This window comes from Actinacidiphila sp. bgisy160 (assembly GCF_965342435.1).
GTDB lineage: Bacteria > Actinomycetota > Actinomycetes > Streptomycetales > Streptomycetaceae > Actinacidiphila.
In genome coordinates this window covers 55217-97122 of sequence record NZ_CBDRCM010000027.1, presented here as the reverse complement: position 1 = coordinate 97122, position 41906 = coordinate 55217, and the positions used below count along the sequence as shown (strand labels likewise).

The 41906-nt window shown below is 71.8% G+C and carries 42 protein-coding genes and 3 pseudogenes (1 of these 45 cut by a window edge); 23 read left to right on the top strand and 22 right to left on the bottom strand.

Annotation, left to right across the window (positions count from 1 at the left end; translation table 11 throughout):
* Positions 1 to 17: 17 nt before the first annotated feature.
* The gene (locus ACRWNP_RS21750; RefSeq protein ID WP_431963827.1) at positions 18 to 839 is read right to left on the bottom strand and encodes an MBL fold metallo-hydrolase; all 822 of its coding nucleotides are present in this window, start codon (positions 837 to 839) and stop codon (positions 18 to 20) included.
* A gap of 1137 nt (positions 840 to 1976) precedes the next feature.
* Between ACRWNP_RS21750 and ACRWNP_RS21745 the strand changes: the two genes are divergently transcribed.
* Positions 1977 to 2888 carry an NAD-dependent protein deacetylase gene (locus ACRWNP_RS21745; RefSeq protein WP_431963825.1) on the top strand — a complete coding sequence of 304 codons (912 nt, stop codon included), beginning with the start codon at positions 1977 to 1979 and terminating at the stop codon, positions 2886 to 2888.
* A gap of 31 nt (positions 2889 to 2919) precedes the next feature.
* Here the strand turns inward: ACRWNP_RS21745 and ACRWNP_RS21740 are convergent.
* The 4 genes and pseudogenes from ACRWNP_RS21740 to ACRWNP_RS21725 all read right to left on the bottom strand — a co-directional run.
* Positions 2920 to 3040: pseudogene (locus tag ACRWNP_RS21740) on the bottom strand (VOC family protein); the annotation flags it as partial.
* Positions 3041 to 3074: 34 nt separating this feature from the next.
* On the bottom strand, positions 3075 to 3668 hold the full coding sequence (locus tag ACRWNP_RS21735; RefSeq protein ID WP_431963823.1) for a hypothetical protein: 594 nt from the start codon (positions 3666 to 3668) through the stop codon (positions 3075 to 3077).
* Complete coding sequence (locus tag ACRWNP_RS21730) at positions 3665 to 5281, bottom strand: ATP-binding protein (RefSeq protein ID WP_431963821.1); 1617 nt, start codon at positions 5279 to 5281, stop codon at positions 3665 to 3667. The genes ACRWNP_RS21735 and ACRWNP_RS21730 overlap by 4 nt, the downstream gene beginning before the upstream one ends.
* Entirely contained in the window at positions 5278 to 5967 is a 690-nt protein-coding gene (locus tag ACRWNP_RS21725) for a response regulator (protein WP_431963819.1), read from the bottom strand. The genes ACRWNP_RS21730 and ACRWNP_RS21725 overlap by 4 nt, the downstream gene beginning before the upstream one ends.
* 192 nt (positions 5968 to 6159) lie before the next feature.
* On the opposite strand from ACRWNP_RS21725, the gene ACRWNP_RS21720 reads away from it, so the two are divergent.
* From ACRWNP_RS21720 to ACRWNP_RS21695, 6 genes are all read left to right on the top strand, one after another.
* On the top strand, positions 6160 to 7023 hold the full coding sequence (locus ACRWNP_RS21720) for a DUF3152 domain-containing protein (RefSeq protein ID WP_431963817.1): 864 nt from the start codon (positions 6160 to 6162) through the stop codon (positions 7021 to 7023).
* Positions 7024 to 7171: 148 nt separating this feature from the next.
* A complete protein-coding gene (cseB, locus tag ACRWNP_RS21715; RefSeq protein ID WP_431963815.1) occupies positions 7172 to 7924 on the top strand; it encodes a two-component system response regulator CseB in 753 nt (250 codons plus the stop codon).
* A gap of 1 nt (position 7925) precedes the next feature.
* Complete coding sequence (locus ACRWNP_RS21710; protein ID WP_431963813.1) at positions 7926 to 9188, top strand: ATP-binding protein; 1263 nt, start codon at positions 7926 to 7928, stop codon at positions 9186 to 9188.
* Between the two features lie 156 nt (positions 9189 to 9344).
* Positions 9345 to 10439, top strand: a complete 1095-nt coding sequence (locus tag ACRWNP_RS21705; protein ID WP_431963811.1) for a D-alanyl-D-alanine carboxypeptidase family protein — start codon at positions 9345 to 9347, stop codon at positions 10437 to 10439.
* A gap of 136 nt (positions 10440 to 10575) precedes the next feature.
* On the top strand, positions 10576 to 11433 hold the full coding sequence (locus tag ACRWNP_RS21700; RefSeq protein ID WP_431963836.1) for an endonuclease/exonuclease/phosphatase family protein: 858 nt from the start codon (positions 10576 to 10578) through the stop codon (positions 11431 to 11433).
* Between the two features lie 299 nt (positions 11434 to 11732).
* A complete protein-coding gene (locus tag ACRWNP_RS21695; RefSeq protein ID WP_431963809.1) occupies positions 11733 to 12104 on the top strand; it encodes a winged helix-turn-helix transcriptional regulator in 372 nt (123 codons plus the stop codon).
* 273 nt (positions 12105 to 12377) lie between these two features.
* On the opposite strand, the gene ACRWNP_RS21690 is transcribed toward ACRWNP_RS21695, so the two are convergent.
* Both ACRWNP_RS21690 and ACRWNP_RS21685 read right to left on the bottom strand, forming a co-directional pair.
* Entirely contained in the window at positions 12378 to 12581 is a 204-nt protein-coding gene (locus ACRWNP_RS21690) for a hypothetical protein (RefSeq protein ID WP_431963807.1), read from the bottom strand.
* 312 nt (positions 12582 to 12893) lie between these two features.
* The gene (locus tag ACRWNP_RS21685; protein ID WP_431963805.1) at positions 12894 to 13520 is read right to left on the bottom strand and encodes a TetR/AcrR family transcriptional regulator; all 627 of its coding nucleotides are present in this window, start codon (positions 13518 to 13520) and stop codon (positions 12894 to 12896) included.
* Positions 13521 to 13592: 72 nt separating this feature from the next.
* On the opposite strand from ACRWNP_RS21685, the gene ACRWNP_RS21680 reads away from it, so the two are divergent.
* The gene (locus tag ACRWNP_RS21680; RefSeq protein ID WP_431963803.1) at positions 13593 to 14234 is read left to right on the top strand and encodes a hemerythrin domain-containing protein; all 642 of its coding nucleotides are present in this window, start codon (positions 13593 to 13595) and stop codon (positions 14232 to 14234) included.
* Between the two features lie 291 nt (positions 14235 to 14525).
* Here the strand turns inward: ACRWNP_RS21680 and ACRWNP_RS21675 are convergent, their stop codons facing one another.
* The 3 genes from ACRWNP_RS21675 to ACRWNP_RS21665 are packed head-to-tail and all read right to left on the bottom strand — an operon-like array spanning position 14526 to position 20580.
* Positions 14526 to 15650 carry an enolase C-terminal domain-like protein gene (locus ACRWNP_RS21675; RefSeq protein ID WP_431963801.1) on the bottom strand — a complete coding sequence of 375 codons (1125 nt, stop codon included), beginning with the start codon at positions 15648 to 15650 and terminating at the stop codon, positions 14526 to 14528.
* A complete protein-coding gene (locus tag ACRWNP_RS21670) occupies positions 15647 to 17455 on the bottom strand; it encodes a thiamine pyrophosphate-requiring protein (protein WP_431963799.1) in 1809 nt (602 codons plus the stop codon). The genes ACRWNP_RS21675 and ACRWNP_RS21670 overlap by 4 nt, the downstream gene beginning before the upstream one ends.
* A 26-nt stretch (positions 17456 to 17481) precedes the next feature.
* Positions 17482 to 20580, bottom strand: coding sequence for an FAD-binding and (Fe-S)-binding domain-containing protein (locus ACRWNP_RS21665; RefSeq protein WP_431963797.1), 3099 nt, complete (start codon positions 20578 to 20580; stop codon positions 17482 to 17484).
* Between the two features lie 190 nt (positions 20581 to 20770).
* Here ACRWNP_RS21665 and ACRWNP_RS21660 point away from each other — a divergent pair, with 190 nt between their 5' ends.
* Positions 20771 to 21961, top strand: a complete 1191-nt coding sequence (locus ACRWNP_RS21660; RefSeq protein WP_431963795.1) for a zinc-dependent alcohol dehydrogenase — start codon at positions 20771 to 20773, stop codon at positions 21959 to 21961.
* Positions 21962 to 21970: 9 nt separating this feature from the next.
* Here the strand turns inward: ACRWNP_RS21660 and ACRWNP_RS21655 are convergent, their stop codons facing one another.
* Together ACRWNP_RS21655 and ACRWNP_RS21650 are read right to left on the bottom strand one after the other, a co-directional pair.
* Positions 21971 to 22576 (bottom strand): flavodoxin family protein, encoded by a 606-nt coding sequence (locus ACRWNP_RS21655; RefSeq protein ID WP_431963793.1) that lies wholly within the window; start codon positions 22574 to 22576, stop codon positions 21971 to 21973.
* A 10-nt stretch (positions 22577 to 22586) separates the two neighbouring features.
* Positions 22587 to 22757 carry an LPFR motif small protein gene (locus tag ACRWNP_RS21650; protein ID WP_431963792.1) on the bottom strand — a complete coding sequence of 57 codons (171 nt, stop codon included), beginning with the start codon at positions 22755 to 22757 and terminating at the stop codon, positions 22587 to 22589.
* 168 nt (positions 22758 to 22925) lie between these two features.
* Here ACRWNP_RS21650 and ACRWNP_RS21645 point away from each other — a divergent pair, with 168 nt between their 5' ends.
* A complete protein-coding gene (locus ACRWNP_RS21645; protein ID WP_431963790.1) occupies positions 22926 to 23417 on the top strand; it encodes a DUF6328 family protein in 492 nt (163 codons plus the stop codon).
* A gap of 289 nt (positions 23418 to 23706) precedes the next feature.
* Positions 23707 to 24105, top strand: a complete 399-nt coding sequence (locus ACRWNP_RS21640; protein ID WP_431963788.1) for a hemerythrin domain-containing protein — start codon at positions 23707 to 23709, stop codon at positions 24103 to 24105.
* A 417-nt stretch (positions 24106 to 24522) separates the two neighbouring features.
* Here the strand turns inward: ACRWNP_RS21640 and ACRWNP_RS21635 are convergent.
* Together ACRWNP_RS21635 and ACRWNP_RS21630 are read right to left on the bottom strand one after the other, a co-directional pair.
* Positions 24523 to 24723, bottom strand: a pseudogene (locus tag ACRWNP_RS21635) (CDGSH iron-sulfur domain-containing protein); the annotation flags it as partial.
* Positions 24704 to 25360, bottom strand: coding sequence for a HemK2/MTQ2 family protein methyltransferase (locus ACRWNP_RS21630; protein ID WP_431963786.1), 657 nt, complete (start codon positions 25358 to 25360; stop codon positions 24704 to 24706). The gene ACRWNP_RS21630 and the pseudogene ACRWNP_RS21635, both read right to left, overlap by 20 nt.
* A gap of 205 nt (positions 25361 to 25565) precedes the next feature.
* Here ACRWNP_RS21630 and ACRWNP_RS21625 point away from each other — a divergent pair, with 205 nt between their 5' ends.
* The 3 genes from ACRWNP_RS21625 (at position 25566) to ACRWNP_RS21615 (ending at position 28801) form a co-directional block, all read left to right on the top strand.
* Positions 25566 to 27296 (top strand): SpoIIE family protein phosphatase, encoded by a 1731-nt coding sequence (locus tag ACRWNP_RS21625; protein ID WP_431963784.1) that lies wholly within the window; start codon positions 25566 to 25568, stop codon positions 27294 to 27296.
* 210 nt (positions 27297 to 27506) lie between these two features.
* Positions 27507 to 28343 carry a Rieske 2Fe-2S domain-containing protein gene (locus ACRWNP_RS21620; protein WP_431963834.1) on the top strand — a complete coding sequence of 279 codons (837 nt, stop codon included), beginning with the start codon at positions 27507 to 27509 and terminating at the stop codon, positions 28341 to 28343.
* 302 nt (positions 28344 to 28645) lie between these two features.
* Entirely contained in the window at positions 28646 to 28801 is a 156-nt protein-coding gene (locus ACRWNP_RS21615) for a DUF6131 family protein (protein WP_431963782.1), read from the top strand.
* Positions 28802 to 28819: 18 nt separating this feature from the next.
* Here the strand turns inward: ACRWNP_RS21615 and ACRWNP_RS21610 are convergent, their stop codons facing one another.
* Positions 28820 to 29836 (bottom strand): SDR family oxidoreductase, encoded by a 1017-nt coding sequence (locus ACRWNP_RS21610; RefSeq protein ID WP_431963780.1) that lies wholly within the window; start codon positions 29834 to 29836, stop codon positions 28820 to 28822.
* Between the two features lie 64 nt (positions 29837 to 29900).
* On the opposite strand from ACRWNP_RS21610, the gene ACRWNP_RS21605 reads away from it, so the two are divergent.
* The 3 genes from ACRWNP_RS21605 (at position 29901) to ACRWNP_RS21595 (ending at position 31411) form a co-directional block, all read left to right on the top strand.
* Positions 29901 to 30533, top strand: a complete 633-nt coding sequence (locus tag ACRWNP_RS21605; RefSeq protein ID WP_431963778.1) for a UdgX family uracil-DNA binding protein — start codon at positions 29901 to 29903, stop codon at positions 30531 to 30533.
* Between the two features lie 86 nt (positions 30534 to 30619).
* The gene (locus ACRWNP_RS21600) at positions 30620 to 30859 is read left to right on the top strand and encodes a DUF6480 family protein (RefSeq protein ID WP_431963776.1); all 240 of its coding nucleotides are present in this window, start codon (positions 30620 to 30622) and stop codon (positions 30857 to 30859) included.
* Between the two features lie 330 nt (positions 30860 to 31189).
* Entirely contained in the window at positions 31190 to 31411 is a 222-nt protein-coding gene (locus ACRWNP_RS21595; protein WP_431963774.1) for a hypothetical protein, read from the top strand.
* A 69-nt stretch (positions 31412 to 31480) separates the two neighbouring features.
* On the opposite strand, the gene ACRWNP_RS21590 is transcribed toward ACRWNP_RS21595, so the two are convergent.
* The 3 genes from ACRWNP_RS21590 to ACRWNP_RS21580 form a co-directional block, all read right to left on the bottom strand.
* Positions 31481 to 31891 carry a DUF2267 domain-containing protein gene (locus ACRWNP_RS21590; RefSeq protein WP_431963772.1) on the bottom strand — a complete coding sequence of 137 codons (411 nt, stop codon included), beginning with the start codon at positions 31889 to 31891 and terminating at the stop codon, positions 31481 to 31483.
* A gap of 64 nt (positions 31892 to 31955) precedes the next feature.
* Positions 31956 to 32351 (bottom strand): DUF2267 domain-containing protein, encoded by a 396-nt coding sequence (locus ACRWNP_RS21585; RefSeq protein WP_431963770.1) that lies wholly within the window; start codon positions 32349 to 32351, stop codon positions 31956 to 31958.
* Positions 32352 to 32453: 102 nt separating this feature from the next.
* Positions 32454 to 32888 carry an Hsp20/alpha crystallin family protein gene (locus ACRWNP_RS21580; RefSeq protein WP_431963768.1) on the bottom strand — a complete coding sequence of 145 codons (435 nt, stop codon included), beginning with the start codon at positions 32886 to 32888 and terminating at the stop codon, positions 32454 to 32456.
* Between the two features lie 122 nt (positions 32889 to 33010).
* On the opposite strand from ACRWNP_RS21580, the gene ACRWNP_RS21575 reads away from it, so the two are divergent.
* On the top strand, positions 33011 to 33688 hold the full coding sequence (locus ACRWNP_RS21575) for an HSP18 transcriptional regulator (protein ID WP_431963766.1): 678 nt from the start codon (positions 33011 to 33013) through the stop codon (positions 33686 to 33688).
* Positions 33689 to 33770: 82 nt separating this feature from the next.
* Here ACRWNP_RS21575 and ACRWNP_RS21570 read toward each other — a convergent pair whose 3' ends face one another.
* Complete coding sequence (locus ACRWNP_RS21570; protein WP_431963764.1) at positions 33771 to 34148, bottom strand: hypothetical protein; 378 nt, start codon at positions 34146 to 34148, stop codon at positions 33771 to 33773.
* Entirely contained in the window at positions 34145 to 35872 is a 1728-nt protein-coding gene (ctaD, locus tag ACRWNP_RS21565; RefSeq protein WP_431963762.1) for an aa3-type cytochrome oxidase subunit I, read from the bottom strand. Before ctaD ends, ACRWNP_RS21570 begins: the two co-directional genes overlap by 4 nt.
* Positions 35873 to 36699: 827 nt before the next feature.
* Here ctaD and ACRWNP_RS21560 point away from each other — a divergent pair.
* Together ACRWNP_RS21560 and ACRWNP_RS21555 are read left to right on the top strand one after the other, a co-directional pair.
* Positions 36700 to 36882, top strand: coding sequence for a hypothetical protein (locus tag ACRWNP_RS21560; RefSeq protein WP_431963760.1), 183 nt, complete (start codon positions 36700 to 36702; stop codon positions 36880 to 36882).
* A gap of 52 nt (positions 36883 to 36934) precedes the next feature.
* Positions 36935 to 37235: pseudogene (locus ACRWNP_RS21555) on the top strand (LLM class F420-dependent oxidoreductase); the annotation flags it as partial.
* A 330-nt stretch (positions 37236 to 37565) separates the two neighbouring features.
* Here ACRWNP_RS21555 and ACRWNP_RS21550 read toward each other — a convergent pair.
* Together ACRWNP_RS21550 and ACRWNP_RS21545 are read right to left on the bottom strand one after the other, a co-directional pair.
* Entirely contained in the window at positions 37566 to 38126 is a 561-nt protein-coding gene (locus ACRWNP_RS21550; protein ID WP_431963758.1) for a hemerythrin domain-containing protein, read from the bottom strand.
* Positions 38127 to 38211: 85 nt separating this feature from the next.
* Positions 38212 to 39399 carry an amidohydrolase gene (locus tag ACRWNP_RS21545; protein ID WP_431963756.1) on the bottom strand — a complete coding sequence of 396 codons (1188 nt, stop codon included), beginning with the start codon at positions 39397 to 39399 and terminating at the stop codon, positions 38212 to 38214.
* A gap of 138 nt (positions 39400 to 39537) precedes the next feature.
* Between ACRWNP_RS21545 and ACRWNP_RS21540 the strand changes: the two genes are divergently transcribed.
* The 3 genes in view from ACRWNP_RS21540 to ACRWNP_RS21530 are tightly spaced (at most 55 nt apart) and all read left to right on the top strand, a layout consistent with a single transcriptional unit that may run on beyond the window.
* Positions 39538 to 39918, top strand: a complete 381-nt coding sequence (locus tag ACRWNP_RS21540) for a hypothetical protein (RefSeq protein WP_431963754.1) — start codon at positions 39538 to 39540, stop codon at positions 39916 to 39918.
* A gap of 55 nt (positions 39919 to 39973) precedes the next feature.
* A complete protein-coding gene (locus ACRWNP_RS21535) occupies positions 39974 to 41443 on the top strand; it encodes an aminotransferase class I/II-fold pyridoxal phosphate-dependent enzyme (protein ID WP_431963752.1) in 1470 nt (489 codons plus the stop codon).
* A gap of 14 nt (positions 41444 to 41457) precedes the next feature.
* Positions 41458 to 41906, top strand: partial view of an SDR family oxidoreductase gene (locus tag ACRWNP_RS21530; protein ID WP_431963750.1) — the 5' portion only. The gene runs 433 nt beyond the window's last position; the window shows 449 of its 882 coding nt (coding positions 1-449); it begins with the start codon at positions 41458 to 41460; the stop codon falls past the right edge of the window.

Genomic DNA, 41906 nt, shown 5'->3' with positions numbered 1-41906 from the left:
GACTCCGTACCGGCGGGTCAGCGCGTGGTGACCGCCTGGCTGACGTCGATCCACTCGCCATTGCCCGCCGTGCGCAGGCGCCCGGCGAGACCGGCGTCGTCGAAGGCCCGCTCGATGTCGGCGCGGGTCTCACTGAAGTGCGCCCATCCGTCGCAGTGGGCGGCCACGACCAACGGAGCCTCCAGTACGGAGGCGGCGGCACTCGCCCGCTGGGCGGTCAGGGTCAAGGGCCTGCCGCGCATTTTCGACGGCACGCGCGCCGCGCCCACGAACAGGACGGCCACGTCGACGGGCGGCACACGGCGGGAGATCTCGGCCACCACGGAGAGTGAGGCGTTGTCACCGCTGACGTAGACGGTGGGAAGCTCGTCCCCGCTCAGGACGAAGCCGGTGACCTCGCAGTTCACATGCCCCTGCTCGTCGCGCTCACCGTCGTCGGGACCGTGCTGGGCGGGCACGGCGTGGACGGTGACCGTGCCCCCGTCGGGGCGGGGAAGTCGCACACTGTCCCAGGGCGACAGCCCCTGCGCCGGGGTACCCAGACGCCGCGCGGCGGCGGGGCCGGTCAGCACCAGGGGCGATCCGAGGGCGAAGGCGCGGCCGCGGGTGTCCAGGTTGTCGGGGTGGAGGTCGTGGCTGACGAGGACGGCGTCCACCGGCCCGAGGGCGTCCTCACTGACGGCGGGCCCCGCGGTCTTGGTGAGGTATCCGTGGTCGCCCGGGTCGTCGAAGGTGGGGTCCGCCACCAGGCGCAGCCCGCCGATGTCGATCACCGTTGTGGGGCCCCCGAGGACGCTGATCGCACCTGGGCGGCGGGCGGGGCTGACCCGATCGTTCATGACGGCACCTTTCCTGGAGTGTGTCGCGCAGGACCCGTCGCCGAGCCCCGTGTGATCCCATCACACGGATCGCAGCGCTCGCGGGAGGCCAGTGGATCAGGGCCGCGAGGTCAGGCCCCCGGGGGACCGTTCTGGTTCACGGGCCAGATCGCCGCCGGATCGCAGCGGTCCGGACAGGCGGGCAGGTAGACCTCTTTTGGGCCTCTTTGTCGAGGAGCAGCCGGTAGGAATCGGCGCCGCTGCTGTAAGGCTGCTCCGGCCGGCCGGCCGGCCGGGCTCCGGCGCTGGAGGCGGGTACCTGCGCCGTCGACAGGCAGGGGAGGTCCGGCAGCCGAGCGTGTGCCGTGGCCGTGCCCGTCGAGGCTGCGCACTGGTCCGAGCCGGCCTTTCCGCCCCGGGGAACGCGGCTACCGGTGGCCGGCGGGTCCGCATGAGGGGAGGAGCGGGGCGATCCGCTGCCCCCGCACCCGCCGTGGCCGTTCCGGCCGTCCGGCGCCGCGTTCCGGCACCTGCTCGCGCGCATGATGCCCGCCGTCCTGGAATCGTGGCTGCGGGCCGTCTGCGACCGCGGACTGACCCAACGATCTTCAAGGATTGATGGTGAATCAAGCTACTTGCCCGTATTTACGTTCAATGTTCTACTTGTTTGACCGAGCAAGCATCACGGGTGTGGGGACGCCCATCGCTCGGGATATGGGGACGCGGCCTCGCGGTGATGAGCCACCGCGAGGCCGCTCATTTCTCGACTGCGCGCTGAACCCGCCCAGCCGCGCCGGAGTTCCGGCCGCCGCACCGACGAGCGCGAGCGGGCCGCCGTGGCGCCGACGTCGTCGTCGAGGCAGCCGGCGGGATGCCCGCGTGCACCGAGGGCTCTCCCGTTCGTCGCGCCCGACGGGAAGTACGTCGTCATCGGCCTGTGGGGCACATCGGGTACGCCGCCGGCCGGGCCGCGATTCCCGCTCGCCGCGATGGTCACGTACCGCTGCTCGCTCGAGCAGGCGCAGGGGAGTCGGACGCGTCGGCCGCGGCGAGCCGCTCAAGGCCGTGATCGTGCCGTAGCGACGGGCGGCCCGGATCCCCCGCCCGGGGTCCGACCGCGGGAGCGGCCGAAGCCGGCCCGTTGCGTACCCTTGCGGCATGCGCATGCGCCCCACCTTGAGCTGGACGCCCACCGAGGACCTGCCGCCGGGTACCACGGACGTGGGGCCGGTCGCCGATGCGCTGGGCACCGGCCGTGTGCTGGTGCTCAGCGGGGCGGGCATCTCCACGGAGTCGGGCATCCCCGACTACCGGGGCGAGGGCGGCAGCCTGAGCCGACACACCCCGATGACCTACCAGGACTTCACCGCCAGTGCCCAGGCCCGGCGGCGGTACTGGGCACGCAGCCACCTCGGCTGGCGCACCTTCGGCCGTGCCCGGGCCAACTCCGGGCACCGGGCCGTGGCCGCGTTCGGGCGGCACGGCCTGCTCTCGGGGGTGATCACCCAGAACGTCGACGGCCTGCACCAGGCCGCCGGCAGCGAGGACGTCGTGGAACTCCACGGAAGCCTGGCCCGGGTCGTCTGCCTCACGTGTGGCGCCGTCAGTCCGCGCGGCGAACTCGCCCGGCGGCTGGAGGAGGCCAACGCGGGCTTCGAGCCGGTGGCCGCCGGAATCAACCCGGACGGTGACGCCGACCTCACCGACGAACAGGTCGGCGACTTCCACGTGGTGCCCTGCGTGGTATGCGGCGGCATCCTCAAGCCGGACGTGGTGTTCTTCGGCGAAGCCGTACCGCCGCGGCGGGTCGAGCACTGCCGCGAACTGGTCCGCGAGGCGGCCTCGCTGCTGGTCCTGGGCTCCTCACTGACGGTGATGTCCGGGCTTCGCTTCGTCCGCCAGGCGGCCCAGGCAGGGAAGCCGGTGCTGATCGTCAACCGGGACCTCACCCGCGGCGACTCGCACGCCCTCACCAGGGTCGCGCTTCCGCTGGGAACCGCCCTCGCCTCCGTGGCCGAGCGGCTGGGCATCCCCGTCGACGGCGAGGCGGCGGCCCCGGCGAGCCGCTGACGGCGGCGCAGGCCGCGGTCCGCGCTCCGGCTCAGAGGGGCTGGACCCGGCGGGCGCAGCAGGCAGAATTCGTGGCCTTCCGGGTCGGCCAGGACGTACCGGCTCTCGGCGCCGGTCTGGCCGACGTCCGCGGGCCTGGCCCCGAGCCACCGCCACCGCTGGGCTTCCGGGGGCGGGGCCTTCCGCCTACAACTGCGCTGGGGCGGGACACGAACCGGCCGTCTGCACCTTCACCCATCCGTCCCCGAGCACCCGGACGGTCCTGTGCCCCGGGACACGGGACGCGGCGGGGGTCGGGACCGTGGAGGCACCGCCCACAGTCCCCGCCGGGGGCAGCGAGGCGGCCGACCCGCTCACACTGGCCACCGTGCACGCCAACTGCAGCATGGCCGGATGGGTGAACGCGGGGACGCCCTTGGGGAGCCGGACGGAGACGACGCCGCTGCCGACCCTCACGTCCAGCTCGCCGTCGAGGCCGAGGAGGGGCAGTTCCGTCGTGACCGTCGCGTTCTCGTTGGGGGCCGGTCCGGCGAACAGTGTCTGGACGGCGCCCGCCACGTCACCGGGGTGGACCGTCTTGCGGAGGTAGCTCTTCAGCTTGCCGTCGTGCAGGAAGTAGACGGAGAAGAGCATCGGATGCGCGGTCTTCGAGCTGGGGGAGGACATGCCGCTCGCCGGTTCGCCGGCCTCGATGACACCGGACGGCGGGACTCCGCACGCCGTCAGCGTGAGCGCGGCCGCGAATCCGGCCGCGAGCGCCGCCGGGCGCGCCCGTTTCACCGGGCACCCCCGTCCTCGGCCTCAGCGTCCTCGGCCTCAGCGTCGTCGGCCGCGGAGTCGCGGTGCAGGGGGAGCTCGACCGTGAACGATGTGCCCCCCCACGGCTGGTTGGCCGCACTGATGTGCCCTCCGTGCAGGTGCACGTTCTCCGCCGTGATGGCCAGGCCCAGTCCGCTGCTCTCACTCCTGGTCCGTGAACTGCTCGCCTTGTAGAAGCGTTCGAAGATGTGCGGCATGGCCTCCTCGGCTATCCCCGGTCCGTTGTCGGTCACCTCGATGACGGCCCACCTCACGTCCGCCCGCTCCTCCCGCACGCTCATGGCCAGCCGCACCGGCGGAGCACCGTGCCGCAGTGCGTTGCCGACCAGGTTGGCCAGCACCACGTCGAGCCGGCGCGGATCCACCCGGGCCCGGAGCACACCGGGCGCGGGCAGGTGGGTCTCCACCAGGCCCTGCCACCCCCGGGCGGCGAGGGTGTGCTGTACGAAGTCGGCCAGGTCGATCTCGTCCACGTTGAGCTCGGCCGCGCCCGCGTCGAAACGGGAGATCTCCATCAGGTCGTTCACCAGCACGCTCAGCCGGCTGGTCCCCTCGCTGATGAGCCGCAGCGCCTCACCGGACTCCCGGTCCAGGCGCGGCGCGTTCGCGTCCAGCACGTCGGTGACCGCCGACATCGCCGCCAGCGGCGTCCGCAGCTCGTGGGAGACGTCCGCGACGAAGCGGCGCGCCTGGGCCTCCAGGCGGCGCAGCTCCGCGACGGACCGCTCGAGTTCGGCGGCCGTGTGGTTGAAGGACTGGGAGAGGTCGGCCAGTTCGTCGGAACCGTTGACGGTCAGCCGGACGTCGAGGTGTCCCTCGGCCATGCGGCGCGTCGCCCCGCGCAGCGCCCGCACGGGACGGAGGACGCCGCTGGCGGCCGCCAGCGCCAGGACGACGGCGAGGCCCAGCGCGACCAGGGTGGCGTGCTCGATGGCGCTGACCATGGCATCGACGTAGGCCTGTTCGGTCTCCTGGGGCACGACCAGGTACATCACGAGACCCGACAGCCTGGACTCGGTGCCGTAGCCGCTGCCGTACGTGACCGGCATCCCGACGACGAGCCAGGGATGACCGTCGACGTTCACGCGCTGGAACACGGCGGCGCGTCTCGTGGCCACGGACCGGCGCAGTTCCGGCGTGAGCCGGTCGAAGTCGGCGCTCGGGGTATAGGCGCGGAGGCTGCCGTAGGTGGCCAAGACCCGCCCGCCCTGCGCCTGGTTGGCGCGGAACACCTGGTTCACCGCCGTCTGCAACTGCGACTGGTCCGGCGTCGCGGGGGTGTAGACGGCGACGGTGTTGACGCTTGCCCGGAACTGCCGGATGACCGCGTCCTGGCTCTGCTGCAGCACCCCTGTGCGCGCCTCCCGGAAGGTGACCGCTCCGGTGCTCAGGGCACCGGCCATGGTCACCAGGACGAAGGCCACGACAAGGCGGGATCGCAGGCCCCGCAGCGGGAGCGGGATCCTCGCCAGTGCCGCCCGGTAGAACCGCGTCCATCCGGGGCCCTGCCCGGTTGCTGATGCCTCGCGCTTGCGTACGGCCTTGCGCGCCCGCGCGGTTTCGCGGCGGCTCACGCGGTGCCGAAGCGGTAACCGAAGCCGCGTACGGTCTGGATGTACCGGGGCGCGCCGCCCAGTTCACCGAGCTTGCCGCGCAGCCGCTTCACGCAGGCGTCCACGAGCCGTATGTCGCCGTAGTAGCTGTGCTCCCAGACCGCCTCCAGCAGTTGCTGGCGGCTGAAGACCTGTCCGGGCGAGGCCGACAGGGTCAGCAGCAGCCGGAGTTCGGAGGGGGCGAGTGCGACGGGTTCACCGTGGTGCGTCACCACGAGCCCGGCCCGGTCGATGATCAGCTCCCCGTGCGACTCCGCCCTGGGCCGGAGGGTGTCGGAGGCCGGCGCGCCCTGCCTGCGCAGCACGGCCCGTATGCGTGCGTCGAGCACGCGGGCCTGCACCGGCTTGACGACGTAGTCGTCCGCACCGGCCTCGAGCCCCACGACCACATCGATGTCATCGCCCTTGGCGGTGACCATGATGATCGGCACCTGGTCGAGGTCGCGTATGCGCCGGCACACGTCGAGCCCGGATATCCCCGGCAGCATCAGGTCGAGCACGACGACGTCCGGACGGAAGGGGCGGAGCTGTTCCAGTCCCTCTTCACCCGTTCCGGCGGCGAAGACGTCATGCCCCTGGTGACGCAGGCCCAGTTGAACCGCCTTACGGACATCCGGGTCGTCTTCGACGATAAGGACTCGTGGCACCTCGCCAGTCTAAGCAGACCGCGAGCGGCGACCGGCCCGGGAAAGGCCCCTCGCGGGAGCTGTTACAGAAGGGTCATACCCGGGGTGTGCATGCGGTTTACGGTCGGCGGGGGTCGCCGGAAGGGCGCTCGTTACCTCTTCGTGACGCTTCGGGCTCATGGCGATCATCTGAGATGGCCAGTTTGAGCTGCCATGCATTCATCCCACCGCGCCGGGCGTCACCGGCCCTCCCGTCGCCGGCGCCGTCCGCGCCGCCGGGGCAGGGGCTATCTGGTCGTCACACTGGTGGTCGCCGGGCTGCTCGGCTCCGTCGCGTTCTTCCTGGACGACGGGCGAAGCGACGCGTCGAGCGCCGCGTCGCACCCGCGGCGCGTGGCGCACGTCACGCCGAGGCCCACCCCGACGCCCACCCCCACCCCGACCCCCACCCCCACCCCGACGCCGACGCCGACGCCGAAGTCCACGCCCACCAAGATCGACGTCCCCGCGACGGGCAGCGGCACGTTCGTCACCGCGCAGGCGTCGGGGGAGCAGGTCGGTCACGGTCCGCGTCCGCTGCGCTACGTGGTGAAGGTCGAGAGTGGCCTCGCCGTCTCGCCCGAACAGGCGGCCAGCGAGATCGCCGGCATACTCGCCGCCCCCCGCGGCTGGACCCACAACCCGGCCTACGCGTTCAGGTTGGTCAGCGCGGGCCAGCCCCACGACCTCACCGTGAGCATCGCGACACCGGGGACGGCCGACGCCCTGTGCTGGTCGGGCATCCACCAGGACACCCAAGGCGAGTACAACTGCGAGGTCTCCGGCGGGGTCGTGGTGAACCTCAAGCGCTGGGCCGAGGGCTCGCCCACGTTCGACGGCCCGATCCACGAATACCGGGCGCTGATCATCAACCACGAGATGGGGCACTTCCTCGGCTACACGCACACGACGTGCGCGGGCGCCGGGCAACCGGCCCCCGTGATGATGCAGCAGATCAAGGGCCTGCACGGATGCGTCGCCAACGCCTGGCCCTACGACCGGAACGGTCACTTCGTGACCGGGCCGCACGTGCGGTGAAGGTAGGACGGCGGAGGCGGCGTGGGGCAGCGGTGGCGTCGAGGGCCGGCTGATACACGGTTGATGCCCGGCCGCGCGGTACCGGATGCCCGGCGGGGGACCGGCTCACGCATGATGGAGGGCCGGTACCTGCGTCCGATGGGAAGAGATGTCGGTTTTGGTGACAGAGGGGGCGGCGGCCCCCGCGCCCGTGGCGGTGCTGCTCGTCGAGGACGACGAGGTGATCCGCAGATCGGTCGCCATGGCGCTGGAGCGCTACGGCTACCGCGTCACGTCCGCCGCCGACGGCCTGACCGGGCTCGAACTGTTCCGGGAGGGCCGCCACGACCTGCTCCTGCTGGACGTGATGCTGCCGGGCCTGGACGGGATCGGGCTGTGCCGCCGGGTCAGGGAGACCAGCATGGATCCCATCCTGATGATGTCCGCGCGAGGCGATGCCCTGGACGTGGTCTCCGGCCTGGAGGCGGGCGCCGACGACTACGTGGTCAAGCCCGTGGACACCGCGGTCCTGGTGGCCCGGATCCGCTCCCTGTTGCGGCGGGCGACCTTCACCCCCGTCGCCGCCCCGTCCGCGGCCCCGTCCGCCACCCCGGCCCCGGCGGGGTCGGAGGACTCCGGCCGGCTCGCCTTCGGCGACCTGACGATCGACACCGCGGGCCTCGAGGTGTTCCGTGCGGGCGAACCCGTCGCGCTCGCCCCCACCGAGCTGCGGCTGCTCCTGGAGTTCGCCGCGAACCCCGGCATCGTGCTGGACCGGAACACTTTGCTGCGCAACGTGTGGGATTACGGCTGGGACGGCGACAGCCGCGTGGTGGACCTCTGCGTGCAGCGCCTGCGGAAGAAGATCGGAGCCGAACGGATCGCGACGGTCCGCGGGTTCGGCTACAAGTTGCGGCGCTGAGGTGGACACCATCAGCGACCTGCTCAACTGGCGCTCGCTGCGCTGGAAGACCGCCCTGCTCGTCGCCGTGGCCTGCTGCGCCGTCGCGCTGACGGTCGGGGTACTGGTCCACCGCAGCACCCTGGAACGCTCCATGAACGACGGCGGGGCGAAGGCCGTGGCGCAGTTGTCCTCGGCCCTGGGGGAGTACGAGCGCGACGGCGCGCCGCCCGGCGGGCTGGAGACGTCGCCCGCGGCGATGCCCGCCGAACTGCTCGACCGGCTGCGGCACGGGCAGGGTCCGAGCACCGGGTACGCCACCTGGTACGACGGCGACAGTCCCGGCGACCACCCGGAGATGTGGGCGGCGCGGATGTACCGGGGCGGGCCGGTGGCGATCAGCACCGACATGACGTCCGACCTGCTCACCCGGCGCGCCCTGGACCGGCACATGTGGAAGTACTCCCTGGTCGCGCTCGCCGTCGTCCTGCCGCTGACGGCGCTCTCGGCCGAGCTGCCCCATCGCAGGCTGCGGCGCGTGGCGCGGACCGCGCGCCGTATCGCGGCCGGTGACCTGGCCGCGAGGACCGGGGCCGGGCCCGGCGGCCGCGGCGGCGACGAGATCACCGAGATCTCCGCCACCGTCGACTCCATGGCCGACAGCCTGCTCGCGCGGCTGACCGCCGAGCAGCGCTTCACCGCCGACGTCGCCCATGAACTGCGCACCCCGCTGATGGGCCTGGTCACCGCGAGCGGGCTGCTGCCCGAGGGGGAGGCCACCGACCTCGTCCGGGACCGGGTGGGGGTGCTGAGGGTCCTGGTGGAGGACCTGCTGGAGATCTCCCGGCTGGACGCGGGCGCCGAACGGGCCGAGCTCAGGCCCGTCCCCCTGGCCGAGCTGGTCGAGGACGCGCTGGACCGCACCGGACTGCCGACGCGGTTCGTCCCGGCCGGTGCCGGCTCCGCCCGCACCGACCCGCGCCGGGTCGACCGGATCGTGGCCAACCTCGTCGCCAACGCCCATCGGCACGGCAGCGCGCCCGTCGAGGTCGCGGTGGCGGGGACCACCGTGACGGTACGGGACCACGGTCCGGGATTCCCCCGCGAGCTGCTCGCGGACGGGCCCCAGCGGTTCCGCACCGGGGCGTCGGAGCGCGGGCGGGGCCACGGCCTCGGGCTGACCATCGCGCTCGGCCAGGCCCGGGTCATCGGCGCGGCGCTGTCCTTCGCCAACGCGCCCGACGGCGGCGCCGTCGCCACCCTCCGGTTGCCCGTGGCCGACTGAGGCACCCCGTGGGCGCGGTGCGCGCCGGCGCCGATACACGACGGATGACCGGCCGAGCGGTGGCGGAGGCACGGTCACGGCCGGTCCGACATCAGCGCGGCCCACGGTGGGCGGTGTGCGTGAAAGCCACGCCGTGACCCGTGGAGGTGCCAGTCCATGCGCCAAGTCCCCGAAGCCCGCGAGCGTGACACCGGGCGTCCGCCGCGGCCGCGGCCCGCCGGCCTGTCGCACCTGCCGGGCGGGTCACGTCGTCCCCGGCGCGTCCCCGCTCCGGTCGCGGTCGGCGCCGCCGCCCTGGTCACCCTGCTCGTTCTGGGCTCGCTGGTCGTCATCACGGGCGACTCGGGCGGTGACGGGGCCGGTACGACCACGACGGGCGGCCGTCACGGAGCCCGGCCGCACCCTCCGGTGTCGCTGCCCTGGCCCCACCAAGGGCAGGCGAGCGTCCTCGTCGAAGGGCTCGGTGACAGTGGTGACCTCGGGAACCGGGGTGCGCAGAACCCGGTGCCGATCGCCAGCGTCGCCAAGGTGATGACCGCGTACGTGATCCTGCGCGACCATCCGCTGCGCGACGGCGCGTCCGGCCCCATGGTCGCCGTCGACCGGCAGGCCGCGGACGAGTCCGTGTCCGGCGTGGAGTCCAGCGTGCCGCTCAGCAAGGGCCGGAGGCTGAGCGAACGGCGGCTGCTGGAAATGATGCTGATCCCCTCCGGCAACAACGTCGCCCGTCTGCTCGCCCGTTGGGACGCGGGCTCACAGGAGGCGTTCGCCGCCAAGATGAACCGGGCCGCCGACGACCTCGGCATGGACCGGACGACCTACACCGGGGCCAGCGGCATCGAGTCCACGACCACCAGCACCTCCGGCGACCAGCTGAAGCTGGCCCGACAGGTCATGCGCGACCCGGTGTTCAGGGCGATCGTCGCCCTGCCCAGTACGACCGTGCCCGGCGTGCCCGGCTCCATCCCCAACACCAACACCCTGCTCGGCACGTCCGGCGTGATCGGGCTCAAGACCGGCTCCAGCACCCCCGCCGGCGGCGCCCTGATGTGGGCGGCCACCGCACCCGACCGCCACGGACACGGCCATCTCGCTCTCGGTGTCGTCCTCCACCAGCATCCCGGCACCAGCCCGCAGGAGGGCCTGAACGCCGTCCTGGGCACCAGTCGCGTCCTTGTGGAAGGCGTACGCCGGTGGGTGGCCGGGACGGAAACCGCCTCCGCTGCCGGTGCCCGGGCCGGGGACCGGTGAACCGACCGTGACCACCCTCCTTCGTCCCCCCGGCGCCCCGCCGGAACCCGCGGCGGCACGACGGCACGACAGGTGCCCCGGCATCTGGCGCCGCGGGCGCGTCCCCGCCGCCCTCGCGGCGGCGGCCACCCTGGTGATGTCCGGTCACGCCCACGTCCCCCACGATCCCGGCCACCTCGGCAGCCTCGTCGAGACCTTCCTGCCCTGGACCGGCCTGGTCGTCCCGCTCCTGCTGCTGTGCGCCCTGTTGCGGCGCTCCGCGACCGCCGCCGTCGCCGTGCTGCTGCCGGCCGTCGTGTGGGGCTCGCTCTTCGGCGGGACGCTGACCGACAAGCGGGCGGCCGGCGGGGACCTTACGGTGGTGACGCACAACGCCAACGAGCGGAACCCGGACCCGGCGCAAACCGCCCGGGCCCTGGCGGCCTCCGGCGCCGACCTCGTGGCCATCGAGGAACTGGGCGACAACGCACCGGCGTACGACAAGGCGCTGCGCGCCGCCTACCCCCACCACGTGGTGCGCGGCACGGTCGGCCTGTGGAGCCGCCACCCGCTCGCCGACGCCCGGACGGTCGACATCGCGCCCTGGCCGCGCGCCCTGCGTGCCACCGCCCGCACACCCAAGGGGCCGGTCGCCGTCTACGTCGCCCACCTGCTGTCCGTCCGGTTCACGCCCGCGTACGGCTTCACCACGGACGGGCGGGACGCCGCCGCCCGCGCCCTGGCCATCGCGCTGCGCGCCGAACCACTGCCCCGCACCCTGCTGATGGGCGACTTCAACGGCACCTCGGACGACCAGGCCCTGTCCGCGGTCACCTCCCAACTGCGCTCGGCCCAGGCGGAGTCGGGTGCCGGGTTCGGTCTGAGCTGGCCGGCGTCCTTTCCCGTGGCCCGGATCGACCACATCCTGGTGCGCGGCCTGGAACCGCGGTCGGCCTGGACCCTCCCGTCCACAGGCAGCGACCATCTGCCGGTCGCGGCATCGGTCCGTCTGTAGGGCCCGCGTGGCCGCGGTGTCGGCGTCCGGCCGGCGTGCCGGACGCCGAACGGGCCTTCCGGCTCGCCCGCCGCCCTCGCCCGCAGTATCTCGGCGATCTCCCGCTCGGCGTGCTCCGTACGCGGCCGGTCGCCGTGACCGGTGCGTCGACGCAGGCTACGTGGAAACCGCAGCCGGCCACGAGGAGGCGTGCACGGCCTGCCATCGCGGGCCACTTCTGGGGCGGGCTCTTTCCTGGTACGGGTGTTACCAGGAACGAAGCCCGCCCGGGCGGGTGCCCTTGGGCCACGCTCCGAGGGGTGACCACGGGATCCCCTTGGAAGATCAGCCCTCAGCCGCTTGCGCCGCGCCTGGAGCGCGGCTCGGTGCACGACGACGCGTGCCCGAGCTTCCAGGGCGCGGTCGAGCTCGTCGGGCGCCGCTGGACGGGGGCGATCCTGTTCGCGGCGTCCCAGGGCGCGCGCCGCTTCGGCGAGTACCGCTCCGTCATCCCGAGCACCCCCGCGCAGATCCGCTACGCGCTCGCCCCCGACGGCCAGGCACTCATCGACGCCCTGCAGCCGCTGGCGCAGTGGAGCGCGCACCGGCTGCGCCGCGCCGGAGAGAAACAGCCCGGAATGGGTGTATATCGCCTGAAATGGGTAATATCTACGCAAAATCTCCGGAAGTAGCGCAGAGGGGTGCCTCATGACCCGAGGAGCCGAGGGAATGCCTTACCCCACTCCCCGAGCCGACGTCGACCTGGCCCGCGAATGCGGCGCGTGCCTCGGCTGGGGAACCGTCGTCACCGACCAAGGCCGACACGAACTCTGTCCCGACTGCCAGGGCGACCAGTTCGCCGCACCACAACGTGTCAGGGCCGTGCGGCTGAGGCCCGGCAGCCGCTACAACTCACCCCGCTGACCCCTCCGCCCACCCGCGTGGACTGGACGGGCGTCGCCGTCTCACCACACCTCGGGGCCGCCGCCGCGCCACTCCACCTGCGCGGGATCGCTCAGGCTGATCGTTCCGGCGTCGTACCCGGCGAGCCACAGGAATCGCATCAGGTCCGCGAGACGGTACGCGGTACCGAAGTAGTCGCCCCGGATCACGACCCTTCGTCCGTCGACCGGAGGTTCCACGATCACCGGCGGTCCCTCGGTGCGCATAATCCCAGCCTGCCCAGTCACCGGCGAGGACGCACCGCGGCCCGTCAGGCCGTCAACGGGAGCCCGCCGACGATCTTGCTGCCGTGGTTGCGGGGGCCGACGGTGCTGACGGCGCAGTAGTCCGTCTCCCCGGCCGCCGGCCTGCCCACGGCGTCCCGGTGGTCGGTGTGGACCCGGGGTGCTGGGCGACCGCGGGCATGCCGGCGAGGAAGGCGTCGGCGGTGGCTCCGGCCCGCCGACGGGCTGCCCATCCTCGCCTCCTGGGCCGCGGACCGGTCGCTTTCCGCCGCGCCCGCCGACTGAACGGCCGCCTCAGGACTCCTGTTCGAGCAGTTCCCGGCAGGCGGCGCGCGCGATCCACGCCTGGGTGCGGTCGAAGGTCCAGCCCCGTTCACCGACGAGCGTGAGCCAGGCGTGCGGGCCCAGGTGGAACCACAGCAGGTCGACGGCCTCGGCTCGGCTCACGTCGGCGCGCAGCGCGTCGAGTGCCAGGAGGCGGTTCGCGACCCGGGTCAAAGCCTGTACGTAGTCGTCGGCGCCCTTGTCCAGCACCGTCTTGACGGCCGGTTCCCCCGGCGGGTTCCGGTAGAAGAGCCCGTACACCAGATCCCAGTGGCGTTCGTGAGTGAGCCGGGTGCCCTCCGCGGTCAGCTCGATCACGGCGCGCGGGTCGTCGGCGGCCTCGACCGCGGCGAGGGAGTCGGCGATGGCGGGATCCGTGAGGGCCGGCTCCAGCAGGGCCGTGAGGATCTTCGGCTTGTTCCCCACGCTGCTGTACACGGTGGGCACGGCGACGTTCCCCGCCTCCGCGATCTCCCCGATGGTCACGCCGGCGTACCCGCGCGCCAGGAAGAGCGCATGGGCGCTGCCCAGGATCGCTTCGCGCGTGGCGGCCGCCGAATGGGCGCGGAGGGGTGAGTGGTACTTCCGGCTCGTCACCGACGCATCGTACCCCTGCACCGTCAGTGATTTTATTGACAATAATTGCTTCTAATGAATATGTTCCGCACCATGAACCACTCCTCCCAAGAGCCCATGGCCGTCATCGAGACCCGGCTCGCCCACGAGGTCCACCGCGTGGCCACCACCCTGCTGGCAGAGGCGGCCGTTCGCCCCTCCGTACCCCTGGGCACGCTGGCCCGGTTGCGCGACTTCCTCGTGGTCAACCTGCGCCACCACCACGAGACCGAGGACGAGGACCTGTGGCCGCAGATCGTCGCGACGGCGCCGGCCACCGCGGACGCGCTCAAGGAGCTCAGCGCGGAACACGAGCACCTGGACGAGGCCCTCGACCGGCTCGCCGCCGTCGTGCTGGGCGACGACGCCGACGGAGTCCGGGCGGCGCTCCACGAGGCGGCCACCGCCGTACGCGACACCGTGCACGGCCACCTGGCCCATGAGGAGCCCATCCTCTTCCCCGCCCTGCGCGAGCACGTCACCCCCGAGTACTGGGCGGACTTCTCGCAGCGGGTGATCGCCACCACGCCGCCCGTGGCAGGACACCTCATGATCGGTTTCCTCGACGAGGTGGGCACCCCCGAGGAGGTCGCCCTCATGCTCGCGGCCCTGCCGGAGCCGGTGCAGCCGCTCGTACCCGCCCTGCGCCGGCAGGCGGCGGACGACCTCCGGACCCTGCGCGGCGTCGCGGCCTGACCCGGGAAAGAGAGGCGGGCGGCCGGACGGGGGACGGTCGCCGGCGCGGTCCCGCGCCGAGGGCGGATGCGGCAAGCCGGAGCGGGGCCGCGTTTCCACGGTGCGCCGGAGGCCGGCCGCCATCGAAACCATCGGGCTGGGCAGGCGTTACCGCCGCGGGTGGGCGCTGCCCGACACCACCTTCCTTCCGCCTGCCCGCCTGCCCGCCTGCCCGCCTGCCCGCCTGCCCGGCAACCGCTCCTCTCCTCGACGACCGTTGCCCAGGACGCGATCCGCGGCGGATCGTTGTGCTCAGGCCACCCGGTACGGCTCCGCCCGCTTGTCGCGGAACTTCAGTCCCAGGCCCGGCACCCCGTCGGCGCCGGGGGCGATGGTGCCGCCGCCGGGGTCCAGGGTGCCGTCGAAGAGCATCTGCTCGATCCGCACGTGGTCGTGGAACCACTCCAGGTGCCGCAGGTTCGGCGCCGCCGCGGCCGCGTGCGCGTGGACGTGCGGGGCGCAGTGCCCGGAAAGATCGACGCCGAAGGCGTGCGCCAGGGCCGACACGCGCAGCCAGGCGGTCAGGCCGCCGCAACGGGTCGCGTCGGCCTGCAGGCAGTCCACGGCCCCCGCCCGCAGCATGTGGCCGAAGTACGGCAAGGTGTAGCCGTACTCGCCCGCGGCCACCTCCGGCACGATCCGGGACCGCACCTGCGCGAGGCCCGCGAGGTGGTCGGAGGAGACGGGCTCCTCGAACCACGTCACCCCCAGATCGTGCAGAAAACGCGCCAACCCGACGGCCTGCTTCACGCCGTAGGCACCGTTGGCGTCGACGTACAGCGCCGCCGCCTCGCCGATGCTGCGCCGCGCCCACACCACGCGATCGCGGTCACGGTCGTCGTCCGACCCCCAGGACTGCCCGATCTTGATCTTGACGCGGGGGATGCCCTGCTCCTCGACCCAGCCGCGCAGCTGCCGATCTTGCCGGGCGTCGTCGTACGTGGTGAACCCGCCGCTCCCGTAGATGGGGACGTCGCCTCTCGCCCGGCCGAAGAGCCGCACGAGGGGCAGGCCAAGGAGCCGGGCCTTCAGGTCCCACAGGGCGATGTCGACGGCCGAGACGGCCCCCGCCACCAGGCCGGGCAGTCCGGCGTTGCGGACCGCCCGGCACATCGCCCCGTTCGCCGCGGGCACGTCCCAGGCGCTCGTACCGGTCACGACCGGTGCGAGCTGTGCGGTCACGACCTGGGCGGTGGCGGGCGCCCCGTACGTCCAGCCGATCCCGGTGGTGCCGCCGGAGCGCGCCCGCACCAGCACGAGCGTGGTGGAGTCCCAGGTCAGGGTGCCGTCACCCTCGGGCGCGTCGGTGGGCACCGTGTACGCCGCGGCCTCCACGGCCTCCACCACCGGCGCGTCGGCCGCAGCGGGAGGAGTCACTGCTCGCCGTGCCCGTGGCGTCCCCTGCCCGGCAGCATCTCCTGCACCTTCGCCTTGAGGCCCTGCCGGACCATGGCGGCCCGGTCGGAGTCCCCCTTGAGGACGGACGCCGCCGCGGCCTCGATCTGGTCGAGTGTGGCGTGCGGCGGGATCGGCGGGACCGCCGGGTCGGTGCGGAAGTCCAGGACGAAGGGCCGGTCCGCGGCCAGCGCCCGCTGCCAGGCGTCCTCGACCTCGCCGGGCTTCTCCACGCGCAGGCCGTCGAGTCCGATGGAGCGGGCGACGTCCGCGTAGGCGACGTCCGGCAGGGCCTGCGAGGGCAGGAACTGCGGTGCGCCGGACATGGCGCGCATCTCCCAGGTCACCTGGTTGAGGTCGCCGTTGTTGAGGACGGCGACGACCATCCGCGGATCGGACCAGTCCCGGTAGTACTTGGCGGCGGTGATGAGTTCGGCCATCCCGTTCATCTGCATCGCGCCGTCACCGACCAGGGCGATCGCCGGCCGCTCCGGGTGCGCGAACTTCGCGCCGATCACGTACGGCACACCGGGTCCCATGGTGGCGAGCGTGCCGGACAGGGAGCCGCGCATGCCGCCGCGCATCCGCAGGTGCCTGGCGTACCAGTTGGCCGCGGAACCGGAGTCGGCGGCCAGGATGACGTCCTCGGGCAGGAGTGCGTCCAAGGCGTGCACGACGTACTCGGGGTTGATCGGGTCCGCTTCGACGCCGGCGCGGCGTTCCATGACCTCCCACCAGCGGGCCGTGTCCTTCTCGATCTTCTTGCGCCAGCCGCCGTGCTTCTTGCGCTTCAGCCTCGGCAGCAGCCGCGTCAGGGTCGCCTTGGCGTCGCCGACCAGGTTGACCTCGAACGGGTAGCGCAGGCCCACCATGAACGGGTCGATGTCGATCTGCACCGCGCGTGCCTGGCCGAACTCCGGCATGAACTGGGTGTACGGGAAGCTGGAGCCGATGACCAGCAGGGTGTCGCAGTCCTGCATCATCTCGTAACTGGGCCGCGTGCCCAGCAGCCCGATCGCCCCGGTGACGTAGGGCAGTTCGTCGGAGAGCGCGTCCTTGCCGAGCAGCGCCTTGGCCACGCCGGCCCCGAGCGTGTCCGCGAGCTGCTCCACCTCCGGCCGCGCCGAGCGCGCCCCTTGGCCGATCAGCACCGCCACCTTCTCGCCGGCGTTGAGCACCTCGGCCGCGCGGTCCAGCTCGGCGTCGCCCGGGACGGGGGCGAAGGAGGGCATGCCCAGGCTGGAGGGCACCATCTTGAAGGCGTGCTGCGGAGGGGAGTAGTCGAGCTCCTGGACGTCGGCCGGGATGATCACGGCGGTGACCGTTCGTTTCGCGGCCGCCACCCGCATCGCGCGGTCGATGACGTTGGGCAGCTGCTCGGGGACGGTCACCATCTCCACGTACTCCGAGGCGACGTCCTTGAACAGACTCAGCAGATCCACTTCCTGCTGGTACGAGCCGCCCATCGCGCTGCGGTTGGTCTGCCCGACGATCGCGACCACCGGTACGTGGTCGAGCTTCGCGTCGTACAGGCCGTTGAGCAGGTGGATGGCGCCGGGGCCCGAGGTCGCCGCGCAGACGCCGACCCTGCCGGAGAACTTGGCGTAGCCCACCGCTTGGAAGGCGGCCATCTCCTCGTGGCGGGCCTGGACGAAGCGCGGGTCGTCGTCCGCCCTGCCCCAGGCGGCGAGCAGACCGTTGATGCCGTCACCTGGATAGGCGAAGACATGGTCGACGTCCCATTCCCGCAGCCGCTGCAGAACGAAGTCGGACACCTTGATGGACACGGGGGACTCACCTTCCTGTTTCGGCTTCAACGTTGTCGGTGGCGACGCGCGGCGACGGCGGCCCCGGCCGCGAGCGCGACCGGCGCCACGGCGCATACGGCGGCCAGGAGCCGGCCGTCCCGTGGCGAGCCGGCCGGGCGCTCCGCGAGCCGCTCGGGCCGCTCGCCGGGCACCGTTCCGTCCAGTGCGGACGCCAGCGCCTCCGCCAGGTGCACGGCCCGCCGGCCCGTTCCGCCCTGCTCGATCTGGGTACGGCAGCTGAACCCGTCGGCGAGGACCAGGTCCTCGGTGGAGGCACGGCGTACGGCAGGCAGCACACCCTGCTCGCCCACGGCCATCGACACCTCGTAGTGGCCGCGCTCGAACCCGAAGTTGCCCGCCAGCCCGCAGCAGCCCTCGTCCAGCACCCGGGGATCAAGACCGGCCCGGCGCATCAGCTCGCGGTCCGCGTCGTCGGCGAGCACCGCGTGCTGGTGGCAGTGCGTCTGCACCACGGCGCCGCGGTCCAGCCGTGGGGGCCGCCACCCCTCGGGAGCGTCGTTGACCAGCAGCTCGGCGAACGTACGGAACTGTCCGGCCAGTCGCCGCACGTCCTGGTCCCCGGGCATCAGCTCCGGAGCGTCGGCGCGGAACACCGCCGCGCACGACGGCTCCAGCCCTACGATCGGCGTGCCCGCCTCCAGCCACGGCCGCAGCACATCGAGCGTGCGGCGCAACACGCGGCGCGCCGTGGCCGGCTGCCCGGTGGAGATCCAGGTCAGCCCGCAGCACACGGCCTGTGCCGGAACGGCGACCTGGAACCCGGCGTCTTCCAGGACCCGTACGGCGGCCTTCGCCACACCGGGGTGGAACTGGGCGCTGAAAGTGTCGGGCCACAGCAGGACGGTGCGGTCGCCGCCCGGCTCCGGCTGCCCCGTGCCACGGGCCGCCCACCATTCGGCGAACGACTCCCGCGGGAAGGGCGGCGCGTCACGCTCGGCCGCCACTCCGGCGAGCATCTTGCCCGCCCGGGCCAGGCCGGGTGCGGTCAGCGCGGCGTTGACCAGCCGCGGCGACAGCCGCGCCAGCCGGGCCCACAGCGGCAGCCAGCCCATCGAGTAGTGGGCGGCCGGCCGGAGCCTGCCCCGGTAGTGATGCGCCAGGAACTCCGCCTTGTAGGTGGCCATGTCGACCCCGACGGGACAGTCCGACTTGCAGCCCTTGCAGGCCAGGCACAGGTCGAGCGCGTCACGGACCTCCGTGGAGCGCCAGCCGTCGCTCACCGCCGAGTCGGCGGCGTGCCCGTTCAGCATCTCGAACAGCAGCCGGGCCCTGCCGCGCGTGGAGTGCTCCTCCTCGCCGGTCGCCCGGTACGAGGGACACATCACCCCGCCCCTGTGGGTGCGGCAGTTGCCGATGCCCACGCAGCGCATCACCGCGCGGGTGAAGGAGTGCTCGTCCTCGGGGTAGCCGAAGAACGTCTCGTGGGCGTCGGGGCGCCAGTGCGGGCCGAGCCGCAGGTTCTCGTCGACCCGGTGCGGGGCGACGACCTTGCCGGGGTTCATCCGGTCACCGGGATCGAACAGCGCCTTGAACTCGCCGAACGCCGCCACCAGGCGGTCGCCGAACATCCTCGGCAGCAATTCGCCGCGGGCCTGGCCGTCGCCGTGTTCGCCGGACAGCGAGCCGCCGTGAGCGACCACCAGATCGGCGGCGCGCTCCAGGAAGGCGCGGAAGTCGCGCACGCCCTGGGCCGTGGTCAGCTCGAACGGGATCCGCGTGTGCACACACCCCTGCCCGAAGTGCCCGTACAACGACGACTGGGCGTAACCGAAGTCCGCGAACAGCTTCTTCAGGTCCCGCAGGTAGTCCCCGAGCCGTTCCGGCGGCACCGCGGAATCCTCCCAGCCCTCCCACGTCTCGCGCCCGTCCGGGGGCCGGGCGGTGACCCCCAGCCCGGCCTCACGGGCCTTGAGCATCTCCTGCTCGCGGTCCGGGTTGTCGGAGAAGGCCACGTCGCGGCCGTCCTCGTCACGTCCGATCGCCCGCAGCAAGGCGCGCGACTGCTGGTCCACGTCGTCCTTGCTGTCACCGCTGAACTGCAGCAGGAGCCAGGCGTCGCCCTGCGGAAACTGCTCCAGGGACTCCAGGTAGGCGTGCTCCTCGCGCATCAGCTGCGCCATGCGCCCGTCCAGCGCTTCCAGTTGCGTCGGCTCGCAGTGTTCCAGCAGCCGCGGTACGTCGTCGGCCGCGGCGCAGATGCCCGGGTAGCCGAGCACCACCATGGCCTCGGCGGCGGGCACCGGTACCAGATCCAGCTCGGCGCGCAGCACCGTGACCAGGGTTCCTTCGCTGCCGACGAGGGCCCGGGCCAGGTCGAAGCCGTTCTCCGGCAGGAGGGAGTCGAGGTTGTAGCCGGAGACCCGGCGCGGCAGTTCGGGGAAGCCCTTGCGGATGTCGCCGAGATACCGGTCGGTCAGCTCGCGCAGGCCGCGGTACAGCTGCGCCCTGCGGTCTCCGGCGGCCACGACGGCGTCGTACTCCTGCCGGGAGGTGGGACCCACCCAGCAGCGCAGCCCGTCATAGGTGAGGATCTCCAGCCTGCGCACGTTGTCCACGGTCTTGCCGTACGCCTGAGCGGACGCGCCGCAGGAGTTGTTGCCGATCATGCCGCCCAGCGAGCAGTGGCTGTGGGTCGAGGGTTTCGGCCCGAACATCAGCCCGTACCCGGACAGCTGCCGGTTCAGCTCGTCCAGCACGATGCCGGGCTCCACCACGCACGTCCCGTTCTCCGCGTCGACCGAGAGCAGGCGGTGGCAGTACTTGGTCCAGTCGATCACCACCGCGGTGTTCGTGCACTGGCCGCCCAGGCTCGTACCGCCGCCGCGGGAGAGCACCGGCGCCCCGAACCGGGAGCACACCTCCACCGCCGCGGCCCCCGCGTCCAGGCTCCGGGGGACGACCACGCCGATCGGCACCTGGCGGTAGTTCGACCCGTCGGTGGCGTACGCGCCCCGGCTGCCCGCGTCGAAGCGCACCTCACCGTCGACCCGGTCGCGCAGCGCGCGCTCCAGGCCGGTCGGATCCAGCTCGGCCCGGTCAGGCCCGGTCACCAGGCCCTTGCTGATGTCTGCGTCGCGAGCCATCTGCGTCGTCCGCCCTCTGCTCGTCGGTGAACCGCTTCGGCGCCCCAGTCACGCGTTCCCGGACCGTCCGGTCTCTAACGCCCCGCGGGCAGGGATCGGCCGGATGACCGCGCGCCGGGCGGTTCACCGGCGTGGTCGCGGGTAGCCGATGGTCCTGCCGCGAAAGACGACCGCGAGGAAGTGATCGATCATGCGGGCCACCGTGTGGCACGGCAAGCACGACGTACGGGTCGACACCGTGCCCGACCCACGGATCGAGGAGCCGACCGACGCGGTGGTGCGGATCACGTCCACCGGCCTGTGCGGCTCGGACCTGCACCTGTACGAGGTCCTGGCCCCGTTGATGACGCCCGGCGACATCCTGGGGCACGAACCCATGGGCATCGTCGAGGAGACCGGCGCCGAGGTGGACAACCTCTCTCCGGGTGATCGCGTCGTGGTGCCGTTCCAGATCTCCTGCGGCACCTGCTACATGTGCCGCGAGGGACTGCCGACGCAGTGCGAGACGACCCAGGTCACCGAGTACGGGTGCGGGGCGGAGCTCTTCGGCTACACCAAGCTCTACGGGCGCGTCCCCGGTGGCCAGGCGGAGTACCTGCGGGTGCCGCAGGCCCAGTTCGGGCCGATCAAGGTCCCGGACGGACCGTCAGACGACCGGTTCGTCTACCTCTCCGACGTCCTGCCCACGGCCTGGCAGGCGGTGAAGTACGCCGAGGTTCCCAAGGACGGGAGCGTGGCCGTCCTGGGCCTGGGGCCGATCGGCGACATGTGCTGCCGCGTCGCCCGCCGCCTTGGCGCGGGCAAGATCATCGGCATCGACTACGTACCGGAGCGACTGACCCGGGCGCGCCACGACGGCGCCCATGTCTTCAGCCTCGAGGAGTACGAGGGCCAGGACGAGCTCGTGAAGGCCGTCCGGGACGCCACCGACGGCCGCGGCCCGGACGCGGTGATCGACGCCGTGGGCACCGAGGCGCACGGCAGCACCCTGGGCAAGCTGGCACAGCAGTCGGTGGGCCTGCTGCCCCGCGCCTGGGCCGCCAAGCTGATGCAGACCGCCGGTGTCGACCGGCTCGGGGCCCTGTACCTGGCCATCGAACTGGTCCGTCGTGGCGGCACGATCTCGATCACCGGCGTCTACGGCGGTATGACCGACCCGCTGCCGATGCTCACGATGTTCGACAAGCAGATCCAGCTGCGCATGGGCCAGGCGAACGTCCGGCGCTGGACCGACGAGATCCTCCCGCTGCTGACCGACGAGGACCCCCTGGGCGTGGACGGATTCGCCACGCACCACGTCCCCCTGGAGCAGGCCCCGCAGGCCTACGACATGTTCCAGAAGAAGGCGGACGGCGCCATCAAGGTCCTCATGATCCCGTGACGCCCGCGGTCAGCCCGGCGGCGCGCCGAGGGGCGTGGCCGCCAGGGCCTGGGCGACCCCGTACAGGTTCGCGGCCATGGCGCGTCCCGTCTTGTGGGACCAGTCGTGGCCGCGTTCGTCGTCGAGGTAGTCGGGCCCGGCGCCCGGGCCGAGGTGCCAGTAGGTCCAGGCCTGGCCCGGGATGGTGAAGCCGATGCCGGCGAGCGCCCCGGAGATCTCGCTGATCACATGGTGGGCGCCGTCCTCGTTGCCGGTCACCACCACCCCGGCCACCCGGTTGTAGGCCACGGGGCGATCGTGGTCGTCCGTCTCGGAGAGCATGGCGTCCATCCGCTCCAGCACGCGCTGGGCGATCGAAGAGGGCCTGCCCAACCACGTCGGGGAGGCCACGACGAGGATCTGCGAGGACAGCAGCTTCGTGTGGATCTCGGGCCAGGCGTCCCCCTCGCCTTCGTCGCTGGTGACGCCCGGCTTGATGTCCAGATCCACGGCGCGGACACAGTCGATGTCCACGCCGTAGGCAGCGAGCTGGTCCGCCACCACCTTCGCCAGCGCATAGGTGTTGGACGGCTGCGGAGACCGTTTCAAGGTGCAGTTGATGACAAGGGCTTTCATGCGGCTCTACCTACCTCGCGCACGGCGGCGCATCCCGGAGGAGCGCCGGACTCACTCTCCCGGTCAGTGCCGGGTCGCCCGCGCCGCCCAGCGGACGGGGGGCCGCACGAAACGGGAACGTCACCACGGTCGCGACGGCGCTCCCGGCGCCGCGCGGTACGTCCGCCACGGCAGCGGACATGTGATCCTCCAGAAGTCCGGACGTACGGTGCCGGCGGTACGGCTTCCCGCGGTGGCCCGGCGGAAACGGTGTAGGACGTTGTGCGGATGCGCAGGGGTCGGCGGCGAGGCGCGCGCCCCGTCGCGGGTACACGGACAAGACCGGACCATCGATCGACGGGAGGGCGACATGCCTGCTGACGGCGCCGGCCGCCGGAAGGGCCGCGACGAGACCCGGGAGGAGCGCGCCGACCGCCAGTGGGGAGAACTCATCCAGGAGGTCCGGGTCGCCCAGACGGGTGTTCAGATCCTCTTCGGTTTCCTGCTGACCGTGGTCTTCACCCCGCGCTACCCACAGCTCGAGGCGACCGACAAGATCATTTACATCCTCACCGTCGTGCTGGGCGCCTCCGCCACCGGAGCGCTGGTCGGACCGGTCTCCTTCCACCGCATCGTCTCCGGTCGGCGGATCAAACCGGAGACCGTCCTCTGGGCCGCCCGCCTCACCTTCGCGGGGCTCGTCCTGTTGCTGCTCACCATGTCCTCCGCGCTGCTCCTGGTCCTCCGGGTGGCCACCCATGACGCGTACGTGCCCTACCTGGTGGCGGCGATCCTCGCCTGGTGCATGCTGTGCTGGTTCGTGCTGCCCCTGTGGGCCAGGTACCGCTTCACGGAGAACTGATCGAATGCGGCCACGTCACCCGGATGTCCCATCAAGTCGCAGGCTCCGTTGCCGATATCGCGGTAGTGCGCTGAGGATCTCCGTGAACGGACGCCCGTCGTCCCGCGACCACGGGACGTGTCAACCGTGGAAGCCCTGCCCGCTCCGGAAGACCCGTGGGGGCATGGCGTGGGCGAGGGCGACGTGCTGTTCCGTGTCGTACAGGAACTGTGCGCCCGCGGACTGCTCACACTGCGTCCGCCGAATACGGGAGACGTGGCCGGCAACCGCCGTTGAGGGCCGGCCCGGGATGTCCTACACCTTCCTGTCCCGGCAACTCATCCCCCATGCCGTCGCCGAGGACAAGGTGCTCTACAAGAAGGTGGACAGCCTGATCGGCGGGAACGGGAGCACCCGTGCGACCGACACGATGCGCCGCGACCACATCGAAGTCGAAACGCTGACCGACAAGCTCGGCGAGCTGGACGAGAACCTGCGACAGGGCACACCCTCGCCCGCCCAGGAGCGGCAACTGCGCAGGGTCCTCTACTCGCTCAACGGCATCGTGAGTCTGCACTTCGCCAAGGAGGACGAGGTCTACCTCCCGCTGCTCGACCAGAAGCTCACCGCCGCCCAGGCCCAGCAGATGTTCGAGCAGATGGAGAAAATCAGCGAGGAGACCGCCGCCGAGGGCGGGTACCGGCACTGACCGGCGCCGCCCTTCAACGTGCGGCCCGCCCCTCGGGGCCGCCGTGAACCCGGGCCCGGCGCCGGGCCGGCGGCGCGCCTTCGGCCGCCCAGCGGCGGGGAGCGTTCCTGGCGGAAGCGGAAGACGCCCACTCCCGCCACTCTCCATCAGGCTTCATGACTCCAGGGGCGGTTTCAGGGGGAGTCAGAGCCGCAGACCCCACTCAGTGCCGGGTCCGGCCTGCGACGACGTGCCGGTGAGTCATGGCAGACCCGCAGGTGATGACGCAGGTACAGTAACCGCCGCGCCGGGTCCGGCCGGATGTATGTGTCCCGTCTACTGGCACGGGTGATCGTTCACTTGCGCGGTCGGCTCGACGAGGGCGGCGGCTGAGGAGGACGCCCTGTCCTGGATCTCTTCCGTGCGGCGCGGCGAGGACCGGCTGTGCCGCCGATGACTGGTGTCGCACCACGGGTACTTGCGGCTGCGACGGCACGCGCAGACGGCCACGACGAAGCGGTCGGAACGCACGACACGGCCGTCGTCCAGGACGACCTCGACGGGTCCCTCGATCAGGATCGGGCCGTTCCGCGTGATCGTCACGCGGGTCGGCGACGGTTCATCGTTCACGTTCGGCACGGATCACCACCAGTTCTTCCTTCTCCTCGCCGGGAGCGATCAGCCCCCGTGCCTCCAGCCATGCCGACCGGTCGCGCAGCACCGGCCCGAACGGGATGTACCGGCGCTCGACGACGGCGGCCCGCAGGCCGGCGCGACGCAGCCGGCCCAGTGTGCGCTCGACCCCGCAGAGCCCCGAATGGACCAGGAGCAGGACGCCGCTCGGAGTGAGCAGCGCGGGCGCGTCCGAGCAGATGCGGTCCAGCAGCGCACGGCCGTCGGAGCCGGCGTCCCACGCGAGGGCGCGGCCCCGGGCAGGAGGACCGGACCCTGGAGACGGCACGTACGGTGGATTGGCCATGATCAGACCGAATCGGGAGCCCGTCACCGGTTCGGTGAGGTCGCCGCGCAGCACCTTGACGCGCAGGCCGTGCAGACGGGCGTTGATCCATGCGGTGCACACCGCATTGAGGGAGGTGTCGACGGCGGTCACCTGAGCGGCCCCGCGCTCGGCGGCGGCCAGAGCGAGCGCCCCGCTCCCCGTGCCCAGATCGAGCACGGCGACATCGCCGGCGAGGGGCTCCCGCTGCAGCGCCTCCGCGAGAAGGAGCGTGTCGTGCTGGGGGCGGTACACCCCCGGTGGGCACAAAAGCCACATAGGTCGCGGCTACCCCACAGGAGGAGAACTAACATGGATCGGGGAAGGAGTACGTGGACCGAGCCGCCAGGTGGTGGTCCGAAATCACGTCACGGGTGGCGCGGAGCCCGCGTACCCTCCGTGGCCGGTGCGCGAGGCACACCGCATGGGATCCTGGTGCGGGGGTAGGCCAAGAGACCCGATGGGCATGTGAGGAGGGGGGACCATGGACGCCGTCGTACCGGAGGCGGGACAGCCCCTGCTCGCGGGACCGCGAGCACAGGCCGGAGCCGTGCCCGACGATCTGCTGGAGGGCGTGAGGGCGCCCGCCTTCGTGGTCGACGACGAGGGCCTGATCGCCGCGGCCAACGGCGCGGCCCGGATCCTTCTGCAGTGGTCCGCCGCGGATCTCCTCGGTCAGGATGCCCACGACCTGCTGCACCGCGACAGCCATGGCCGCACGTTGCCGCGCTCGCGTTGCCAGATGCGTGACGCCCTCATGGCCGGGAGCACCAGACACAGCGACCTGGGGTGGTTCGCGCGCGGGGACGGCAGCCTGCTGGGTCTGTCCTGGTTCCTGACGCCCTACGCCCTCGGCTCCGGGAGGCCGGGTGCCCTGGTCATGCTCTACCAGCGGCAGCAGGCCCCCGAGCGTCGGCAGGAGGGCGAGGAGCGCTCCACGCCGCTGACGGAGCTCGACCGTCTCGCCCTTCTCGCGGAGACCACCACACAGCTCACCTCGACCCTGGACGTGGACGAGGCGTTGCACCGCCTGGCCGCCCTCACCGTGCCGCTCCTCGCGGACTGGGCGATCGTCGACCTGCTCAACGAGAACAACGAAGTACGCCGCGCCCTGGTCGTGGAGCACAAGGGCGGCGTCCTGGTGGAACGCACTGACCTGCAGGGTCCGATGCCGCCGCTGGTGCAGGAATCCCCCATGCCGTTGTCCCGCGCATTGCGCGGCGTCGCGTCCGCGATCGTCAGTGCCTCCACGTACCTCGACCCACCGGATTCCGGCATCGCCGTCGAACAGCACCGGCTCTTCGAGGAGACCGGCATGCACTCCGCGGCCATCGCCCCGGTCCGCGGCCTGCGGGACGTGCTGGGAGCGCTCACGCTGGGCCGTGCCACACGCCCGGACGCCTTCACCGCCTGTGACCTCCCGCTGCTGGAGGACCTGACCCGGCGGACGGGTCTCGCCCTGGACAACGCACGCCTCTACCAGCGTCAGCGCAAGGTCTCCGAGACGATGCAACGCCACCTGCTGCCCCAGATGCCCACGATCCCCGGCGTGCAGATGACGGCCCGGTACGTGGCCGCCCCCCAGGCCTCACAGGTCGGCGGTGACTGGTACGACGCGTTCCCGCTCAGCGACGGAGTGACCGCACTCGCCATAGGCGACGTCGTGGGACACGACCTCGACGCCGCCGGTGGCATGGCGCAGCTGCGCAACATGCTGCGCGCCTTCGCCTGGTCGCACCCGGAGTCCCCCAGCGCCGTCGTCACCCAGCTGGATCAAGCCGTCATGCACATCGCCGAGGTCCCGATGGCGACCATGCTGCTCGCGCGGCTCACCAGCGCGGAGGACGGAATGTGGCGAGTTCGCTGGACCAACGCCGGTCACCCGCCGCCGCTCCTGGTGCACCACGACGGCCAGAGCCGCTTCCTCACCGAGGGGCACGGCATCCTGCTCGGCACGGGTACGGCCACACCGCGCGAGGACGCGGTCGTGACCCTGCCACCGCGATCCACCCTCGTCCTCTACACGGACGGACTGGTCGAATCCACCCGGCACCCCATCGACGAGGGACTGGACCGGCTCCGCAAACACGCCGCCTCCCTGGCCCGGCGCCACCTGGACTCCTTCAGCGACGCGCTGCTCGACCGGGTCAGGCCCCAGGACAACGACGACGACGTGGCCTTCCTCGCTCTGCGCACGCCCGACCGCGCCTCCTGACAGCGGGCGGTTCCTCGTCGCGTACGGCCCCGCGGGCACCTTGAGGGCGACGCCACGGGCATATGCCCGCGCTGGCGCACACACCGGGCCACGCCCGCGTTGCCGGATGCCGGGTTTGCCCTGGAGCGTGAAGGAAAGCCGCTCCACATGAGACTTATGAGGCTTAAGAGCGAACAGCAGGACTCGCCGAACGGCGCTCTCCCCGCCGCCATGGACGTCCTGGAAGAACAGGAGTGGCTCGACGGGCCCGCCGGGCTCGTCCGCAAAGCCGTGCGCGCGGTGCCTCTGGGCCGGGGGCGTGACGCACTGCGCGGCCTGTGGCTCGGGCACCCCGTGCACCCGGTCCTGGTCCAACTGCCGATCGGGGCCTGGACTTGCGCCGGGATACTCGACCTGCTCCCCGGGGAGAGCCGCGCCGCCCGGCGCCTGGTGGCGGTGGGCCTGGCCTCCGCCGGGCCCGCGGCGCTCGCCGGATGGGTGGACTGGGCGGAGCAGCGCCCCCGGCAGGCCCGTGTGGGCCTGGTTCACGCGACCGCCAATCTCGCGGCCGTCACCGCGTACGCCGCCTCCCTCGTGTACCGGATCAAGGGCCGCCCGATACTCGGCCGCGCTCTGGGGTTCGGTGGCATGACCCTGGCCACGGTGGGCGGGGTGCTGGGCGGCCACCTCGCCTACCGGCAGGGCGCCGGCGTGAACCACGCCGAGGCGGTGCCCGTGCTGGTGGAGCCGGGATGGCACCGCATCGGGGTGCCGGAGGACTTCCCGTTCGGGGAGCCCGTACGGCGGATGGCCGACGAGGCGGCGGTGGTCGTGGTCCGGGAGGACGACGGGCGGTTCTACGCCCTGGCCGATCGCTGCAACCACATGAACGGCCCCCTGCACGAGGGCAAGGTCCTCGAGGGCTGCCTCGAATGCCCCTGGCACGGCAGCCAGTTCCGCCTGACGGACGGCGCGAACGTCCAGGGGCCGGCGACCGCGCCGCAACCCCGCTTCGACTGCCGTGTAGCCCCCGACGGGCAGGTCGAGGTGCGGCTCGCCGAGACCTGAGCCACCAGGAGGAACCGTCATGAGCCGGGAAGCTCTGGAGATCCACCGAGCCGACCATCCGGCCGGAGCCACGACCCGGCTGCTGATCGCGCGTCACCTGGCGGACCACCACCGTTCCTCGCCGCACGGCGACGAACTGCGGCGCGTGGCCGACGAGATCGAGGAGGACCGGGACAGCCTTCTCGACCTGATGGCCGCGCTCGACGTACCCGCGCGGCGCCACAAGGTCTACGCGGGACGGCTCGCCGAAAAGGCGCGCCTGCTCAAGCTGCCCGCACGCGGGCCGACCAGCGGAGGACATCATGGTCATCCTCGGCATCATCCTGCTGATCATCGGCTTCCTCGCCGGGATCTCGATCCTGTGGACCATCGGGATCATTCTCGTCGTCATCGGCCTCGTGCTCTGGGTGCTGGGCGCCGTGGGGCGTGGAGTCGGCGGACGCCGGCACTACTGGTAGGCGGCGCGCCGCCCTTGGTCAAACGCGGCGGAGGCCGCGCGCGGCCGCGACGGCGGTCGCGGCAGCGGCCACCGCCGCGGCCCCCACGGCCGCGTGGTGACGCGAAGCCCAGGACTGCGCGCTCCTGGAGTGCGCCTGCGGCCCGAAGCGTCCATGCGCGCCGAAGTCGTGCCCGTCGGACCCGTCAGCCGGTGACCACAGGTTCACCGGCGCCGCGGGGTCGGCGTCCTCCGCGGTCTGCTGCGAACGGAAGCCGGTGCGTGCCAGGTAACGGTCCAGAAGGCCCGGCGCCACCGCGTTGGCCAGCAGCGTGGCCGCGCTGCTCGCCCCTACCCAGTACTCGCGCCGGCCGGGGTGGTCCGCGGCGTGCACGATCGCCCGGGCCGCCACCTCGGGCTGGTAGATCGGCGGCACGGGCTGGGCGCGGTGGGGCAGGCGGCTCAGCACCCAGTCGAACTGCGGGGTGTCGAGTGCCGGCAGTTGCACCATCGTCGTACGAACTCGCGAGCCCGAGTGCAGCAGTTCGCAGCGCAGCGACTCGTTCCATCCCTGGATGGCGTGCTTGGCGCCGCAGTACGCCGACTGCAGCGGGATACCGCGGTAGGCCAGCGTGGAGCCCACCTGCACGATCGCACCGCGGTCGCGTGGGAGCATCCGGCGCAGCGCGGCCCGCGTACCGTGCACGTAGCCCAGATAGGTGACCTCCGTGACCCGCCGGAACTCGTCGGCGGAGATCTCGGTGAAGGGTGCGAAGACCCCCGTGAACGCGTTGTTGACCCATACGTCGATGGGGCCGAACGCCTCCTCGACGTGGGCCGCGGCCGCCTCCACCGCGTCGGCGTCGGACACGTCGACCGGCACGGTCAGTGCCGCACCGCCTGCTCGCACCACGTCGTCGGCTGCCGCGGCCAGTCCTGTGCGCCCACGGGCCAGCAGGGCGACCCGGTCCCCGCGGGCGGCGAAGGCGCGGGCCGCCGCCCTGCCGACACCCCCGCTTGCCCCGGTCACCACAACCGTCCTGGTGTGCCGTCGCATCGTCATGAGGCTCGGCTACCCGGGGCGGGAGCTTCGTATCACCTCGCGGGGGTAGGCGCTCGCCATGGCGGAATACGACGCCTCGCCCTACGTCCCCGAAGGTGCGGATCTCGCGGCGCTGAGCAGCGCGGCAGCCGGTTGCCGGGGATGCCCGCTGTACGCGGACGCCACGCAGACCGTCTTCGGCCGGGGAGAGCCCTCCGCGAGCGTCGTGCTGGTGGGCGAGCAGCCGGGGGACCAGGAGGACCGGCAGGGCCGTCCCTTCGTCGGCCCGGCGGGAAAGGTCCTGGACAGGGCGATGGAGGAGGCCGGGCTCGATCCGGCCGACGCCTACGTGACCAACGCCGTCAAGCACTTCAAGTTCACGGTCCCGGAGCGCGGCAAGCGGCGGATCCACAAACAGCCCACATTGCGCGAGGTCGCGGCCTGCAAGCCGTGGCTGGAGGCCGAGCTGGAACGGATCGCGCCGCAGATCGTGGTCGTGCTCGGCGCGACCGCGGCCAAGGCAGTGATGGGACCGGAGTTCCGGGTCACCCGGCAGCGCGGCAGGCTCCTCACCCCGGGCGTGCCCCTCGACGGGGCGCACGTCCTCGCCACCGTCCACCCCTCGGCCGTGCTGCGGGCCGGCGAGAACCGCGAGGAGATGTACGCCGGGCTCGTCGCGGACCTGCGCGTCGTGGCCGACGCACTCGGCTGACCCCGGCTCGCGGCTCCGTTTCCCGGCCCGGTTTCCGGGAAGTCGCACAGGAGATGCACTGACCGCGTTCGACTGGAAGGTGCGCCATGAGTACGCCGCATGCAGGCGATCGTTCCGCCCCTCAAAGCGGCGCCGAGCACGCCGGGCACAAGGTGCCGCCCACCGAGACGCCCCCGGCGGAAAGCAGCACCACCGAAGGGATATCGCTTCCCGAGCGTCCGGAACTCCGCAAGGCGTGGGGATTCGCACCGCTGGTACTGATCTTCCTCGTCGTGGCGATCTTCCTCGCCGGGGTGATCGCCATGATCGTAGCCCTGTCCTCGTAACCGCGACCCCCGCGCCGCCTGAGCCCCCGGAGGCGTGCCTCCGGACCGAAAAGGGTTCCGCCGGCGGGCTCAAGCCGGTAACCGGTGACGAAACCGGCGGCTGAACGCACTTCGGCAAGATGTCGTTCATCAGCGCATCGGCGGCGGATCGTCAGTGTCACGAGTGGTGTGCATACGTTCGCGCGGATACGGACGAGCTGTGACAGAGATGGCCGTCACGGAGATTTCGCGGCGAAAGCGCGGTCCGGGAGGAGGCCGCGCGGTACTCCGGCTAGGCTCCGAAGAGGCAGCGTTTGACAATCGACCAGCGAAGCAGGAGCGCTGACCCCCATGCCCAAGACCCGTCTGAAGTGCCGCAGCACCTCATCGGCTGCCGCCGTCGTCGCTGCCGGCGCGGCGCCTGGAGACCGGCGGCACACCGTCCGGCAGGACGGCCGCCATGTCGTCATCGCTTACACGGACAAGCACTGGCCCTTCGACGTCGCTGAGTGGGCTGCCCTCGAAGGGCACGCGAGCGACAAGGCCGCGGCCCGGGTCATGTCCGGCCTCTGAGATGCCCCAGGCCGGCCTGGCCGGGCAAATCCGCGCCTGTCCCGCGCGCGGTTCCGCACCCAGCCACCACTAGCCTGTCGGCGCCAGTTCGACGCGGCCGAAAAGCAGGCCGTAGCCGCTGGGCAACTGTGCGAGGATCCGGCTGACGAGGTCCTCCCCGGCCAGGCGCGCGAGTACAGCGAAGACGGTCCCGGCGTCCCAGCGTGCGGTGGCCGGTGTTACGCCGGTGCGCGCGGCCAGGTCGCTGACGAAGCCGAAACCGGTGAGCGGTTCCGGGCGGGGGATCTGGGCGGTGAACTCGAGAGCGGCCTCGACGGGCAGCAGGGCAGCGAGGGCAACGCGTTCGTCGCCGGTCAACTGCCGTCCCAGGCCTGCCAGCACCTCACGGACGGCCTGCTCGGCCCGGTCGCGGGTCGGGTACGCACCTTCGTAGCGGACGTGCTCGACCATCGCGTCGAACGTCATCGCCGTGGCGTGCATCGGGAGTGCCTTTCCTTCCATGTAGTAGGGGGCGGGAGGGCGTGTCCCGCTCCGGGTCGCGCGGTCAGGCCGACGCGAGGTGGCCGAACAACAGGTCGTAGCCGGGCGGCAACTGCAGCAGGAGCCTTCGCAACAGGTCCGGACCGGCCTCTTCGGCAGCCACGCTGAGGACCGCGCCGACGTCCCAGCGCGCCGTCGCTTCGGTGGCGCCCTCGATCCAGGCCGCGGTGGCCCGCACGAACCGTTCCGCGTCCAGCGGCTCGGCGGCTTGGAGCGGGTTCAGCAGGATGAGTGCGTAGGTCTCGGGCAGAAGGGCGGCGAGCTCGGACCGTTCTTCGCCGACCACGTGCGCGCCGAGCAGTCCGAGCACGACGCGGGCCGCGCGGTCCGCCTCATCCCGTGTGGCGTATTCGCCGCGTTCTTGGACCCGTGTCAGGAACGCATCAGGTCGCATAGCCATGGTTCCCCCTTGGCTGATGCGGAGGACGGAACCGAGGAGGGAGGGGAACGGCATCCGTCCTCCGCCGCCGGGTCGTGCCGGGCGGGTCGCCCGGCTCAGGGCTCAGCCGCTGATCTGCTTGCGGTCGCCGGTGGACGTGATCGCGATCTTGCGGGGCTTGGCCCGCTCGGCGATCGGAATGCGCAGGGTCAGGACACCTGCGTCGTAGTCGGCCTCGATGTTCTCGGTGTCCAGGGTGTCCGCCAGCATGAGCTGCCGGGAGAAGACACCGAGCGGCCGTTCGGACAGCTCCAGCTGCACGTCGTCGGACTTGGCGACCGGGCGGCGTTCGGCCTTGACCGTGAGCATGTTGCGTTCGACGTCGATGTCGATCGCGTCGGGCGTGATGCCGGGCAGGTCGAGTGCGATCACGTAGTGGTCACCCTCGCGGTAGGCGTCCATCGGCATCGCCTGGGGCCTGGACCAGGTGCCGGACGTGCCGAGCAGCTGCTGGGTCAGACGGTCCAGCTCACGGAACGGGTCGGTGCGCATCAACATCGTGAAACACCTCCAAGCGTTCGGGCAGTGACTGCCAATGCGCTTCACCTGGTTCCGTTGTAGCATGTCGTCCAAGCGATGACAAATCTTGAGTCGTCAAATGGATGACGGAAAGGAGGGTCATGGACGTTACCGAGCCCCCCGCGCCGAGGGACGCCGTCGGCCGCGGACCTGTACCGCTCCTGGCCGCGGCAGCTGCTCTCGACGCCATTGACCGAGCCCTGCGCGAGGCCCGTGCGGCGGACGCGAGACCGGCACCTGCTTCCGCCGGCGACGCGGAACAGGCGCTGGCGTCGCTGATCCTCCTGCGGGAGGTGCGCGGGCAGCTCGCCGGCTGGGAGAGGGGACTGATCGAAACCGCCCGAGCCGCCGGGGCCAGCTGGGCCGACCTGGCCGGTCCGCTCGGGGTCGCCAGTCGTCAGGCCGCCGAACGCCGCTACCTTCGGCTGCAGCCGGGAGCCGCGGGCAGTACGGGTGAGGATCGTGTGAAAGCGACCCGCGACCGCCGTGCCGCCGACCGCACCGTCACTGCCTGGGCGCGCGACAACGCCGGAGATCTGCGCCGGCTGGCCGCTCACGTCACCGGACTCACCGACCTTCCTCCCGGCGCCCGCTCCGCCGTCGCAGCCGTCGACGAGGCCCTCGCCCACAACGACGCGGCGCGCCTGATGGCCCCCCTCGCAGCCACCCAGGTGCACCTGCGGCCGGGGCATCCGGAGGTCGCCGCACGCGTCGACGCTCTCACTCGGCACGCTGAGCAGTTGCGGAGGAAAAGCGACGACCAGCGGCGTGGCGGCTGAACGCGGGAAGTATCTCGCAGGCCGGCCTGCGGTTCGAGACCGGCCCCGCTGCCAGGGCCGGCCGGCTCGGACCCGCGGCGGGTCAGTCTCCGGTGAAGAGCACCAGGAGAGGCACGGGGATACAGGCGGCCGCGGTCACCAAAGCCAGGGCGACGACCGTGCACAGCAGTCGGTTCCGCAAAGCTTCACAGCGTCTGCCGTACTCGGAGTGCAGTGCGCTCTCGCGCTCGGCAACGCGTGTCCGCATGGCACGGATCAAGCCGAGGCGATCAGCGACGTAGAGTCGCACGACCTCATGCCGCTGCCCGGTGGTCAGCCAGGGCATGCGGTCGGCGTAGTCCCTGGCCGCGTTTTCGGCGTCGCTGATGTCCGCGTGCCAGGAGAGGAAGTCTTCGCATGCGGCGATACCGTCGGCGATCGCCGGAGCGCCGGCGGCGGACCGGGGAGGACGCCGTTTCACGTCTGGTCACCCTCGCCGAGCGGTTTCGCGGCGCCCTTTCCGGGTTCGATGACGTCGCGGCGGCCGACGTTGAGTTCTTGGTCGAGGGCCGCGATGTCGGGGTGGTGGAGGTCGAAGGCGGGGGACTCGGAGCGGATCTTGGGCAGGGTGAGGAAGTTGTGCCGTGGGGGTGGGCAGGAGGTGGCCCATTCGAGGGATCGGCCGTAGCCCCAGGGGTCGTCGACCTCGACCGGCCTGCCGTAGCGGGCGGACTTCCACACGTTGTACATGAACGGCAGGGTCGACAGGCCCAGCAGGAAGGCACCGATGGAGGAGATGGTGTTCAGGGTGGTGAAGCCGTCGGCGGCCAGGTAGTCGGCGTAGCGGCGGGGCATGCCCTCGGCGCCTAGCCAGTGCTGAACGAGGAAGGTGGTGTGGAAGCCGATGAAGAGCGTCCAGAAATGGATCTTGCCGAGGCGTTCGTCGAGCATCTTCCCGGTGAACTTGGGCCACCAGAAGTGGAAGCCGGCGAACATGGCGAACACCACGGTGCCGAAGACGACGTAGTGGAAGTGGGCGACCACGAAATAGGAGTCGGTGACGTGGAAGTCCAGCGGTGGGGAGGCCAGGATGACCCCGGTCAGCCCGCCGAACAGGAAGGTGATCATGAATCCGAGCGACCACAGCATGGGGGTCTCGAAGCTCAGTGAGCCCTTCCACATGGTGCCGATCCAGTTGAAGAACTTCACTCCGGTCGGCACGGCGATCAGGTAGGTCATGAACGCGAAGAACGGCAGCAGGACCGCTCCGGTGGCGAACATGTGGTGCGCCCACACGGTGGCCGACAGGCCGGCGATGGAGATCGTGGCGCCGATCAGGCTGAGGTAGCCGAAGACCGGCTTGCGGGCGAAGACCGGGATCACCTCGGTGACGATGCCGAAGAACGGCAGCGCGATGATGTAGACCTCCGGGTGCCCGAAGAACCAGAACAGGTGCTGCCACAGCAGTGGCCCGCCGTTTTGCGGGTCGTAGACGTGCGCGCCGAACTTGCGGTCCGCGAACAGGACGAGCAGCGCGGCAGCCAGCACCGGGAACGCGAACAGCACGAGCACCGAGGTCAGCAGGATGTTCCACGTGAAGATCGGCATCCGGAACATGGTCATGCCCGGGCAGCGCATGCAGATGATCGTGGTGATGAAGTTGACCGAGCCGAGGATGGTGCCGAAGCCCGACATGGCCAGGCCCAGGATCCACATGTCGCCCCCGACATAGGGGGTGCGTTCACCGCCGGACAAGGGGGTGTAGGCGGTCCAGCCGAAGTCCGCGGCGCCCTGGGTGGTGAAGAAGCCGGCCGCGGCGATGAGCGATCCGAACAGGAACAGCCAGTACGACAGCATGTTCAGCCGGGGGAAGGCCACGTCGGGGGAGCCGATCTGCAGCGGCATGATGGCGTTGGCGAACCCGGCGAACAGCGGGGTGGCGAACATCAGCAGCATCATCGTGCCGTGCATGGTGAACGCCTGGTTGTACTGCTCGTTCGACAGGATCTGGGTGCCGGGCCGGGCAAGCTCCGCCCGCATCACCAGCGCCAGGATCCCACCGACGAGGAAGAACCCGAAGGCACTGCCCAGATAGAGCGACCCGATCTTCTTGTGGTCCGTCGTCGTCAGCCAGTCCACGATGACGGCCCCAGGCTTGAGCCGCTCCCCTTCCGCTCCCCGAGTCGGCTCTACCTGTACTGCCATAGCTGGTGCCGCCCTTTCACCTGGGTTGCGTCGCCCGCTCTCGGTGCCGTACCTCAAGGTGTTCGGGCACCTTTGCAAAGGTCTATTGCGGGACGGCGCCACTGGACCGGATTGCCCCGATGGTGGGCGCGGCGATCGCGTGGATGAACCGAGCGGAGCCCGGTCACCGAGGTTGTGGCCGCCGATCCGCCTACCGGCGCAAGTGCGGGCCGCCGGTCCGCGGCAGGAGCGGTGCGACGTCGTCGTCGCGCGGGGCGCATGCCGATGGGTGACCGATGAGGCGGTCGGCCACGGCCTCCATCGTGACGCCGCAGGACCGGGACAGGTGATGGGCGGCGGACGGCGTCGTCCAGGTCGAGACCCCGGGATTCGACCTGGGCCGTCCGTGAACGGCGCCAGAACCGCGCCGGGCGGGAAGTCGATCTCGGCCGCCGGGTGGTGCGCGGCTGGATCGATTCCGGGCGGGAGGCCGGGCTCCAGGTGCAGGACGCGCGAGCGCGCGCCCCTGTGCGGTTCGCCTTCCGCGACGGAGATGCGCCGGCGGCGGCCCCGGTGGAGGGAACCCTCGCCGGCGCCTTCCCACGCCGCGCGCAGGTGTGCCCGTACTCCTGCCGGGCAGCCGAGAGCCATGAAGGCACCAGATCAAGACCGGGCGCCCGACCGCAACAGGGACGAGGAGCCCGGCGTCACTTCACCGGAGAATCTGCTGCCCGGAGCGCCCCTTGCGCCGGCACCGCCGTCGGAGCCGCGGGAGCGGGCCCGGCAGGACGAGGACGGCGAAGGCGCCGACGGTCCGCCCGCCGGGCCGCCCACGTGAGGAGAAGATCATGAAGGGCAAGGAGCCAAAGGAGCCACTCGAGGAGACGGGACGCACCGCCCCGCCCCCCAAGGACCAGCAGGATCTGCGGCAGGCCCGCGGACACGACCCGGACGCCGCGGAAAGAGGGCGGCCGGAGAGCGACATTCCCGACGCGCCGCGCGACATGCCACCGCAGGAGCCGCCCGATTGAGACGGGCAGACGACCGGTGCCGAGCCCGGACGCCGGGAGGGGGACCCGGAGTCCGGGGCGGGAGACCGCCGTGGGCCGGGCACATGAGCAGTTCCGCTGGTTCGGCGGCGGCTGGAAGGTCACTCGGAATTGGCCGGGACCTGCGCTCTGGCCTCGGCGAGCGCCCACGTTCGCCCGGAGGACGTCGCGCAATCACCCTGCGGTGACGACCCGGAGGCCTTCGTGGAGGCGGTCCGCCGGTACGTGGAAGCGGGGTCGGCGAGATCGCCCTCGTCCAGGTCGGCGGCGACACGCAAACGGCCTTCCTGGACTGGGCCGCGAAGACCCTCCTGCCCGCCCTGCGCGAACTTTGACGCCTGCCTGGGAGACGCAAGCAGGCGGCCGTCGACCGACCCGGCAGCAGAAGCCCGGCGCGGGTCGCCAGGCACCGGGTAGGGCGGGCGGCCATGGTCAGCGCCGCATCTGTTCCCCGCGCGACAGGACGGCCTCCGGCGCCGAGCGCCGCGGCCGGGGCTGCCGAGTACGCGGCAGGTAGCGGGCGCGCTTTGGGCAGGAGCGTCAGTCCTGGGGGTGCGGCCGCCACGCGACACGGCGCGGACTTCGTCGGCCTGCAGGGCGGCCGGCGACGGAGCCCGGGCCGCTCAGACGGGTGCCCGCCGGAGTGGCCCGGGCGGTCGGCCGTGTCAGGACCTGCCGCGGCCGGTGACGAAGTCGCGGGCCCGGTCCACCAGTCCGGTTCCCGGCGCCAGGAGCTTGTTGGCGGGCGGGGTGTCCGGGGCACTGGGGTGCGGCCGGGTCGGGGCGACCTTCTTCGCCCTGCGGACCTGCTCACCGAGCTCGTTGAGCTGCTCGGGCGAGCATTCCTGCGCCAGGCTGGGGAACAGCCGCTGTTCCTCATCCAGGATGTGCTCGGTGACGTCGGTGATCAGCTTCCCCACCAGCTGGTCGAAGCGGGCGTCGTCGATGTCGACGTCCTCCAGGTCCTTCAGGACCTGCTCTACCTCGGCGTGCTCCCGGATCTCCTTGTCGGCGAGGGCGTCCCCACCGGACACGTGCTCCCGGACGGCCGGGTAGAGGTACATCTCCTCGGCCACCGAATGCCGCACCAGCTCGATCGTGACCTCGTCCAGTACGTCACGGCGTTCCTTGTCACCCGCCGGCAGTGCCCGCAGGCGGGCGAAGTACTCCTCCACCTCCCGGTGGTCGGCCGTGAGTTCTGCGATGACGTTTCCGCCGTGTCCCATCTCGTGGCTCCTTCCGCTCCGGTGTGCGCTCTACGGTCCTCTCCCGGGCGGCTTCCCGATCCCGGGCCGGGCACGCGCCCTGTTGTCAGCCGTCCGGGTGGTGGTGGTGTTCGGCCCAGGCCGCCGCGCTGACGTCCGGATCGACCAGGACGTCGGCGGCGGAGCAGGCCAGCGCGTGGGCGGCGGCGAGCATGGCCTCGCGGGCCCGGGAGCCGGCGGCGGCCGCGGCGAACCGTGGCGTGTGGTCGGAGCCGTCGGCATCCGTGATCGCCACGAACGGGTGGATCGTCGGCAGGCGGTTGCTGACCGTGCCGATGTCCGAGGAGCCCAGGTAGACGCCGGGCACCGGCTCGCTCGCGGCGAGGCCTGCCCGGGCCAGATGGGTGGTGAACCGCGCGGCCAGGACGGCACTGTTGCGGAAGTGGTCGTAGCCGGCGTCGGCGGGGCAGGTCTTCGCCCGGGTGCCGGTGGCGCGAGCCACGCCTTGCGCGCACTCGGCCAGACTGTCCGCCAGCTCGTCACGGGCGGCCGTGGTGGCCCCGCGCAGGCCGAACAGCCCCTCCGCGTACTCGGGGACGATGTTGGTGGCCTTGCCGCCCTCCGTGATGATGCCCTGCACGTGCGACCCCGGCGGGAGACGCCGGCTGAGCACCGGCAGCGTGTTGAACAGCTGGATGAGCGCGGCAAGTGCGTCGATTCCTTCGGCCGGGTTGCCGGTGGGGTGGGCGGCCCGGTCGTGGAAGGCGACGCGGACCTGGGCAGAGGCCGTGAGCGGTGCCCACGACCAGCTATGCACGCCGGGGTGGAACATCAGGGCCGCGTCCACCCCGTCGAAGGCGCCGGCCTCCGCCAGGACGACCTTGCCGCCGCCCCGCTCTTCGGCCGGGGTGCCCACCACCAGCAGCGACCCGGGCAGGCTCGGCAGTGCCTCGTGCAGGGCAAGGCCGGCGCCGAGTCCGGCCGCGGCGATCAGATTGTGGCCGCAGGCGTGCCCGAGCCCCGGCAGGGCGTCGTACTCCAGCAGCAGCGCCACCCGCGGGCCGCCGCCGTCACCGGCGCCGGCGACGAAGGCCGTGGGCAGGCCCGCCACCCCGCGCTGTACGGAGAAGCCCTCCCGTTCCAGGTGGCCGGCCAGCAGATGGGTCGCGCGCACTTCCTCGAAGGCCGGCTCCGGGTCCCCGTGGAGCGTCAGCGCCACCTCCCACAGGGGCCCGGCACGGGCGGCCAGTTGCTCCGCGACACGGGCGTACACCTGGTCCAAGCGCTCGTCCATCGCTGACCTCCCGGATGTCTGCCGGTCGCCTACCCGCCTCCGCGCCGGACATCGCGCCACGCATGAGCCGCCGGGGCGGGGGCACGCGTCCACAAAGGCAGGAAATGCACGGAAGGTACTTCTTGAGAGGGAAGCGCGATGACGAAGAAGCAGCATCCTCCGCACGGCGCGGGTCCCAGCCGCCACAAGGGCGACGACCAGCACGGTTGGGCCACGGACGTCGACGCCACGAAGCAGCAGGAAAATCCCAGCGGTCACCGTTCGTTCCACCCGGACACCTATGCGCCCGGCGGCAAGAACAGCGAACCGTCCTCCGAGGACATCGAGGCGTCGACGGCCGGCACACCGGCGAACGACGTGTCGCGCAGCGGTGAGGAGCGGGCCGGAAAGTCCGGCAAGCGGCAGATCCAGGACACCGGGAAACGCGGTGCCTCCGGACGACCCAGCGGCGCCAAGGACACCTCCGAGTTCAGCGGGGTCGACCCGCAGGAGCCGAGGACCAAGCACCGCGGTCGCTGAGCCCGAATGCCCCCGCCGGGCGTTTCCCCGGTCGGGGCAGGGGCAGCCGCAGTTCATGGACCATTCGCACGCGCCGGTCCTGGAGGCGCTCGCCGCCTACCACGCCACCGGACAGACACCGTTCACCCCACCCGGTCACAAACAAGGCCGGGGTACCGATCCCCGCGTCCTGGAAGCGCTGGGACAGGCGGTGTTCCACTCCGACATCCTGGCCACCAGCGGTCTGGACGACCGCACCTCCTCGCACGGCGTCCTGGAAAAGGCGCAAGAACTCATGGCGGACGCCGTGGGAGCCGAGTACACCTTCTTCTCCACCTGTGGCAGCTCGCTGTCGGTGAAGTCGGCGATGCTCTCGGTCGCGGGGCCGCACGAGAAGCTCGTCGTGGGCAGGGACGCCCACAAGTCCGTCATCTCCGGGCTGATCCTCTCGGGACAGGAGCCGGTCTGGGTCCGCCCCCAATGGGACCCCGACCTCCACTTGGCCCATCCGCCCTCCGCCCAGGCGGTCGCCGCGGCCCTGAGTGACCACCCCGATGCCAAGGGCGTTCTGGTCACCAGCCCCACCCCGTACGGGAGCTGCGCGGACCTGTCCGCGATCGTCGAGGAGTGCCACCGGCAGGGCAAGCCGCTCATCGTGGACGAGGCATGGGGAGCGCATCTGCCCTTCCACCCCTCACTGCCGACCTGGGCCATGGACGCCGGAGCGGACGTGTGCGTCACCTCCGTGCACAAGATGGGCTCGGCGCTGGAGCAGACCTCGGTGTTCCATCTGCGGGGAGACCTGGTCGATCCCGCCGTACTGAAGGCCCGCGAGGACCTGCTGGGGACCACCAGCCCGTCCGTGCTGCTGTACGCGGCTTTGGACGGCTGGCGCCGCCAGATGGTGGAGCACGGTCACGCGCTGTACGAGAGGGCCCTGGCCCTGGCCGGCTCCCTGCGCGGTCAGATCGAGCAGCTGGACGGCTTCCATGTGCACGGCCGCGAGGACTTCTGCGGCCCGGGTCGGGCCGCCGATCTGGACCCGCTGCAGGTCATCGTGGACATCTCCGCGCTGCGGGTGACGGGGTACCGGGCCGCCGACTGGCTGCGCGCCCACCACGGTGTGAACCTGCACGTCAGTGACCACCGCAGGATCAGCGCCCAGCTGACCCACGGCGACACCGAAGACACCGCCGCCGTCCTGGTGACGGCGCTTGCCGACCTCGTCGAGCACGTGGACGACCTGCGCCCCACGCCTTCGGTGGACATCCCGAGCCCGGGGGAGCTCACCTTGGAGCAGGTCGTCCTGCCCCGGGACGCCTTCTTCGGCCCGGCCGAGCAGGTCCCGATCGCCGAGGCCAAGGGCAGGATCACCGCCGAGATGCTCACGCCCTACCCGCCGGGCATCCCCGCCGCCCTCCCCGGTGAACGCCTTGATGGGGAGGTGCTGGACTACCTGCGTACCGGGGTCGAGGCCGGCATGGTCGTCCCCGACGCGGCCGACCAGCAGGTGCACACCATCCGCGTCGCGATGGATAAGGAATGACGGAGGAACCCCACATGACCTCCCACAACGAGGACCCGGTAACCCGCCACCCGCGACCCGACTTCCCCGCACAGGACCAGCCGCACCCGGGCTGGACCGGACCGATGGACCCGCCCCCCGACCACGGAGAGGACTCGTACGAGGGCAGCGGCCAACTGGAGGGCAAGGCCGCGGTGATCACGGGCGGCGACTCCGGGATCGGCCGGGCTGTCGCGCTCGCCTTCGCCCGCGAAGGCGCGGACGTTCTCATCACCCATCTGCCGGAGGAGAGGGAGGACGCCGACACCACCGTGGGGCTCGTGGTGGACGCCGGACGCAAGGGCGTCGCCCTCTCCTGTGACGTCCGCGACGAGGACCAGTGCCGTGAGGTGATCGACCTGGCGCTCGCCCAGTTCGGGCGGCTCGACATCCTGGTCAACAATGCCGCCTACCAGATGTCCCAGCCCGACGGCATCGGCGCGAT

Coding starts and splice junctions, on each gene's coding strand:
- ACRWNP_RS21750 (WP_431963827.1), bottom strand. CDS start 839: ATGAACGATCGGGTCAGCCCCGCCCGCCGCCCAGGTGCGATCAGCGTC.
- ACRWNP_RS21745 (WP_431963825.1), top strand. CDS start 1,977: ATGCGCATGCGCCCCACCTTGAGCTGGACGCCCACCGAGGACCTGCCG.
- ACRWNP_RS21720 (WP_431963817.1), top strand. CDS start 6,160: ATGCATTCATCCCACCGCGCCGGGCGTCACCGGCCCTCCCGTCGCCGG.
- cseB (WP_431963815.1), top strand. CDS start 7,172: ATGTCGGTTTTGGTGACAGAGGGGGCGGCGGCCCCCGCGCCCGTGGCG.
- ACRWNP_RS21705 (WP_431963811.1), top strand. CDS start 9,345: ATGCGCCAAGTCCCCGAAGCCCGCGAGCGTGACACCGGGCGTCCGCCG.
- ACRWNP_RS21700 (WP_431963836.1), top strand. CDS start 10,576: ATGTCCGGTCACGCCCACGTCCCCCACGATCCCGGCCACCTCGGCAGC.
- ACRWNP_RS21690 (WP_431963807.1), bottom strand. CDS start 12,581: ATGCGCACCGAGGGACCGCCGGTGATCGTGGAACCTCCGGTCGACGGA.
- ACRWNP_RS21680 (WP_431963803.1), top strand. CDS start 13,593: ATGAACCACTCCTCCCAAGAGCCCATGGCCGTCATCGAGACCCGGCTC.
- ACRWNP_RS21665 (WP_431963797.1), bottom strand. CDS start 20,580: ATGGCTCGCGACGCAGACATCAGCAAGGGCCTGGTGACCGGGCCTGAC.
- ACRWNP_RS21660 (WP_431963795.1), top strand. CDS start 20,771: ATGCGGGCCACCGTGTGGCACGGCAAGCACGACGTACGGGTCGACACC.
- ACRWNP_RS21655 (WP_431963793.1), bottom strand. CDS start 22,576: ATGAAAGCCCTTGTCATCAACTGCACCTTGAAACGGTCTCCGCAGCCG.
- ACRWNP_RS21650 (WP_431963792.1), bottom strand. CDS start 22,757: ATGTCCGCTGCCGTGGCGGACGTACCGCGCGGCGCCGGGAGCGCCGTC.
- ACRWNP_RS21645 (WP_431963790.1), top strand. CDS start 22,926: ATGCCTGCTGACGGCGCCGGCCGCCGGAAGGGCCGCGACGAGACCCGG.
- ACRWNP_RS21640 (WP_431963788.1), top strand. CDS start 23,707: ATGTCCTACACCTTCCTGTCCCGGCAACTCATCCCCCATGCCGTCGCC.
- ACRWNP_RS21630 (WP_431963786.1), bottom strand. CDS start 25,360: ATGTGGCTTTTGTGCCCACCGGGGGTGTACCGCCCCCAGCACGACACG.
- ACRWNP_RS21625 (WP_431963784.1), top strand. CDS start 25,566: ATGGACGCCGTCGTACCGGAGGCGGGACAGCCCCTGCTCGCGGGACCG.
- ACRWNP_RS21620 (WP_431963834.1), top strand. CDS start 27,507: ATGGACGTCCTGGAAGAACAGGAGTGGCTCGACGGGCCCGCCGGGCTC.
- ACRWNP_RS21615 (WP_431963782.1), top strand. CDS start 28,646: ATGGTCATCCTCGGCATCATCCTGCTGATCATCGGCTTCCTCGCCGGG.
- ACRWNP_RS21610 (WP_431963780.1), bottom strand. CDS start 29,836: ATGCGACGGCACACCAGGACGGTTGTGGTGACCGGGGCAAGCGGGGGT.
- ACRWNP_RS21605 (WP_431963778.1), top strand. CDS start 29,901: ATGGCGGAATACGACGCCTCGCCCTACGTCCCCGAAGGTGCGGATCTC.
- ACRWNP_RS21600 (WP_431963776.1), top strand. CDS start 30,620: ATGAGTACGCCGCATGCAGGCGATCGTTCCGCCCCTCAAAGCGGCGCC.
- ACRWNP_RS21595 (WP_431963774.1), top strand. CDS start 31,190: ATGCCCAAGACCCGTCTGAAGTGCCGCAGCACCTCATCGGCTGCCGCC.
- ACRWNP_RS21590 (WP_431963772.1), bottom strand. CDS start 31,891: ATGCACGCCACGGCGATGACGTTCGACGCGATGGTCGAGCACGTCCGC.
- ACRWNP_RS21585 (WP_431963770.1), bottom strand. CDS start 32,351: ATGGCTATGCGACCTGATGCGTTCCTGACACGGGTCCAAGAACGCGGC.
- ACRWNP_RS21580 (WP_431963768.1), bottom strand. CDS start 32,888: ATGTTGATGCGCACCGACCCGTTCCGTGAGCTGGACCGTCTGACCCAG.
- ACRWNP_RS21575 (WP_431963766.1), top strand. CDS start 33,011: ATGGACGTTACCGAGCCCCCCGCGCCGAGGGACGCCGTCGGCCGCGGA.
- ctaD (WP_431963762.1), bottom strand. CDS start 35,872: ATGGCAGTACAGGTAGAGCCGACTCGGGGAGCGGAAGGGGAGCGGCTC.
- ACRWNP_RS21560 (WP_431963760.1), top strand. CDS start 36,700: ATGAAGGGCAAGGAGCCAAAGGAGCCACTCGAGGAGACGGGACGCACC.
- ACRWNP_RS21550 (WP_431963758.1), bottom strand. CDS start 38,126: ATGGGACACGGCGGAAACGTCATCGCAGAACTCACGGCCGACCACCGG.
- ACRWNP_RS21545 (WP_431963756.1), bottom strand. CDS start 39,399: ATGGACGAGCGCTTGGACCAGGTGTACGCCCGTGTCGCGGAGCAACTG.
- ACRWNP_RS21540 (WP_431963754.1), top strand. CDS start 39,538: ATGACGAAGAAGCAGCATCCTCCGCACGGCGCGGGTCCCAGCCGCCAC.
- ACRWNP_RS21535 (WP_431963752.1), top strand. CDS start 39,974: ATGGACCATTCGCACGCGCCGGTCCTGGAGGCGCTCGCCGCCTACCAC.